We start from the raw sequence: 57,671 nt of genomic DNA on the forward strand, positions 1-57,671 counted from the left end.
ACGAGACCACCGTTTGGACTGTAGCAACCAGAATAGCCATCAAAATTCCTTTTCCCAGACTCTCCCGCGCTAGACCTGGCCAATTCTAAACGGGGGGGCGGTGTTGCTTTAGCGATCGCTTCGAAACAAACGATTACTTGACTGAGGTCACCCCACACGACCTCCGAGCACCAGCCCCCCACACCTGGACTTCAATCTTGTTCGCGCATTGCCCCACGCGCGGTCAAGTGGTTTCGGTCGTTCGCGCTTTATCGCTGATGACCGCCTGTACCGCTATGCCCGCACAGTCGCAGACCTTTGCCCCACGCATCGGACTCCACACACAATCCAAGCAGGTCGGCGTTGACGATGCTTACTCGGACGCCAGACTTTTTCTGCCGCTTGGTGATACCTCGTTCATGCAATACCTCGATGCGAGACTGCTAGTCGACAGTAGCGGGTCGAGTCGTGGTTCGAATATTGGCGGTGGCATCCGCGGGTATATCGAGGGCCTTGATGCTGTCTGGGGATCCAATGTCTTCGCTGATCATCGTCAAACCGAGACCTCATCGTTTCACCAGTTGGGACTAGGATTCGAACTGCTTTTTCAAGACGTTGAATTAAGAGTCAACTTTTACAACCCAGTCGGAAACCAGCGAACCACGTTTGGGCCAAATCCCGCCAGCAGTGGAGAAAACCTGTTCGTCTTCAACAACAACTATCTGCTGTACGGCAGCATCGTCAATCAACAGGCGCGTGTGGAGCAATCATTGCAAGGGTTTGACGCAGAGATCGGCGCGAACCTAGGGAGCGATCTGTTTGCCGGAGTCGCTTCGAAAAGTTATTTGGGTATCTATCAATTCAAAAACCCTGGCCTCGAAGATGTCCACGGGGTGTCAGCCAGATTCAACATCAACGCCATGGACCGATTCGACTTCAACACTGGGGTTCAGCATGACAACTTCTTTGGCACTCAGTACACCGCTGGATTGACCGTCTACACATCACTGCGTCGTAAAGAACCAAGTCCGCTACGGTACTTGTTGGCTGATCGAATGAACGATCCTGCGGTTCGCCGATCCGCGATCACGGTTGCCAGTGGTATCATCAGAGACGCTCCGACCTTCATTGCCGAGCGATTGCGATACGATTCGGACGGAAGTGATGTTCGTGTTGTGCATGTCGACAGCAACGCGAAACCGGGTGGCGATGGCACATTCGAAAACCCGCTTAACGATGTGGGCCAAGTTCAGTCGAATTCTCAAAACCGCGATATCGTTTATCTGTATTCGGGCAGTGTGTTTGATGGACAAAATAGCTTGCTGTTGCAAGAGAACCAGCGTCTCTTAGGCGAAGGTGGCAACTACACCCACTGGATCGACTCGCGACAAGCCGGCACGGTTGCATTGCCCAACGTCAACGGTATCAGTGGTGACATCCCGATCATTCAAAATTCAATCAGCAGTGGGGTCCGCCTTGCCAATCGCACAACCGTCGCTAACGTGTCGGTGATCGATCCGATCGCAGGCGCTGGGATACACGCCATCGATGCAGTCGATGCGTTGGTACTGGATTCGTTCATCGCCACCACAGCCAACGACATCTATGGAATCTTCACAGAAGGCGCGTCACTGGTAACCGTGCAAGACAGCAGCATCACCACCGGAGGCAGATTTGGCTTTGGTCTTTACTCGCGGGGCACGTCGAACCTAACTGCCAACCGCATTCAATTATCGACTAGCGGGATCTATGGAGCCGCTGTGTCGGTCAATGACACAGCGACAGCGACGGTGTCCGATCAATCAATGATCACCACCACGGGGCCAGGCGGGTTTGGCGTCTTTGGCCAGGACCACGGATCAGCAACGCTGACTAGAGGTACGACAGTCCAGACATCTGGCCAACTAGGACATGGACTTTTAGCACACGGAAGTTCAAATTTGGCCATTGACGACGTCGATGTCAGTGTATCGGGCCCAAGCGCCTCGGGCGCTGAATCGCGTTTTGACGGTACTGTCACCGTCCAGAACGGCAGTTCAGTGCGAACTCACGGAACAGCCGGATACGGCATCTATACGACCAACAACGGCACAACCGTTGTCAAAGGTAGTTCGATTGAGACCAGTGGCCCCGGATCCGAAGGTTTCAAAGTTCAACGGAGCGGTCGCGTGACTGTTGAGGGCAGTTCGGTGAAAACCAGTGGCGTCGTATCGCCCGGTTTTCGCATCGAAATGAACTCGACCGTTGCGATCATGAGCACCATGATCGAGAGCGATCAAAACGAGGAAATTCACGTTACCGCAACCGACTCCAACCAGCACATCAATCTCACGATCAACAACAACAATCTAGCTGATGGCGACGGTCAGATTTTGTTAAACAATGCCCAGCAAATCAATGGTTCTACAGTCACTGTCCATGGAACGGCAGGGACCGCAAGCCTTGCGACAGACAACGGAATCTCAGTAGGCAACATCACTGAACAGAGGCAGATCGATTACTCCCCGTAGCACTTGCGAAACGAATCAACAATGTTGGCCTTAGCACAAACTCTTTGAGGGCACTTAGTCACAAGCCACGTCGAAGCCATAGCAATTCGCTCGCCGGGTGAAGTTACGTCAACGAAATTCACATCAGATCGATCGCGGAAGCGTTGCGCCGGCATCTGCGAAGACACAGCCCCCCTAACAATGTTGGAACTAGATACGCCAACGAGGATATCTCAGGAACGGCGACTACGTTAGTAAATGCGTAGCTTGCTGAGATCTGCTTCGTATAGAACTCGCCTGTATCGCTCGTGATCCGAAATGCGAGTTGAGGACTGTTGAATTTGATGACCTGGTCAGAAAGCGAATAGTTGCTCATCGGTATCGCTCCCGTAATGGCACCGGTCCCATCAATCAGGTCGAGCGAAAAGGCATCGGTACCCGCGTAATCATTAAGCGTTAACTCTGTGAAGCCACTGAACGCGATCGTATTGGAACCCATGTTCAACATTTCTGGCGCAACAAAATTGAGATACTCTCGCTTTGCATCTTCAATTTCATCTGACTCGCCAAGAGTATCTGTGAATGCCCCGAAACCGGTCCCGCCGTTTGAGGACACCAACTCGGCGTTGAAGCCGCTAGGCCCACCCTGCGGTTTGAGATTGAAAGTCGCCTCCGAATTGCCGTCGACAAACAATTGACTGACAAACTTTACGTCGCTCCCTCGTGCTGTTGTCAAACTCGTCAGGTCGAACGTCAGCGTAATCAGTTCAGCCTGGCAAATACTTCCAACGGCAAACAACGAAACAAATGCAATGAGCAAGCGGGGCATGGGGGGGATCCATTTCACATGAGAGAAAACATCAATGTCTCGTCTCCTGTTCAGTGCCCCCAAAATACCGTGCAAATGCGACGAGTATTGGTAAACAGGTGGGACTCTGGTGCAGCTGATGAATCGTTCTTGATTCATCGAACGCCGGGAGCCGCCAGTCTGCCAATGAGCAGAGGTGGGGCGGCGAAACGCAAACTGCACCCTTCCGAAGAGGGTATCTTTGGTGGCCGGTGTGATTGGATCAATACCACACCTGAGCTCCAATCGCCAAGGGCGGCGTAAGCAACGCCATTGCTCGTTAGAGGGGTTTGCAATTGCCTGGATTTGGTGGTTCCAGGGTCTCGTGCCCATCGCGATCAATAACTAGACTTGCCTTCAGAACGCTTCCGTGTTGCGAAAAGAATGCTGTCAGGTGATTGCGAATTCACGACCGCTGATTTTGTCTTGGCTTCCAGAAGGGCAAAAGTGGGCACCCTTGCTCCCACGTTCTCTCGCTTGCCAACGGGAACGCAGAGAGTTCAGCACCTGCAGCGATGGCATTGTAGGATGTCTAGCTAACGTCGCTACGAAGTTACAGTTTCTGAGCGATGAAGCCAGCTAGTCGACTTCACAGGAGAGTGTGCAAGCATTGACGATTTTGGCGTAGAAGTTTTGCCCGGGCGACGGTGAGGCGTGGCTTGTAAGTCTCGAACTCGCTCGTCAGTTTCTATTCGTTGATCGTTGTGATGACCCGAATGAAGTCCTGGGCGTCATTGAACTCGCGATAGACGCTAGCAAATCGGATGTAGGCGATTTCGTCGAGTTTGGCCAAGTGGCGCAGTACGATGTCGCCGACTTGGGCCGACGTGACTTCGGAATCGAAGGTGGCGTAGATGTCGGCTTCGATGTCTTGGACGACTTTTTCGATCGTTTCGCTGCTGATTTTTCGTTTCGAGCAGGCTCGTTCGATTCCGCGTCGAATTTTTTCTCGCTCGAGTGGCTCGCGAGTTTCGTCGGATTTGACCAGCCGGACGCTTAGTTTCTCGATTTTTTCGGTCGTCGCGAACCGGCGCTGGCACGAATTACAGGTTCGTTTGCGTCGGACCGTATACCCACCCTCGGCGGCTCGGGTATCGAGCACGCGATCATTATCGACGTGGCAGTAGGGACAACGCATGAAACACCTGGAATGAAGGGTCTCGAACGACCGAGACCGGGCTGGCGCGATATAGTATCGGCATCGCGATGAAAACTGGCAACCGTTCGCGATGCAGCGGCTTACCCGCGTATCTAAAAATCCCGTATCTCGAATTCACAATATTGAGGACCCCTCGGCGATGTCGACCGACAGCAACCAAGAAAATCCCAACGACGACAAGGCAGTGCCGTCTAGTGCCAGTTCGCCGGCTGGTCAAACGAATCCGATTCAATCAGCGATTCCCACCGGTAGCGGCAATACGGCCATGGATCGATTCGCAACCGAAGTCGCCGCTCGCAAGCAGGCCGAATTGGATCACGACGAAGAGGAAGAGGTTTTGTGGTCGGGCGGTTACAACCCCAGGGCAATGCTTGGGTCATGGATACTGATGGGCATCGTCAGCATTGCGTTGTTGATTCTGCCGTTCATGGTTTCGCAGTTTTCGATTGGCATTGCGGTCGTGCTGGTAGGCTTGGTTTGGGTCGTAGGCTGTTTGATTTACGCCTATCGACGACTTGGGTACCACTATGAATTGACCACTCAGCGATTCATTCACCAGAAGGGAATTCTGTCGCGTCAGACTGACCGTATCGAGGTGATTGACATCGACGACGTCAGCTTTAGCCAAGGTCCGGTTCAGCGAATGTTTGGTGTCGGCAACATTGAATTGACCGGCAGCGACCGCACGCACCCGCAATTGTCTATGATGGGGATTGGGAACGTCAAAGACGTGTCGGGACTGATCGACGATGTTCGTCGGAAAGAACGTCGTCGTCGTAGTTTGCACATCGAGTCGATTTAGTTGAGGGCAAGTCGTTGACCGATTGGTTTGTTCAACAGAAAGGCACCGCCGCGGAACTTGGCCCCCTAAAGCCAAGTGATCTATTGGAGAAGGTTCGCACTGGCGAAGTGACTCGCCAAACGATGGTTCGCAAGAACGATTCGCCGTGGTTCTTGGCATCGGAAGTGGGCGGGCTGTTCGAAGCCGCGATGCGACCGACGATCGAGAACTTTTGTCCCAAGTGTCGCGGTCCGATTTCGGATCCGCCGACGGTCTGCAATCGATGCGGCATGGAGATCCAGCAGGCGATCACGCGGATCACTGAAAACACGATCATCAACCGAGCTGATCAATCGTTGGGCAGCCAGGCTAGCCAGAGTGTCAAGCAATGGTTGATGAAGAAACGCATCAACAAAGACGAAAAAAAAGCCGGCGAGAATTAACTCGCCGGCTCTTTGTTGGTTCCAAATCCGCGTGATGCGGTCTCATCACAAACTCACATCACGCCGCGAGCGTCGATCACTGTGCGATCAGAATGCTCTTAGGAATTCAGTCCTAGTAACGCAGTTCTGCACCTACCGAGACACCGGTGAACAGGATGTCGTCATCCACATTGCTGGATCGGCCTGTGCGATCAGAGATGTACGTCGAGAACTGTTCGGTTGCCGAAGCGACACCACTTAGGTACCACAGTTCGACACCCGCTCGGACCGACAGAATCTCGCCAAGTTGGTAGCGGACACCTGTGCTAATTTCGAACATGCCAGCGAGTTCGCCGCCGTCGTCGCTGCCATTGGCTCGCAGAGTTCCGGCGTCAATCACTGAGACGCTGGTGTCATACGAGTTGTAGTAGGCACCTGCACGAGCACGAAGGTCGCTGTAAGCATGACGGCTGATGGGATACAGCAAGTCCATACCAACTTGCAAACCGATCAAGTCGTTTTGCGTTTGGCTGCGGAGTTGTCCGTTGCCGGCTGCAGCCGTGCGACTGAAATAGTTGTAGTCTTCGTCGTAGTTGATGTAGCGTCCGCCGATCAGCAGCTTTGCCATTTCCCAGCCGACCAACGTCTTGCTGGCTTCCAAGCTGTAGTATTCTGCTGAAAGGGTTTGTTGTTGGAAGATAGCATCGGTGAACGATGGCAACGCTGCCGCCGGTGAACCGGTCGTTAGGTACGAGTTGATTCCGCCGGCTGCACTGAGTTGGCTCGACAGATCCCATTCGAACGGGCCGGTGAACGATGCTTCGTATCCGTGAATGCAATCGCCAACAACGCCAACCGTGATACGCGAGCCGAATTCATAGTCGTAGTCGCCCAAGCCGAAGTTGGGGCTCGATGTGTAATTATCCCGGTTGGGTGCCATGTACAAGGCTTCGACCGATCCATAGCGATAGGGCGAGCAAGGTTGGCATGGGTTCATGTTCTTGGGGCCGCAGGACAGCATGCTGCTTCGGCCGCAGGTTCCGCCACAGGCTGTTCCGCACGATCCGCAATCCGAGTAGCCCAGGGCGACTCCCATCGAAGCGCCACCACATGATCCGCCACAGGACGTTCCGCATGACATGCACTGGCCGGCATGGCCAACTTGCTGGATCGTGCCAGCAGCCGACACGCCCGTGTCGGCTGCCGTTCGGTAACCAGCCGTGTTGACGACTCGGAACGAATCGTTGCCGTGGGTGAACAACCCATTCGAGACGCCTGAACGATTGGATTGAGCACTGGCGGTTGTGATGGACGCGGCGCAAATTGCGACCACGCTACAGATCACCGCCAAAGTTCGTGGATGCTTTGATTGGGTCTTCATGATCGAGTCTCGTAGGCTAACGGTGCGATCGAAATCGCGGTGTGATGAATCGATGGAAACTACTTGTGGTTTGGAATCAGGCGAAACTGACTTTACCGAACCACAACTTCGTCTCGAACGGGAACCAAGCAGGTCTTACGGACCATGCGAACAATTTTCTTCGCGGTCGCTTCGCTGCCACACGCACCCGTGACGATCAATTCGCCCTGGCGTTGGTGAACAACGATGTCAACGTCCGGGAAAGCGCGTTGAATCGATTGATTCAACATGGCTGTCCGGTCCGGTGAATTTCCACCGCCTGCGGCAACCTCTTCGCGAACGTGAATCTCGAATGCACGCATCTGTGGTGGCAAACTGACCGAGCCTTTCGATTCGGGCGTTGCCCACACGACTAGCTGCGTTACACCGTTGCCGGTGCCGATCAATTTCAGTTGATTCGGGCCCGATGCGAACGCTTGACAAACGCCCTTGTTTGCGATTTTGACATCGCGAACTTCGCCACCGATCGTCAACGATCGGACCTGAGCCAGGCTCAAGTAGAGTGGTGTTAGTTTGACGTCGTCGGTCGGCTGCGGCTTGGTGGCCGCCGCTGGATCAAACGTCAACGACGTGTTGGGTTCGACTGCGGTTTGGACCGAGTGCGTCGCCGCAACGTCACCGCGACCGAACGAGACTGGAACAGCGGTGACGGCAACAGGCGATCGGTAGCGTTTGTTGTAGAGAGTGGGTTCTGGCATCGGAACCGGATCGGCGACGATGGGCTTAGCCAAATCGAGTGCGATCATTTGATCGTCTTGATCGTCGGCGTCACCGAACTGAATTTCGATCGGCGAGTGCTCGGCTGCCGGGTCGCTGATCACGATGGGCTCGACCATGCCGATGCCAACATTGAGCTGGCCAACCGCGTCGACAGTGTCGTCCGAGATCTGCAAGTCTTCATCATCGGCATAGCCGTCGGCGTCGACGTAGAATTCGGTTGCGTTGCTATCGTCGGCTCGGGGGATTTCGGCTCCGAGAACTTCGGATTCCGGCATCACATCGGCGTCAGGTGCATCATCGCTGAACAAGTCAGTCATCGAGAAACTGATCGGTTCTGGATTCGATGGTTCTGAATTCGATGGTGCAGTCGTGTCTGCTTCGGACCGCGTCACCGCGGGATTGCCCAACATCGATTGCGACGACATCGCGTCGCTGTCGAATGTTGAGTCCACGGCGATCGGTTCAATCACGTGTGGCACCGTTTCCATCGATCGTGTCGATCGGATGATTGTCGGTTGCAGGTTTGCCGTTTGGTCGCTGCTATCGAATCGAGGAACCGGCGTCAGCTCGCGGCGAGCAGTCGCGGTTTGGTCGACTGGATTTTCGAGGACGGATACTGCAGTCGAAGGCTTCCCGAGCGCGGATGTTTCCGAAGCAGGCTGTTCAGTTACTGCGCTGGTGACTGGCGGGACTTCCAACGTTTCGGAAGCCTGCTCGGGTGCCGTTTCAGGCACGACGATCGGCAAGGCGAACTTGGTCGGCATCAGCACGATGGACGTTTTTGCCGGACTTGTGTTGATTGACGCCGCGCCGACGACGCCCGAATGTTTGCCTGCGTGAACGCCAGCATCAATGGTCGTTTCAACCAAAGAATGATTGACATGGTGCGCGGATCCGATCAATTGATTATCTTGGATCTCGGATGAACGAGGTTCCTCGATGGTCATCGCGGCACCTCCAACACGGCGTGGTTGGCCGCTACCGATGGGTTGCAGTCCGATGGCTGTTCCGATCGGCATCAATCGCACGTTGGGCGACAATCCGTGGCTCGATGTTCCGTTGCTGTCATGTCCGGACGCCAATCGCAGTGGCAGCTTCGTGACGGGCGAGGCTGGCTCGCAAAACGGATTGGTCTTCATGTCCGATGACGACTTCAGCGGCAATGGCGGCATGGCTGAATCAGCGGCCGATGTCCATTGAGTGTGGACGACGTTGGTCGCCGTCCACAGAATGGCCATCAGAAACGCTCGCCGTTTGCGTCGTGTTGAATCTGCCAATTGTTTACGTGAGTCACGCATGCCGCGTCCTTGCGTCCGAGCGAACTTGGTCGATGCACCCCCCTTGGCACACCCACCGATTATGCGACTCAAGGCGAGTCGGAACATCGGATGTTCCAAGTATCGGATTCCGATTGGCGCGACATTAACGATTCTGCTCGATCCACCACGTCTGACGATTCAAGCTAGGATCCGGGTCGTGCCTGTTGTCGCGAAAGATCACAATCGACCGAATGAATGGATTGGCGGTTGGTCCAGCTTCGATTGGTTCGGATCCCGGCTGTGAAGGCGACCATTGCCTCGGCAAATTGCTAGCTCTTCCTCGCTAGACATTCGTGCGCTGCCGGATGGCTTCGAACGTGATCACGGCGGCTGAAACCGAGATGTTCAGGCTGTCTACTTTCCCGGCCATGGGAATTCGCACACCATCGATTTTCTGTTGTTTTCCTTGGCCGTCGAGGATTGTTTGCCAGCGGTCGCCCAGTCCGTCGGCCTCGCTGCCCAGCACGATGGCGACACGTCCTGCCCAGGGAACTGACCAAAACGGAGTCGATGATTCGACGCGAGCCGCCAGTACATGGAAGTTTTCCGCAGTCAAAAAGTCGGCGATCTGTTCCTGGCTACCACTGGCATTGGGGACTCGGAAGATCGCTCCCAGGCTGCTTCGGATCGCGTTGGGATTGAAACGGTCTTGGCAGTCCGACAACAGCACCGCATCGACTCCGGCGGCATCGGCACAACGGAAAACCGCACCGATGTTGCCCGGTTTTTCGATCTTGTCCAGCACCAGAATCAGCGGCGACTCGGGCAATTTCAGCCGGTCGAGTCCCCAATCGGGACGCTGGAATTCGGCCACGACGCCTCGGACCGAGTCGCCGTAGCCGATTTTTTCCATGATCGCGTCGGATGCTAGCATTCGTTTTCCAGCTGCAGCCGGGTGTTTTCGCACGCGTGCGACAGCTGGGTCTTCGTTTGCGGAATCGATATCGGCGTCCGACTCGCTGACGTAATATCCGCAGATCTTCATACCTGACTCGATCGCCTGAGCAGTTTCACGCCAACCGTCGACGATCACTCGCTCTGATTTTCGGCGATATCGGTTGTCGCGGAGGCGGATCAAGTGTCGAACTGTCGGATTGGCGGCACTTCTTAGCACCACTGGCGCAGACTCAGTCATGGTTTTCTCTGTTATCTTGATTGCTCGACACTAGTATTTGCCCGTTTCCGATTTGCGTTTTCTGATCCACGTCTCGCGTGAATCCTAGACCGCCCAACCTGATCAAAACAGCATGAGTCCATCGGTCCGCGTCCTACCGGTCACTTCACGACGAGATCGAAAAGATTTCTTGCAGTTGGAACGCGACCTCTATCGCGACGACCCGAACTGGGTGCCTCCGCTATGGCACGAACAGAAAAAACTGTTGGGCTTTGCCAAGCATCCTTTTTACGACGATGCCCAAGGCCAGGCATTTCTTGCTCGGCGGGGCGACGAGGTGGTGGGCCGAGTTTTGGCGGTCGTGAATCACGCTCATAACAAGCGATACAACGAAAAACGCGGTTTCTTTGGTTTTTTTCAGTGCATTGACGATGAATCGGTCGCCGGTGAAGTGATGTCGACCGCGACGAAGTGGTTGGCCGACCAAGGCATGACGGACGTACGCGGTCCAGTGAACCCCAGCCTGAACTATGAGTGCGGGTTGCTGGTTGACGGATTCGATTCGCCGCCGACTTTCATGATCACGTACAACCACTCGTATTACGGGCGACTGTTGGAATCGACCGGGTTTGCCAAGGTCCAAGACCTGTACAGTTACGACGCCCACATGGATCAACTAGAAGACTTGGACCCCAAATTGCTGTTCGTGATCAACGAAGCAACGCGGCGGTTCAAGGTCGTGTGTCGGCCGATCAACCGCAAGAACTTTGCCAAGGACGTGCGATCGTTTTTGGAAATCTACAATCTGTCGCTGCAACAGACGTGGGGCTATGTGCCGATGAGTGAGGCCGAAATCAGCGTGCAGTCGGCCGGTTTGAAGCACTTGATCGTGCCGGAATTGACCAGTATTGCCGAGATCGACGGCAAAGCCGTTGGCGCCGGTTTTGGGCTGCTTGATTACAACCAAGTGATCAAAAAGATCGACGGCAAGCTGCTGCCGTTCGGCTGGTTGGCGCTGCTAAGAGGTAAAAAGAGCATCGATCGGTTGCGGCTGATCAGCACCAATGTCTTGCCTGAATACCAAAAGTGGGGGCTCGGACTGGTGACGCTGGCTCGGATTTTGCCCGATGCGATCAAAAACGGAATTCAAATTGGCGAGTTTTCCTGGGTTTTGGAAAGCAATTCGCTGTCGCGAGGCACGATCGAGCGAGGCGGTGCCAAGCGAACTAAAGTGCACCGGCTGTATGACAAATCGATCGGATAACGGGGTTTGAACCGGCGAATGGAATCCGAGGACGGTTGCCGCTAATCTCATGTTGCTGTGCTCCGAATCGCAGCAACCCTGGTCATCAGGCGGGTCGGTAACCATAATCCAACCCCAGACTCTTCATTTTCCTCCGGCTCACTTGTTTCCATGCCCAATAGCACAGTTGTCATCACCGGGCTTGGCGTGGTCTCGTCGATTGGAATCGGCAGTGACGTGTTCTTCGACGCATTACTGAACCAGAAGTCGGGGATCACGTCGCTTGAAAACCGAGTTGATGACGGTGCCAAGCCGCCCGCCGACTGGGAAACTAGCGAGCCAGCCGAGCACCGTGGTTTATGGGTCGGTGGTCCGATTATCGACTTTGACGCCAAACAATATGTGCGTCCGCGGAAAGCGATGAAGGTCATGTGCCGCGAAATCCAGCTCTGCTTTGCGGCGTCGCAGTTGGCGATCGGGCACGCCGGTTTGGACACTTCGTTCCCAGTTGAGGAAGGCTCGGATTCGCCTATTCAGCCTGCCGACATCGGCACGGTCTTTGGCAGCGAAATGTTCTACGGTCCGCCGTCGGAAATGGAAGACGCGATGCGAGAGTGCATCGACGAAAACCGCAATTTCGATGCGTCGGCGTTTGGTGCTGCGGCGATGAAGCAGGTGTTGCCGCTGTGGATGCTGAAGTACTTGCCCAACATGCCGGCTTGTCACGTTGGCATCTCGATGAACGCCCAAGGTCCGAACAATACGTTGGTGTTGGGCGATGTTTCTGGTCCCGCCGCAATGATCGAAGCCGTCGGTTGCCTGCAGCGAGGAATCGCATCCGTCATGGTTGCCGGTGGCGTGGGGACTCGTATCAATACCACTCGAATGAACTATCGCGGTGATTTGCCGATCGCCGAGCCGATCGAGCCGATCGAGCTAAGTTCTCGACCCTATGACCCGGCCTCTCGTGGAGTGGTCGGCGGTGAAGCGGCCGCGACGATGGTGTTAGAAAACGCCGACGCGGTGGCTAAACGAGGCGGCCGAGTGGTTGCGCGTCTAGTTTCGCATGCTTCGCGGTTTGTGCCGTCTGCTGGGATGCAGCAACCGTTGCGATCGGCTGGCAACGATCAGCCCGAGATTCGCGGTTCGTCCCGAGCGATCTCATTGGCGATCGAAGGTGCTCTTCAGTCGGCTGGTTTGTCGGTAAAGGACATCGGCGTGCTGGTTGGGCATGGCAGCGGCGACCCGATCCTGGACAAGGCCGAACAGAATGCAATTCTCAAGTCGCTACCTGGCGTCGGTGTGATCTCACCGACTGCCGCGATCGGTCACACCGGTGCTGCTAGTGGATCGATCAGTTTGGTCACCGCGGCTCTTGTGATCGAAAAGAAAATGATTCCGCCCACGATCGGCCCGGCAGCAGCAACTTGCCAAGTTCCGGTCGTTCGCACCGCCACGCCTCTGAAAACGGACTATGTGATGTGTCTGACGCACACGTCCGAAGGCAGCGCGATCGCGGTCATTTTGGGCACGGCCAAGCCGACGGCGTAGGCTTCGAGGTTGGCATCAGACTTTACTGCGATTGTTTTTTTGGTTTTTCGAGTAACCCTTATCGATTGAGCGGTAAACATCTCTATCGAGGAGATTTTTATGCCTGCCAATCCATCATCTGAGCCACGAAACGCATTTGTTGCCGTTTCGCCCGACGAGTTTTTCGTCCAACAGATCGCTGAACACCAAGACCGCTTGTTCGGTTACGTTTTTTCGTTGGTGGGTGACTATAGCCGGGCAAGCGACGTGGTGCAGGAGACCAATTTGGTGCTGTGGCGCAAGAAATCGCAGTTCCAGATCGACCAGCCGTTTTTGCCCTGGGCATTCGCCATCGCTCGGTTCCAGGTTCTCGCCCACGTCCGCGACCGAGGCCGTGATCGGTGCCTGTTGGATGCCGAGTTGGTCGAGCAGTTGGCTCAAACGGTTCAACAGCAAAGCGAACAACTTGATTCGGTGCGTGTCGCCCTTCGTCAATGTATTGAAAAACTCTCGCCCGCGAGTCAAGACTTGATCCGTCGTCGTTATTACCGATCCACATCGATCAACGATATGGCCGATTCGTTGGACATGGGCGTTAGTGCCGTGAAGGTTGGATTGCTGCGAATTCGCCGGCGACTGGCCGAATGTGTCGAAGCTCGCATGGCCAGCGACGAAATGATCGGAGCCGAATGAGATGACGGATTCGAATCTTGCCGAGAGCTTGAAAGAACTTGAAAAGCTGTTGATCGAAGCCGAAGATGGTCAGATTGACGAGGTTGGCTACGAACGCATTCGTGAACTGATGAAGTCAAGTCCCATCGTTCGTGATCATTTCGTGAAGTGGCGGATGATGTCAGCTGCGATGCACTTGGAAGGCAGTTCCGGAGCCGGTTTCGGGTCAGGGTTCAGCACGTCAGCACCTGCGGTCGATCACTCGTTCTCTGTTTCGGATCGTTCTGATCGCCGCAAGCTAGATGTCACTGGAAAGTGGCGAATGCTGCTTGCGATCGCGGCAACCGGTTTGATCATGTTGATGGCGGGACAATGGTTGGCACGATGGTCAGATGTGGCTCGGGTGCAACCGCCGGTCATGGGAGATGACCCTGGTGCAGATGTTGAAGCAACGTCCGAGGGCATCGCATTGGTGACGCGGTTGGTTGCTGCGAAATGGAATCAGTCGACTGATAAGTTCGCGGTCGGTGACGCTCTCTCGCCGGGCCGGCTTAGGATCGATTCTGGATTTGCACAGATCGAGTTTTTTTGTGGCGCAACGGTCGTTTTGGAAGGTCCTGCCGAGCTAGAGATGCAGTCGTCGACCATGGCGAGATTTCGCAGTGGCCGATTGCGAGCTCAGGTGCCGCCGGCTGCTCGCGGTTTTCAGATTCTGGTGGATGACTTAAAAGTGGTGGACTTGGGAACGGAATTCGGAATTTCGCTATCGCCTGATAGTGCCGATGTGCAAGTATTTGATGGCGAAGTTGAACTGCACAGCCCCAGCGAAGACAAAATGCGGTTGTTGGCTGGCGAACGCATGACGCGCTCGATTGATGGTGTCGTTGATCGTTCTCCGTCAACGCCCGAACAGTTTGTCGACATCGAGCGATTGGATGCGCAAGCTGAGGGGCAAGCCGAGTTTCGCCGAAACCGTTGGCAGAAGTTTTCGGAGTCGCTGCGTCGTGATGACCGGGTGATTGCTTACTATGCCATGGACGATGATCAGGTTTGGAATCGCAAGTTGCAAAGTAGTGTTCTCCCGGCGAATCCTGATCTCGACGGTGCCATCGTCGGTGCCGCCAGAGTCGATGGTCGATGGCCCGGGAAGTCGGCGATCGAATTCAAACGCCCCGGTGACCGAGTGCGCGTCGACATCCCCGGCGAATTTGGTTCGCTGACGATGGCGGTGTGGGTTAAAATTGATAGTCTCGATCGCAGCTATAACTCCTTGTTTTTGACGGACAACTACGAACGAGGAAGGCCGCATTGGCAGATTCTCGATACTGGTCAGTTGTTTTTTTCAGTACGTGTCAGTGATGACCGTGTGAAGACTGAGCATCGAGAGGTTACCTCGCCACCTTTTTGGAAGCCGTCCATGAGTGGTCAGTGGTTGCACCTTGCGACAACGCACGATGTGAAAGCGAGAACGACAACACATTATTTAAACGGTGAGTTGTTGAGCCGAGAAGTTGTTTCTGAAAATCAGGTGGTAACCCCAACGCGAATCGGGAAGGCATCGATCGGAAACTGGTCTTCGCCAACCAAGCCTGATGCAAAGTTTGCGATTCGAAATTTGAACGGCAGCATAGATGAGTTCATTCTGTGCGCCGATGCTTTGTCGGACGACGAGATTCGTCAGATTTACGAGAATGGAAAACCCTAGCCCATGAACCTTTCGATTCGATTTGTCCTGTTGAACATCGCGCTAGCCTTTGGTTTGGGCTCGGCGGACGTCCGCGCCGACGATGCAATTGAACCTGTAAACGAACTGGCAACCGACCAAGCTGCCGAGCATTTCACGTTGAAGGTTTTGCCTTTGATCAAGGAGAAGTGCATTGGTTGTCACGGCACGGATCCGGACGACATCAAGGGCGACTATGACATGCGCACTCGCGAGGCAATTGTCGTGGGTGGCGAGTCGGGAGATGCAGCGATCGTTCCGGGTGAACCAGACGACAGTCCGTTGTATCAAGCGATCATGTGGGAAGGCCTAGAGATGCCGCCCAAGATCAACGACCGCTTAGATGAAACACAAATCGAGATCTTCCGCGATTGGATCTTAAACGGGGCGGCTTGGCCGAGTGAGGATAGGCAAGCTGCGATCATGATCAAGCAGCGTGAAGTCATCGAAAACGAGGATGGAAAGCTGATCGCGACCAGCGGTGGGTTGGCCGACCAATGGACCTATCGGCGTTATCTGCCCGATGATGTTTGGGCGTTCCAGCCTGTGCGTGATCAGTTCGATCATGATTCGGTCGATGGCTTCATCGACCAGCGGTTGTCCGAGGCGGAAACTCGTCCCGCCGGCCAAGCGGAACCACGAGTTCTGATCCGCCGCGCCACCTTGGACCTGACCGGTTTGTTGCCGTCGCCAACCGAAGTCGACCAGTTTCTTGCGGCCTGGGACGCAAACGCGGACGAAGCATGGAGCGAATTGATCGACCGATTGTTGGCCAGTCCTCACTACGGTGAACGTTGGGGCCAGCACTGGTTGGACGTGGTTCGCTATGCCGACACGGGCGGTTTTTCAAACGACTACGAGCGATCCAATGCTTGGCGATATCGTGACTATGTTGTCCGCTCGTTCAACGATGACAAACCGTACAACGAATTTGTCGTTGAACAAATCGCTGGTGACGAACTGCGACCTGACGATCCCGAGGCACTTATCGCGACTGGTTTTTTACGGATGGGGCCCTGGGACACTGCAATGGTTGCGCAGGACGAGGCTCGACAGATTTTTCGTGATGATGTCGTGCACAGCATCGGGAATTCGTTCTTGTCGATGCCGATGCGATGCTGCAAATGCCACGATCACAAGTTCGATCCGATTCCAACCCAAGACTACTACCGCATGTACGCGGCGATCTCAGCTTGTCAGCCTGCAGAAGTGCCCGTTGATTTTCTTGATGTTGAAAACCAAGCTGGTTTTGGCGAAGGCCAAGAAATGGTCGATCGTTTGTACGATTTTGCAAACGCTGAGTACCAACAGCTTTTTGACAAGCAGGAAGCATCCGCGAAACAGTGGTACGCCGAACACAACTTGCCGTACAAAAACGAATCCGACCGTAAGTCAGATCCCGATGACCAAAAGCCACCCCGTTACGTTGGTTTGACTGAAACGGAAAAAGGTCAATTGAAGGTTCGCGAACAAGACCGGTGGATTTGGGAACGACGCAAAGAGCGTTACCAGCCGATGGTTCAGAGCGTCTATGACGGTCCCGATCTATGGCAGAATGCCAAGAAGCTTCGCAAGCCAAACAAAATCAAAGAGGGCTGGAAAACTGAGTCATTCATCCACACCGGAGGTTCGCTGGCGGCGAAGGGCGAGGCCGTTACGCCGGGAGTGCTGAGCGGATGCGGCATTCCTGTCCCCGGAGCACCCAGCGATGATCCGTTTGCTTTAACCACGGACGTCAACGGACGAAGATTGGGACTGGCGAACTGGATTGTCGATCCGAAAAATCCGCTGACGGCGCGTTCGTTCGTCAATCGATTGTGGCAACATCACTTTGGTCGCGGTATCGTTGCAACGCCCAATAGTTTCGGTGTCAAAGGCGCCAAGCCGACTCATCCTGAACTGCTTGATTGGTTGTCGGCTCAGTTTGTCGCCGGCGGTTGGAAATCGAAACCGATCCACCGCATGATCATGATGTCCGATGCTTATAAGCGATCCACCTGGCACGCGGATCTTGACGGATTGGCGACTAGCGATCCGGAAAACGCGTTGCTTGCTCGGTTCATTCCTCGTCGCATGACGGCGGAAGAACTTCGCGACAACCTGTTGGTTGCCAGCGGTGAACTGAACCGTGAAATCGGTGGTCTTCCCGTGATGCCGGAAATGAACTTAGAAGTCGCGCTGCAACCGCGAATGATTCAGTTCTCGATTGCACCGGCCTATCAACCCTCACGCACGCCTGAGCAACGAAACCGGCGAACAATCTACGCGTACCGCGTTCGCGGTCAAGCAGATCCGTTCATGGAAGTCTTGAATCAACCAAATCCTAATGATTCTTGTGATCTGCGTGACGCGGCTGCGGTGTCGCCACAGTCTTTCACGATGATGAACAGTGACTTGATGTCGGACCGATCGATCGCGATGGCGCTTCGATTGCAGGACGAAGCTGACTCGGTACCGAAACAGATCGAACTGGCGTTCGCTTTAATCCTCGGTCGCCGGCCATCCGACCAGCAACGCAGTGGATTGGTCCGGTACGTCCAAGACATGGTTGCCTATCACAAATCCAACCAGCCCGAACCGGTGGTGTATCCCACAAAATTGGTTCGATCTTTGGTCGAAGAGTTTTCCGGCGAGACATTTCAGTTCGATGAATTGTTGCCTGTCTTTGAAAACTATACGCCGGACGCCAAACCGGCCACTGTATCGGCACAAACTCGATCGTTAGCCGATGCTTGTTTGTTGCTGTTCAATTCCAACGAGTTCGTATACGTCTACTAAGCGATCCCATTATGAATCAACAACCACGACGTGAATTTCTTTATGGACTCGGTTCATCGCTGGGGGCCTTAGCACTGACCGATTTGATGGCGGGTGACGGGTTCGCCGCTGCAGCTGCGAAAGCGGGGCCGCTGTCGCCCAAGCCGCCGATGCATCCGTCCAAGGCGAAGGCGGTCATCATGTTGTTCATGGAAGGCGGTCCTAGCCAAACCGATACGTTCGATCCGAAGCCGGAACTCGATCGTCTGCACCTATCGGAATCAACGCGAACCGAAGGACTAGCCTCGGGTAAGCGTTTCTATGTCGGCAGTCCGTTCAAATCACGCAAAGTCGGCGGCGCTGGAATCGACATGTGCGACAAGTTCGTTCATTTAGCGGACGCTGAAGTTGCTGACGAACTTTGCGTATATCGTGGCTGCCAAGCCGAATCGCTCAATCACCCCGAGGCGCTGTTGCACATCAATACTGGCAGCCGTTTGGGTGGCGACCCGGCGCTTGGTTCGTGGATGACGTACGGTTTGGGCAGCGAGAACCAAAACTTGCCCGGCTATGTCGTGATGACCGAGCTCGCACTTCCGCAAGCTGGTTCGACAAATTGGTCCAATGGTTTTCTACCAGCGTATTTTCAAGGCACTCGATTGCGAACAACCGGCTCACCGATTTTAGATTTGAAGCCGGCCGGGCACATCACGCCTGATCATCAACGTCGTGCGCTCGATGAGTTGGCCAAACTGAACGCCGCCCACTTGGCTGCGCATCCCGAGCATGCCGAGTTGGCGTCCCGGATGGAAAGCTATGAGCTTGCGTTTCGGATGCAAGCGGAAGTTCCCGGCTTGGTGGATTTGACTACCGAGTCGGCCGAGACGCTGGAAATGTACGGTATGAATCGACCAGAAACCGCAACCTTTGGACGCCAATGTCTGATGGCGCGACGCATGGTCGAGCAAGGCGTTCGATTCGTCCAGATCTTCTCGGGCGGTTGGGATAGCCACGACTATTTAGAACGCGGTCACTCGTCGCGTATCGCTAGCGTCGATCAACCGATCGCCGCGCTGATCAAAGACTTGAAGCGTCGTGGAATGCTGGACGAGACACTCGTGATCTGGACCGGCGAGTTCGGACGCACGCCGGACAATAACTATCGAGGTGGTGTGACGTCACTGGGACGCGACCACAATGTGGATGCAATGACGATGTGGTTAGCTGGTGGCGGAACCAAGCGAGGCACGATCGTTGGCGCGACGGACGAGATTGGCGCAAAAGCCGTCGAGTGTGTCCACCCGATCCGCGACTTGCACGTCACGCTATTGCACTTGATGGGACTCGACGACAATCGGCTGACGTATTTCCACGGCGGACGGTACAAGCAGTTGTCGCAGTTCGGCGGCGAGCTGATCACAGAACTGATCGCCTGATCGCGGTTACTGTTTCTTCAACCTACCGATTAACGTGTTGACGATCCGCTGGGCGAGTTTCGGTGACTCGGTGAACTGGAAGCCCCGCAAGGCTTTCGTCGTATCCTCGCTCGAATCAATCGATGCGAGCATTTCGTCCCACTGTTGCTGTTCAGTGCCAGTGAGTCCGTGATACCAGACGACGTATTCGGCAAGGTCTTTGTCGCCCAGCGCCGAACGCCCGAAGATCTTCGCTTGGTTGGCATCGTCGGGCACGCACCACGTTGCGACCAGCATCGTTGGCATGAGACCGTCGTTGGCCGATCGCGACCAGGAAACCGTCTTTTCGGTTTCGTCCCACTTGCCGTTCGTGAAAATCGGTTCAACCGGAACGTGCAAAGTCACGTCGACTTGGCAGTCATAGTGATCGGCGTGAAGGTGCGGCAAGGCGGCCAGGATAACCAATTCGCTTAGGATCGACATGGGATCAGGTGAAGTGTCGGAGATCAGCGCGGTCGCTTCATTCGGTGCGGCTTCCCTGGCCTTTGCAACCAAGGCTGCGTACTCATCGGTCGAACGCAGGAAGTCGCGTAACGATTTTTCGATTCGCGGCAGATCCGATAGTTTGCTGATCGCCCCTGGCGCGGGCGGTTGTTCGAGACCTTCGATTTTGCGAGTCACGGTCGCGCGGATGAAGTTTGCGATCACTTGGGGATTACCATCGCTCGATAGCCGCATGATCTTGGGGATGTCTTCGACCGTAAAGTAGTCGCGTTCGATCAAGTACTGTGCGGCTCGCGTTATTTGCGTGCCGCCGGTTTTTTCGTCTTCGAATGTGCTGGTCATCCACCCGTAGAGGCTAATGTTTTTTAGATCACAACGGACTTCCCCGCTGATGAATCGGTTGATTCGATTAGCTGACGCCCGGTCATCGATTTCAAAATCCACCCAGCGCGTCAGCAAGTCAACCAGCGAATCGATCGCGGCGTAACGCTGTTGCAACATGTCGACCAAATCATCATTGCCGCGGAAACGTTCGGCGTAGATAGACGACGACCCAAGCGAAGTGGTGAAGTACGTGTAGCTGCCCGCCCCGCCAACATCGTCGGGCATGTTGCCGATAAAGTTACCGACGTAGACTTGGTTGCCCGCGTCGTCGATCGTCGGCACCTGGTTGTACAGTTTGCCAATACGAGTTGAGACATCGGCTGGTTGTTTCGATTCCTTGTCGGAACCGCTCGTGTCGTTGTCCGCCGAGCGTGCTTGCAACTGGATCGTCAGCCGTCGCTCGATCGATTCACCGTCGGGCATCAATTCGATCCGGTACTGATCACTCGAGCAGCCGGCTGCGGCGAAGACGACAAGCCAAGCGGCCAATGCAACCGTTACGTTTTTCATTGCAGGCTTTTCGAAGTTTGAGGCAGCGAGAATTTGAGCCAGCCGGTACGAACTTGTGTGTGTTAGAAAACGCCCGTCACGATTGCTTCACACCACGAGATTCTATCGGATGATGGAACTGCTCGTCGAAACTTCTTGGAAACGTCGCGATCGATGGGTTGATCCAGGGGGGCTTTGAACTTGGCGGACGCGGTGTCGTGTCAGCGTCCCAAAAGGTAGCCAAGAAATCGGCGTCTGCGGATCCGGGTAATCCGTACCTGTGGATATTGGTCTACATCTTCATGGGAACGATCGCCGGTTTCGTCAGCGTCTGGATCGTGCCCATTCACTGGCTGGGATCGCCGACGATGCGGTTGGCGAACTTGGCGGTAACGCCCATCGTTTTGGGATTGGTGTTCGAGTGGCTGGGGCGGTGGCGATCCAAAAAACACAAATCTGAATATGTCGTCGATCAATTCTCCTACGGGTTCACGTTCGCGTTGACGATGGGCATGATCCGCTATTTTGCGATTGGCTAGATGGTCAGCGACGCATGGATGCGTGGCTTTGTCACAGCGGCACCTCGTAAGTTCCCTTGATTTGTGTTTCGCCGACTCGGTACAGGTAGGGCATGGAAGTCCAGCATTACTTGACGTGTCTTTGGCCAGGAATGGCCGAACTTTGGTGGCGAGGCCGCTTGGCGGCGTTGCCAGCCGCGATCGGGTTTGCGCTGGCGCTCAACGCTGTCTTGATCACACGCTATATCTATCCCGAGTGGATTTCGGGTGGTTTAGTATCGATGGCGTTTTGGATCGGCGTGTTGGTTTGGGGGTTTACGGTAGTTCGCAGTATTCGTGAACTGCCGGGGATCGTTGCTCCGCGAAGCATTAGCGAAGAACCTGATCGATTTGCCGAGGCCCACCAGGCATTCTTGAAAGGCGACTACGATGAATCCGAAAAACTGCTCAATCAAGTGCTAGCAATTGAGGCTCGGGATCCGCCGGCGCTGTTGTTGTTGACGGGGCTGTACCGGCATACCGATCGGTTGGCATCGGCCGAGATGTTGTTAGCCGAGGTTCGTCGTTTGGAAGTGTCCGATCGGTGGGCATTAGAAATTCGCGCCGAATCGGCGCGACTGGCTCGTGCGGTCGAGCGTTCCAAGCAGCCAGAAAAAATAGACGACGCTGCCGAAGAAACGACAGAAAAAGAAAACAATGATCCTGCCGATCTGACAGAAACCACGGCTAAAGCGGCCTGATTGAGCCCACACATGACCGATTTTTTTCAGTTTTGCAGCGGAAAACCATGATTCGTGGCACTTCCGGTATAAAGCTCCTATCCCCGTTTTTTGACCTTGCCGATAGAATCCAGGTGAATGCGAAGAGATCGGTGGCTTGCAATCCTTCACTCGGCTTTGCTAAGGGTAAGGATATCAATGGCGTGCGATTTGCTTCGTAAGAGATTCCTGGGCAGTTTCGCCAGATTGACAGCGACCGACCACCTGTGATCGTCCCGACTTTTTGTGAGCGTCCAACTTTGTGAACGTGCGGAGCAACCCTCTCCGACGTCCCACCGGACATGACCTGGGTAGAGAGATAAAATAATGTACGAACGATTTACTGACCGTGCTCGCAAGGTCATGCAGCTAGCCAACCAAGAGGCTCAGCGTTTTAACCACGAGTACATCGGCACCGAACACATCCTGCTCGGGTTGGTGAAAGAAGGCAGTGGCGTCGCCGCCAATGTGCTGAAGAACCTGGAAGTCGATCTAAGAAAGATCCGGCTCGAAGTTGAAAAGCTAGTCCAGAGCGGTCCCGAGATGGTGACCGTTGGCAAGCTGCCGCAGACTCCGCGTGCCAAAAAAGTCATCGAATATTCGATGGAAGAGGCTCGCAATCTGAATCACAGCTACGTCGGCACCGAGCACATCCTGCTTGGCTTGCTGCGTGAGCAAGAAGGCGTCGCGGCGCAGGTCTTGATGAATTTGGGCCTGAAGCTCGAAGACGTTCGCGAGGAAGTCTTGAACTTACTTGGTCACGGACTCGAAGGCGCTGAAGTTGGCGAGCGAGGCGGACGCACCGGCGACGGTGGCGAAAGCAGCGGATCGTCAGCGAAAAGCAGCAAGAGCAAGACTCCTGCACTCGACTCGTTCGGTCGCGATTTGACCGAATTGGCCAAGAAGGGTGAATTGGATCCGGTTATCGGTCGCGAACGCGAAATCGAACGAGCGATCCAAATTCTTTGCCGTCGTACCAAGAACAACCCAGTTCTGTTGGGCGAAGCCGGTGTCGGCAAGACCGCCATCGTCGAAGGCTTCGCGCAAAAGGTGATCGAAGGCGATGTGCCAGAAATTTTGGCCGAAAAGCGAATCGTTGTGCTTGATCTTGCGATGATGGTTGCAGGTACCAAGTACCGCGGTCAATTCGAAGAACGCATCAAAGCAGTCATGACCGAAGTTCGTCGCGTCAAGAACACGATCCTGTTCATTGACGAGCTTCACACCTTGGTCGGAGCTGGTGGTGCTGAAGGCGCGATCGATGCAGCCAACGTTCTGAAGCCGGCCCTCGCCCGTGGCGAGATCCAATGCATCGGCGCGACTACGTTGGACGAGTACCGTAAGTACATCGAAAAGGACAACGCACTGGCCCGTCGTTTCCAAGAGATCATCGTCGAACCAACCGGCAAGGTTGAAACGATCGCGATCCTGAAGGGGCTGCGTGGTCGTTATGAAGAACACCACCGCGTTCAGTTCACCGACGATGCCGTTGTGGCCGCAGTCGAGATGAGCGAGCGATACATCACCGCACGCTGCTTGCCGGACAAGGCGATCGACGTGATCGACGAAGCCGGTGCACGGGTGCGATTGCGCACGATGACCCGTCCACCAGATCTGAAAGAAATCGACGAAGAAGTCGAAAAGCTGAACAAGGAAAAAGAAGACGCGGTTGCAAACCAAGACTTCGAAAAAGCTGCCAACCTCCGTGATCAGGCCGAAAAGCTTCGCAAGAAGAAGGACCAGATCACCGCGGAATGGCGCGAGAAGAGTCAGCAAACCGATGGCGTCGTCGATGAAGAAATCATTGCCGAAGTGGTCAGCAAGATGACTGGCATTCCGTTGACTCGTCTGTCGACCGAAGACTCGATGCGTTTGATGAAGATGGAAGATGAACTTCACAAACGAGTCGTCAGCCAAGATGCAGCCGTGTCAGCGATCAGCAAGGCCGTTCGTCGTAGTCGCAGCGGATTGAAAGATCCAAAGCGTCCAACGGGCTCGTTCATTTTCGCTGGTCCAACAGGTGTTGGTAAAACGTTGTTGGCCAAGGCACTTGCCGAATACATGTTCGGCGATGCAGATGCGTTGGTGCACATTGACATGTCGGAGTACATGGAAAAGCACAACGTCAGTCGCTTGATCGGGGCTCCTCCCGGATTTGTTGGCTACGAAGAAGGCGGTCAGTTGACCGAGAAGATTCGTCGTCGGCCTTACGCGGTCGTCCTTTTCGACGAAATCGAAAAGGCTCACCCGGACGTCTTCAACATGTTGTTGCAAGTCATGGAAGAAGGTCGATTGACCGATTCGTTCGGACGCAACATCGACTTCCGCAACACGATCTTGATCATGACCACCAACGCCGGTGCCGAAGCGATCAAGAACGAGTCGTCGTTTGGTTTCCAAAAGCCTGACGAAGACGCCAGCTACGATTCGATGAAGGCTCGCGTGATGGATCAAATCGAACGCGTCTTCCGACCGGAATTCTTGAACCGTTTGGACGACACGATTATTTTCCGTCACTTGACCAAGCAAGACCTCAAGGGTGTTATCGACTTCGAATTGTCGAAGGTTCGCGAACGCTTGATGGACCGTGGTTTCAACTTGCTGTTGTCCGACGCGTCGAAGGAATTGTTGATCAAGAAGGGCAGCAACTTGGACTACGGTGCGCGTCCGCTGCGTCGTGCGATCGAACAGTTCATCGAAGATCCGTTGAGTGAAGAATTGCTCCGCGGTGCATTCGAAGGTAAGGACACGATCATCGTTAGCGGCATCGTCGAGAACGAAGCTGGTGACAAGGTCAACGAGTCAGATCTGAAGACGGACGAGAAGACTGGCAAGCTGGTCGATGCGGACGGCAAGACCTGCAAGGTTATCCGTTTGGACTTCGTCGGCGAATCCCGTGGCCTTCCCGAACCGGAAGAAGCTGTTGCGGCTGGTGCAGGTGAAGCGACTGATAAGTCGTAGTCTGAACTAGGTCAGAGTTAAAAAAATAAACCGCGGTCAGTTCACTGACCGCGGTTTTCGTTTGGACCAGCCGCACGCGGTTGGTTGGTTAGGGTTTGCCCTACTCGGCTTTCTTCGTCTTCTTAAACGCTTTTGCGAAAGCTTTGTCAGCGAATACAAGCTTCATCTTGGCTTCGTCGCCTTCGGCTTTGTCGACGCTTCCCTTACATCCTTCACAGCAAAACGCGACCTTCGTGCCGGAGACCATCGAAGTGGTTTCAGGGTTCACGTCGCGGCCGCTCATCGGGCAGCCCTTTTGCTCGTACTGTTTGGTGGCAACCAATTGGAAGTTTGCCTTGGTGCTGAACTTCTTGGTGTCAGCGGCAAACTTACCAGCGCAGCCGTCACAGCAAAAATAGACTTTGCCGTCTTTGTAGTCAGCCGATTTGCCTTCGGTCGCCGCCTTTGGCGCGACCACACACTTGACACCTTCTAGGTCCACATCACCAGCAACGACGGTTGCACCGGCAACTAGCAGGACTGCGAAACAGCTAAGGATTTTCTTGATCATGGGTGAGCCTTCGATTGAGTAAGGAAAGTTGGCGCGGTTGCGCACGATAGAGGTAGCACCAGTCCTAAAGGATAGGCACCCTAGGGTGCTGATGCAATTTGAATCATTGTGAAGGGTAGGTTCCGCACGTCGGGAGCCGAACGTTCAAATTTAGAAATTTACGGAAGTTTGAGGCCACTTACGCCAACGGCGTTTGATTCCAAGGGCCAGGCGTTGTCCCCGCAGCGTCGGATTTCTACTTGGCCGCGGATTCCAGTTGCATTCGCAGATAACTTCGCTGTTCGGCGTGGCTCAGCCCCAAAGTGTTTCCCAGAGTTGTGATTTGATCGCGTGCGGATTCGATTTGTTCGGTATCGGCTACCACTAGCTCGATTTCGGCGAAGTTTCCGACCGATTCGACTTCGTCGACGACAACGGCCATGTCGCCACGGGTTGGGTTTTCAAAGCTGCGACGGACCTTGTTGACGGTTGCGACTCGTCGGAATCCGAGCGCGACCAATAGTTCTTCCATCTTTTGCCCGTCCGCATCGCCCGGGTCCAGCCGCCATTCCATTTCACGGCGCGCCTTCACTGTGCCAGGTAATTTAGTGCCCTTATAGGTAATCATGGGGACGCCATCGACGCGTCGGATCCGTAGTGCCTCGCGAGTCTCGCCAAAGTCGCGGCTGGGATGGTTGTAGTACGTGTCGCTGTGTTGCTGTGGTGACAATTCTTGCCAGCCCGATTCGGTCAATCGGGTGATCAATCCGCCAACGTCGTCAACGCGATACTTTTGTTCGACTTCAAACATAATGGGACCAAGCGATTCGGGCTTTAAGGTTTCGGCGTTTCAATCATTTGCATTAGTGCAGGGTTACCTTCGGACGTCACCCAGACCGCACCGTCGCGATCGACCGCCATCGCTTCGATCTGTCTCAGTTTCGGCAAGTCCATGGCAATGGGTAAAGCGGTCAACTGGTGCGTTAGTGCCGCGTCCATGCGGTTAAAGCGAAAGGCTTGAAAGTAGTTGATGACCCACAAATCGCCTGTTGCAGGGTCGAAATCCGCTGCGGTGACCATCGGGATCGGTAGGGTGCGAATTCGAGTCGCGGTGACTTCGATGGTCTGCGGTTTCGCTTGGTCTTCGCGAGCTGGAAGCGGGATGGTGTACACGCCGGACATTGGCAATACGCTCTTGGTGATCAACACAATCAGGCGGCGTCGGATGTCGACTGCGACGGCTTCGCAGTCACGGGGACCATCGGGATAGGTGACTCTTAGGGTCTGTAAGTTGACCTCGCTGGTTTGCAAACTCGGATCGGGTTCGTCCAATAAGTAGATCTGGATGGACGCTCGGTTCCCATCGTTGTCGCCGCAGTCGGCGATCAACAAGCGGGGACAGTCTCCATCAACAAAGGATGCGATGTCTTCCCAGTCGGTCGCCTGCTTGATCGCGGCGAAGGGTTGACGAGCAAGGCGTTTTCCGACTGAATCGAAAGCAAACAATTCGGGGCGTCCACCGGAATCGTTGTGAGTCCAAACGGTTTTGACTCGCCGATTCGAAAACGCCAAACCGCTGCTCTCGGTCAACAGAGGTTCAGTCAACCGAATGGGTTCAATCGCGGCGGATCGCGAGTTCAAAAAAGGCATTAAGATAAGGATGACGCCCGTTAACGCAGCTTTCATTCGATTTTCGCTCATCACCATTCGACTTAACCTGAATGATTTGGTGTCGCTATGACGAAACTGTCAAAGTCGCTTTTCTTCACTCTCACGATGCAACGATACCGTGTCTGAAATGAATCCGCACCCGCCAAGCGAATCCAGCTCCGCGCGATCGAAGCCGGAGAAATCGAAGCCGGAGAAATCGAACCTTGGCATTTGGTTCTTGTTGCTGGCCTGTTTGTGCCTGGCGATCTTCTTCATTCGTGCCAATCGTGGTTCTGGCAGTGGTAGTAGTGCGGCGGTTGGCAAGCCGTCGCCACAGATCGACCTGGTCGCGCTCGATTCTGGCAAAGCAATCGACATGGACGAAGCCGCGCCCAACGGAAGCGTGCGGTTGCTGCATTTCTGGGGGACTTGGTGTGGTCCATGCCGGATGGAGTATCCGCATCTAGCAGAAACGGCGGTCGGGTTATCGGCGGACCCCAATTTCCGTTTTCTGCCCGTTTCGTGTGAATCAGGGGCCGGGGAAACGATGGGCGGTTTAGCTGAAAAGACGAACCAGTACTTTGCCCGAGAAAGCATCACGAGTCCCAAGTTGGCCGATCCACGCGGCATCACGCGTCAAAGTGCGGCCGAACGGTTGGAGCAGCCGTCGTTGTACTATCCGACCTCGATGCTGATCGGACCGGACGGCACAATCGTCGGCGTTTGGGAGGGCTACACTCCCGAAGCGGTCGACGAGATCGCTGAAGCATCGAAGAAACTGTTGTCCGAAATCTAAGCCAGCACTACCGGACGAGTATTCAAAAAGCAAAGGTTTGGCTAGGCAAGGATCTCGCTGACGACTCGGCTTTCTTCGACGCCCGTCAAGCGTTGGTCGAGACCACGAAACGAATAGGTGAATCGTTCGTGGTCGATGCCCATCTGGTTCAAGATCGTCGCATTCAAGTCACGAATGTGAACCGGATTTTCGGTGATGTTGTAGCTGAACTCGTCGGTTTCGCCGTGCACGACTCCGCCTTTGACACCGCCTCCGGCCATCCAAACGGTAAAGCACTTGGGGTGGTGGTCACGGCCGTAATTGGTCTTCGACAGTCCGCCTTGGCAATAGATCGTGCGGCCAAACTCGCCACCCCAAACGACCAGCGTGTCGTCTAGCATGCCCCGTTGTCGAAGGTCCGTCAGCAAGCCGGCCGACGGTTGGTCGACGTCGCGGCACTGGTTCGGCAAGTCTTTGGGCAATTGGCCGTGTTGGTCCCAACCACGGTGGAAAATCTGTGTGAAGCGAACACCCCGTTCGGCCATCCGGCGAGACATCAAGCAACAGTTTGCGAAGGTGCCGGGCTTGGTCACGTCTGGCCCGTACAGATCCAAGACGTGCTGTGGTTCGTCACTGATGTCGGCCAGTTCAGGCACGCTGGTCTGCATTCGAAACGCCATCTCGTACTGAGCAATGCGGGCGTTAGTTTCGGGGTCACCCAGTTGGGCGGCTGTGTTCGCGTTCAGTCTTGCCAGCGAATCGAGCATCCGTCGGCGAATGCTGGGGTCGACGCCGTCGGGATTCGACAAGTAAAGCACCTTGTCACCAGTGCTACGCAGGGCGACGCCCTGGTACTTGCTGGGCAAGAAACCGCTGCCCCAAAGTCGGTTGTACAGTGCTTGCGCCTCTTTGCGTCCGGTCCACGATGCAGTCATCACCATGAACGCCGGCAGGTTCTCGTTCTCGGTCCCAAGGCCATAGCTTAGCCACGAACCAAGGCTGGATTTGCCGGGCAGTTGGTCTCCGGTGCAGATGTAAGTAATCGCAGGGTCGTGGTTGATCGCTTCGGTGTACATCGACTTGATCAGTGCGATGTCGTCGACCTTGCCAGCCATGTGAGGAATTAGCTCGCTGGCCATCGTTTGGTTCCGGCCGTACGGCGCAAACTTGTAAATGCTTGGCGCGATTGGGAACCTCGCTTGGCCGCTTGTCATTGTGGTTAGACGTTGCCCTTGACGGATCGATTCTGGCAAGTCCTTGTCGTACCAGTCTGCCATGGCCGGTTTGTGGTCCCACATGTCCATCTGACTTGGGGCGCCGGACATGAACAAGTAAATCGCTCGTTGTGCCTTGGGCGCGTGATCAGGCAAAGACGGCAGTCCACCGACACGGGTTGCTGACTGGAGCGAAGCTGCATTGGGTGCAGCCGACACGTTTGACATCCCCAGCGACGCGAGCGCGGCCGTTCCCAGTCCAGCCGACGACTGCGAAAAGAACGCCCGGCGTGTTAGGCGGTTCAGGATTTCTTGATTGTCCATGACATTGTCCAGCGGTGTGTTATGCGTCGGTGTCTTTTGATCCGGGGATAGACCCGGTATTGTTTGCCGCCAAGACAATTCTTGACGTTGGGGATGCGCGACTACTTCGAAACGGTTTCGTCAAGGTTCAGCAGCGTGCTGGCCAGAATCGTCCAAGCAGCCGCGTTCGCGTCGGACTGGCCTACCAACTTGGTCGATAGATCCGGGTTTCGATCGTAGTATGCGGTTGTGTCTGTCAGCAGCGTCAGCATTTCGTCGACTTCGCCGTCGGTCGGCAATCTGGCAGTCACGGTTTCAAAGGTCCAGCGGATTCGCTGGACGTCGCTATCGATTTCAGGTTCATCAAGGGCACGGCGTGCCAGCAGCTTGGCCGACTCGAGATACTGAACCTCGTTCATCAGCAACAGTGCCTGCAGCGGCGTGTTGGTCCGCTCGCGGCGAGCCGTGCAAGATTCGCGGCTTGGTGCATCCAAAGTTGCCATCTGTGGCGGCGCGCTGGTTCGTTTCCAAAACACATAAACGCTGCGGCGATAAACCTTGTCACCTTCATCGGCAACGAACTTGACGGTGTTGCTGCCCGAATATCCGACTGCTTCCCACAGCCCAGCCGGTTGCGGCGGTTTCACACTGGGGCCACCCTCGGAATCGACCAGCACGCCAGCCAGCGCGAGCGACTGATCTCGCAGTACTTCCGCATCCAAACGGTGTCGCGGGCCGCGTGCCAGCAAGCGGTTGTTCGGATCAATTCGCAGCATATCATCGCTGACCCTTGCCGAACGTTGGTAGGCATTGCTCATCACTAACGACTTCATCAATCGCTTGACATCCCAGCCGTGTGATTGGAAATCTGCGGCCAACCAATTCAACAATTCAGGATGACTTGGTGGTTGTCCCTGGCTACCAAAATCCTCGCTTGTTTTTACCAAGCCAGTACCAAAGACTTGTTGCCAAAAACGATTCACGGCAACCCGCGCGGTCAGCGGATGATTCGGCGCGGTCAACCACATCGCCAGCCCCAGCCGATCATTGGGAGCATCTTTTGGCAGCGGTGGCAAGAACGACGGCGTCGCCCGTTCGACGGCGTCGCCCGGTTGGTCATATTGTCCGCGTATTAGCAAGTGAGCCTGCCGAGGTTCGGCAAGTTCTTTCCAAACCAACGTGGTTGGGATTTCTGACTCTAGCTTTTCTTTTGCAATGCGTGTTCCCTTTCCCTGGTCGATCAGTGCGAGCCAATCGGGGTGTAAACAGTAGACCTTTCGGAAGTATTTTCGCAGCGACGACTTGACGTTATCACTTCGCGATTCGGCGGGCGTCTTTACCAGTTGACGCAATTTTTCGGGGATGCTGATCGCGGGCGAACGGAATGCGTACGTCAGTGCTGAATCGCCCGAATGGTTGATCAGTTTGATATATAAATCGTTGGCACCTTTCTTTAGAGGCAGTTCGTATTCGTACTGCAACGGATTCAGTTTACCCGCGCCCTTGTGTCGACCGATTTCTGTTTTGCCGAGGTAAACGATGTGTCCATCATCGGCGCCTAACAGCAGCGTGACGTTTTGATCCCTCGGGGCATCGATGGTCTGGTGCATGACCAAAACGGACGACCGATCATTGATCGATGAAAGCTTGTTGACTTCGACCGGTGCCAAGTCCCCACGATGCTGCCAGCCATAGCGACGACCGTCGTGATCAAAGACTTCGTCCGCTTTGAATTTTTTTTGCTGCGAGGCAAAGCTCTTGTTGTAGCCAGGATTCGTATTGTCGATCGAGAACGGACCCACGGTGTGGACATCGCCGAGTCGGACTTGTTGGTCCTTCGGGACCGCCGCGACTGAATCGCTGACCGACAATCGAATTTTGCGAAACTGGTGGCCGGCGTAAGTCGATTGGTACTTCAACTGAACACGAATTTTCGCGTCTTCACCTTCGGCTACAAGTGACGGGATGCTAAACCAAGCGGATCGACCACCGACTTGTTCATGTCCCGCTGCGGCCCAACCCGTCGTTTCATCGACCTTGCCGTCAAATGCGTTGCCGATCGCGAACTGATCGCCAGATTGTTCGATGTCGGCGAATCCGCCCGCAATCGGGACTTCCATCCACTGTCCAGGCGTGCTGGAATCCGTCGTTTCGATGGTGATTTCGGACAGTACGACGTTGCCATTTGACGAGGCACCGACGCGGTTTTTAGGATTGTCGGCCAGTGCTTCTAAGTAAAGGGTTTGCCACTGGATGCCACTTGGGATGGACGCGGTAACCGTGGTCACGTCCTTGTTCGAAGCGTCGCCGACCAACTCAATTGCGCCGTCATCGAGGACCTTCATCGATGCTTTTGCATCGGACGTGACCTCGCTCGGGTGCAGTACTTGGAAACGCGGTTCGGAATCGTTGCCGAGCGATTGTTCCCAGGCTTGTTGAGCGGCGTCCACACTTGCGATTGGGCTTTCCTTTTCTGCGGCCAAACTGATTAACAATGTTGAGTATTCGTCTAACATCGCAGTTTGTTCGGCGCTCGGGACCCGAATCACTGGCGCATGGTCCTTCACATTCCCATCGAGAGCTTTGCCATCAAGGCTGTTGAAGTACGCGAGCAGTGAGTAATAGTCGCGCTGAGAAATGGGATCAAATTTGTGATCGTGGCAAACGGCACAGCCTGTCGTCAGCCCCAAAAAGATGGTGCCAAACGCATCGGTGCGGTCGATGCAGTTGCGGGCGAACACTTCGTCATAAATGGAACCACCTTCGTTGGTGGAAACATTCAGACGATTGAAGCCACTGGCAACGCGATCTTGGTCCGTTCCATCAGGCAGCAAGTCGCCGGCCAACTGTCGTGTGATGAATTCATCGAAGGGCATGTTTTCGTTAAATGCACTGATCACCCAATCACGATACGGCCACATTTCACGAAAATTGTCCAAGTGCAATCCATGCGTGTCGGCATACCTGACCAAGTCCAGCCAGTAGCGGCCAACGTGTTGACCGAAGTGATGCGACTGCAGCAATTGATCGACAAGCTGCGAATAGGCGTCGGGTGAGGTATCGTTTTCAAACGCCGTGATTTGCTCACGCGTTGGCGGCAATCCGACAAGGTCTAAGCAGACTCGTCGGAGCAACGTTCGTCGATCGGCTCGGGAGTTTAGAGTCAGGCCGGCATCGATTGCCCCTTGGTCGATGAACCAGTCGATTTGGCGATGAGGCTCGGCGGCACCATCGGATCCACTGGCGTCTTCGCTAGTACTTGATATTTCGACACTTGAAATTTCCGGTGCGATGAATGCCCAGTGCGATTGGAATTTTCCGCCACCCTCGATCCAACTGCGCAGTTTTGACTTTTGATCCTCCGTCAGCGGTTTGTGAAAGTCTGGTGGCGGCATCATTTCGTCAACATCGCTTGAGGCGACCCGCATCAGCAGGATGCTGGCTTCGACATCGTCCGCGTCCACAACGGTGGCAAGTCCATCGGCGGTGTCGAGTCGTAGGTCGGCTGCACGTTCGGCTTCATCGGGACCGTGGCACGCGAAGCAGTGGTCCGACAAAATGGGGCGAATGTCGCGACCAAAGTCGACTTCGATCGCGTTGACCGTTGAAACGGACAACACGACCATGGAAATAGCCGCGCATAGGAATCGAGCGAGCATAAACATCAACTGCGCGAAACGGAGGAAGGTGGGTGCATCGGGAGGCAGGAAAGGCGTGAGGGGAAATACGCCTCCGGTCATCTTAGTTTAACGAACCGATCTGTGATCACCAAACGGATCACCAAACGGATCGCTAAACGCTAGTGGGATCCGGTCAAATCGTTATCTTGGGAACTACTGCGACGATTATCTGGCCCCAATATTCCGTCGAACTTCCGTGATCAGGGCTTTGAACTACTCTCTGACGTCAACTTTTGCCACGAGTCATCTTTGTCATGCCGCGACTTCCCGACGACCAAATCATTGAATCGATCCGTCTATACCGCGATTCTTTAAAGCAAACTCAAGCTTTGTACATTGAAAGTGGCCAACTGATCCGCGGTTCTTACGGCTGGCTCTCAGGTGGCGAAGACGCAGATGCGGCTTCCATCGCCAGCCAAATGGATGATCTGCATCAGGGATTCTTGATGAAAGTATTTGCTGGTGTCGTGCCTGGTGCCAGCGGCCGGACGATGGAGCAACGGCAGCTTGGCCGTGTTCTGCTGGAACACATTTGGGGCAAGTCGGTGATGGGCAATCAGTTGCACGAAGCGGTGGATTGGTTGCTGGAAGCATCGAAGGATTTTCGCTGGTCCGATCTGGTTCGCCCCTTTGCCGAAATTCCTGCCATCCGGGATCGATGGGGCGAATTGGAAACCCTGGCGATGCGGCAAGCCAATTTGTTGGCCTCGGTTGATGGCAGTATTGACTTAGCCGAAAACGAAAGCATTGCCGAATTGCAGAACCAGTTTGACACAATGCAAGGTGCTGCACCGGAAACGCTTGCCAACGAAGTCGATACGAATAACGCTCGTGATGCGATAAGTTGGTTGCGAGATGAAGCAAAGCGACTTCGCGATGGCGTCAGCGTGACCGCGGCGGAAAAGCCAACACCGGTGGCCGGCCCCGGTGGATCCGGCAGTCGCGGTTCCGATGGCAGCAGTAAAGCCGCGCCGCCGGTGGCGTCAAAGGCGGTCGCAACACCAGACGATCGGACGCCCGAGGAACGGTTGGCCGAAGCTCGCGCAAAGCTCAATCGCTTGGTTGGACTTGATGGCATCAAAGACCAGATCGAAACGCTGACGAATTTTTTGAAGATGGAACGTCTGCGCGAAGAGCAAGGGTTGCCCACCACGCGGCCAAGCTTGCACATGTCGTTCGTCGGCAATCCGGGCACCGGTAAGACCACCGTAGCTCGTATTGTTGCCGATATTTATGGGGCGCTTGGCATCCTAGAGAAAGGCCACCTCGTCGAAACGGATCGCAGCGGATTGGTTGCCGAATACGCCGGTCAAACCGGGCCAAAGACGAACGCGAAAGTTGATGAAGCCCTTGATGGAGTGCTCTTCATCGACGAAGCCTACACATTGATTGACGAAAATGGCCAAGATCAATATGGGCGCGAAGCCGTGCAGACGCTGTTGAAGCGAATGGAAGATCAACGCGAGCGATTGGTCGTCATCTTGGCCGGGTACCCGGTCGAAATGCAAAAGATGATTCGTAGCAACCCGGGACTGAGTTCGCGAGTCGGGACGACGATGACGTTCGACGATTATTCGCCGCAAGACCTGTGCCGAATTTTTGAACTGATCGCTGCGAAGGCGAAATACACGCTGCCAACTCAATCGCGACGTCGGTTGTTGCGTGGGTTCACGTACCTCTATATCGGACGCGATCGTCACTTTGGAAATGGTCGTTGTTCGCGGAACAGTTTTGAACGCAGTGTTCGGTTGTTAGCAAATCGGTTGTCGACTCTGGCCGACATCGATCGTGATCTGTTAACGACCTTGCAACCCGAGGATATCGAAGTGGCCGGAGTCACCAACGCGCACTTGCAAGCGATGGCTGACGAGCCGGGCCAAGTCCGTGTGAAATGCAAACACTGTGAAGCGGCCGAAGTCATCGACGACGAACTGTTGGGAACCGAAGTGGAATGCAAGTCATGTAGCAAACCGTTCGACGCCGACTGGGGCGACCCTGTGGCGGCGATGGTTGGTCCACCGGATGAGGAAGTCGCTGCTGCACCGAGTGAATAACGGAGATTTGAAGAACAGCTATTCAGACTCTCGCCACGAATTCACCGCTGCTGCTTGGGGCAAGTCGCATTGGCGGAACTTGGTGATTCGTCCGTCAGAATCGTCGTACAACAACATCGTTGCTGCGGACAATTCCGCGGCGATCGGCGAATCAATCAGTAATGATGAATCGGAAGGGTTCATGGGGCCAAGGATCCGCAGTTCCAAGTCATGTTGGCTGCCTCGCGGTAGCCAGCGTGAAAATGTTTCGGCGGAACCGCAAACGACTACCGTGAACACGCCGGCGGCGGGACCATCGCGAAGCAAACTCTGAAGGGCTGAAGATCCGCTTGCCGCTCCGGCCGAGTCGAGCGAGAAGTTGAACGACTCGTCTTGTCGCAGGTCTCGGAACCGTTCCAGCGGATCGACGACCACAACGATCGGCGGTGCATCGTGCGATTCGTCGCCTCGCGCCGTCACCAATTCGCTGAGCCGAACGATTTCGGATTCGCTATCGCGAGTCTTGACGCAATGGACCTTCGCGCCGGATGCTTCGATCCATGGTGCCAGTGATTCACTGTCGCCGACACGTGATCCGTCCAAGTAGACGATTTCCAAATCCTTTCGCGATTTGGCGAACCCAGATAGTGTCGTCGCCAATATGGCTGCTCGTGAATCCGGCGGAGTGATCAGTAGTACGTTTCGTCCCGTGTTTCGGGCGAGCGACAGGCCAATCGGTGGGCCGATTTCAACCGATTCGCCTAGCAGGCCTGTGATCGTTCCTGGGGTTGATTCCTTGATGGCTGAGTTTGCCAAAATCGGCGACCATCGGCACGGACGGTTGCCTTCGAAAATGACCGGTGGCGACATCTGCGACTGGTAGGATTCATCGCGGGCCGTGATCGAACTTAGCATCTCGCGGTGACGTTGTGACGAGAGCCACGCAACTTGGAAAGGCTGGTTGCCTTCGACCAGACCGCCGGCGTTGTTGTAGATTGCTTCGCCGGGACGACTGATCAAACGGGCCGCCGTGTTGTCGTCCGACAAGATCAAAGCTGCGTCAGATTCGCTGCACTGCATGGCAATACGAACGGCCATTTGACCCAAAGTGGCGCGAGGCAATGAATATGCGCCTGCCAATGATTGACTGCTAAGCACGACGTGCATGCCGAACGAACGGCCTTGCCGAACCAAGCGGTCCAACAGCATGGCGCAGTCGCCCGCGATTCGATCGTCACGTACGAACAGTTCTTGGAATTCATCGATCACCAGCATCAATCGTGGCATCGATTGGCCACTGGCGGTGCGGTAATCGCCTAGTTCCTGAACGCCGCTTGCGCGAAACTTTTCGCCTCGTTGTTGCAGTTCGTTGTCAAGTCGCTGCAGCACGCTGCGTCCAAACTCTCGTTCGCTTTCGATTCCGATCACACGTGCGTGCGGCAAACCGATATCGGCGTACGGTTTGAACTCGACGCCTTTCTTAAAGTCCAGCAAATAGTATTGAAGTTCATCAGGGCGATAACGATACGCGCCCGACGTGATGATCGAATGCAGCAGCGTGCTTTTTCCCGAACCGGTCTTACCGGCGATCAGCACGTGTTGACGGACGCCTTCCCCCAGTTCGATGCTAAGGGATCGGTTAGCACCTTGGCTGCCCACAGCAATTGAGATCTCGTCGGATGTGGATCCTTTGCCTTCGATGATGCCAGCCAAAACCGAATCGAGTGGAATCTCGACATGCGAAGCGGCGACCGCGGCCGTACCAATCTTTTCGACCAGAGCCGGGCGAATCGCTGTCGACGGCAGCGGTGCGGGGATGAAGGGAAGGTCTTCGAGCCCATCTTGCAGCAATGTCCATTTGCCGTCGGCATCAACTTTCAGCGACATTACTTTGTCGCCGCTGGGGATTGGCATGTCCGAAGGCCAAGGCTTGTCCTGATCGCAAATTAGGAGCGTGAAAATGCCGCATCGCAGTCCGCTCTCAATCAACGCACGCAGGTGTCCGTATCCTTCACGCGATAGGCTGTCGGGGAAACCCACCGCGGCGATTGCTCGGTACGGCTCGGCCATGGATCCGGCCAATTCGTTGTAGTCTTCGATCCGTTCGAATCGATCCCGTAAGCTCGACTGTAAAACATCTTCAACGTGATGAGCCAGTTCGGCTAATCGTGCCTCGATCTTTTGGTCGGTTGTCCAAACTCGGTGGCTGACGATGGCGGGGTCATGGTCGGTCAATGCCATGAAGCTGGTGAAGTGCTGGCCACGTCCGAGCGGATCGATCAGCGTCAATTTAGCTCGCGATGGCGGCGCACTGCACAACAGTCGCCAAAGAAATTGGTGTGCTAATTCGAGGGCTGCATCCATCGATCCCGGTGCCGCGTGGATCACCAAACTGCTGTGGATACGGCGGTGCAACACAACGGGCAATTCGCTTGGGATTTCTGCGTCGGCCAGCATTTCGGGCAGTGATTCACCCGAGTTGGCAACGGCGACCTCGGGGGTGCCGTTGTTGTTTGGGGAGTGGTTGTTTGGGTTCTCGGGCGGTGGCGTCGACAGCAGCTTTCGTAGTTGGCCATCAACTCGCAGAGTGCCGATCGGGACAAAATCGATTGATGGTGACGTATCGCCGGGATCTGAATTTAGCACGGTATCCCAGTCCGGCGCTTTTTGTTTGGCCGCTTGCTCGGTCAACGAAATTCGCTTTAGCCCATGTCCGACACCGGCTTTCAAGCGAACGCCGAGGTGCTGCATTTCTGCAAATCGGGCGGCTGCGTTAGATTCGCGTCGCTGCTGGGTTGATTGTTCATTTGATGACAATCGGCTGGTGATGTCCTTGGCCACCAACTCTGCTCTGGATCGCATCATGTTGGTGACGATCGCAGATTGCTTGCTGTATTCTGCGTTTGTGGATTCGATTGTTTGGAGTAGTTTTTGGCGAAGTGCGGTTTGCTCTTCCGCGAGTCGTTGCTCGAGTGCAATGAGTTGCTCGCCTTTCCATCGCTTCGCTGCTTGCAAGTGAGCATCACGGCGTGAAACCAAATCACTGGATGCATCGGCGGCCGTCTTGTTTGCAATCTTTCGTCCCGCCGCCGCACATTCTTCCGCGGCCAATCGGATGCGTTCTGCACGCGGGTACAGTTGTCTTGTCATTCGCTTCAGAGGCCAAAGCAGAATCAAGTATGCAGCAAATCCCAGCAAACCGGCTGGCAAGACACCTGCGGCCATCCACAACCACGGCGGGTGCGGGGCCACAAAGTAGGCCACGATCGCCCACAGAACAATGAAGATCGCGACACCGATCGGAAGGTAGAACTTGTCAACGATTTGCGAAGCCACGCCGGTCTGCATTTCATCGACGACCTTTGTCGATTGACGTGTCAAAGCGGCGATCGAATCGACCGTCATTTGAACGGACTCGGGCGCTGCGACTCGCATGTCTTCGTCGGGATCCGTCGTCGGTTGGACCTCGGGCAATCGATCGAGTCGCCGGATCGTTAACGCCCGCGCCCACTCTAGATTGTCGTGAATCTTGGTCAACGAATCGTCGATCCGCTTGATCTCCTTGCGTTTGACTTGGCCGGGTTGGTTCTTGCGATTTTCGTATTGCTGCAGCACCGCTTGACGCCGCGCATCGACTTTTCGTTCGATGCCTTTTGTTTCGTCGGCCTGTTTGCGACGAAAGACGACCGCTAAGCGGTTCAAATCCATCCGATTGGCAACTGCCTTGGACTCGTAGGCGAATGTCAGTTCCTCTTCGGACTGGTCCCACTTGGAGAGCATTTCGCGACGAATTTTCCGGCACCGTTCCATTTCGGCGGCGCGTCCCGATGTCAAATCGGTTTCTTCGGAATCGCGTTGTTGGGCGTGCTTGGCCAGCAGGTGCTGTCGTTGCTGAAGGGATGAAGTGATTCGTTCCGATAAGCCGTCGAGTAGTCTTTTTTGGCGGCGAACGTCGAAGAGGCCGGCGGGGCGAACAGTGGTATCTTTCATGATGAGCAGCCAATCGAAGAGCAAGCGTCGACGACGAGGATGGCGTCGCACTGGCCTACTATTCTATCATCCGCGGTCGCCCGCAATGACTATCGGAGCCAACGTCAATCTGACTTATTGCCAGTCATTTCGTCATCCAAAGCTCGTTCGGCCTTGCGTACAGCGTCGCTGAAGTCTCGCAGCGCCGCCGAGAACCGATTCAGGCTCGGTCCCAGGCTGGTCAGGTTTTCTTGTTCAAACTTGGCTCGCCGCTCGTCCTGCCACGTTTCGCGGACATCGGACCAGAGCCGAGCGAATTCGACGAAGTCTCGCTGCAAACGGTTTTCGCAATCGGTCACTCGTCCTAGATTGAAAGCCATCTGCTAGCTCGTTTCGTCGACGGAAGTCGGGTTAAAGGTCCGCAGCATTTTTCGACCTTTATAAAGATTAAATAGATCGCCGGGCGTGATCGGACGCAGTCGTCCGCCAACGGGATAGTCGATCGTTTCGAGTCCATCGGTCACCACGGCGCACGGTTTGTTGTCTCGCATCGCCATGAATACGCCCGCTTTTTCTTCTAGAAAGAAACCCAACAACGCAGGCTTCAGCGATTCATAGCCTGTCTGTTCGAGGTGCTTTTGAAACGCGTTCATGAAACGTATTTGCACTTCATTGAGATGTTCGGCCGCGACAGTGAAAATCTCGGGATGCTCGGCGTGCCAACCAGCATAGATCGCATAGATGTCAGCCATCGCAAAGTCGGCGACGTCAGCCGACATCGCAAATGTGACCGGTCCGGTCATGCCAACATTCGAATAGATGCGTTCACCAAAGTTGTATTCAAAGCGTACCAAGTGAATATCAACGGGATCGGTAAAGCTTGGCCACAGCATCCGCTTGGTATCGACGACTTCGACGCTGGTTGGAGGCACGCCCATCTGTTGTGGTTGGCTTAGCCAGAGCGACAATTCGGATTCGGCCGTCGAGGTGTCGCTGCGATATTGTTCTTCGACGCGATTGCCCAGCCCAAGTTCATCGGCATAGTGGATCGCACGAAGCCGCGCGGTTGGATCTTTGGTCAGTTCTATCAGGCGGGCCTTGCCGTCCGAGTCGCCCAAACGAGCCAACGCACCGGCTGCTTCGCATTGCACGCGGCGATGTTTTAGATCGAGTGCTTGGTGCAGCTTTCCGATCGAGCTTTCTTGGCCAAGCATTCCGACCGTGTCGCATAGCGAAACCGCAAGCGCTACCGCTTCGCCCAATCGGTTTTGAACGGTGTCGACATCGTCTCCGAATGTGTGTGGGTCTTCCTCGAAGCGGGCGAGTCGGCCACTGATTTCGCCAAGCAGCAAGTTCAGTGTTTCGATGCGATCGGTCGCCGGATGAACGGCCACCCGTTGTTTGCGAAAGAGGTAGTTCGTCAGATCCAAAATCGGTGACGCCAGTGACGGGTGCTGGATCGCACCGAGCAGTTCGGGATAGATGGCATCGGTCGGCCAGTCATCGTTTTGCATCAACGGGCTAAGTACCTGAGCCGCTTCGATCCACTTTTCGGGCGGCGATAATTGCAGCATGCCCATTAGGCGTGCCAGCGACAGTTGGCTGCGGATCGTCGCCAACAGGTGCAACAGCAGATATCGGTTGGGCGTGCCTACCGGCAGCGTCTTTTCAATGACCTCGATCTCGTCGATATTCAGGCTCGCGATCGTCTCTTGCCCGGCTTGCAACATCACCGTGTGAAGGACTCGCAGAATACCGCCGACAATCGCCGCATCGGATTTTCCGATGATTTCGGCGTTTGCGGCAAGCTCGGCGAGCAGCGTGGGGCCGTGGTCGATGGCCGATTCGGCCAGTTCACGTAGCCGCCATCCAGCCGCGACGGGGTCTGCCTGGTCACCCAAAAGTTGGTCGAGAGATTCTTCAAACACGAGATAAAACTGTGGTCAGCGGTGAAGGATAAGCGATGGAATTACCTTTATCCCATGATTTGGCGTCTGGCCCAAGGTGCGGATAACCCTGCTCTACGACGCGTTGAATCTTTGAACCTGTTGCCCACTGGTTTCGTAACAATGCGTGAAGAACTTGTAAATTGACAAGAAACACGTCTAGCGGCGGCTGGACGCTTTCGATACGGTGAAAATTGAAAATCTCAATTTTTTGTGCGATTTTGATTGGTAATATCGAAGACTGATGGTCTGGATCACTCGCCTCGCTCTGATTGCTTATTTGGTTGGCGGCTGGCTTTTGCCCGCGTCGCACTTCCATGCGCATTCGGTGGCGGGGTGTGGCAGCCATGCTCATTCAGATGCCGGTCCAGCCTGCGGGCACAGTCACGACCACTCGGGACATCACTTTCACGCCAATACGGTCGATGATGCCGAACCGGGCTCTTTCCAACAGTTTGCCGGCGGTGCGATCGACCAGCGTGCGGCATCTGATCGTTGCCACGATGGTTTGTGTGCGATTTGTGCTGCCCGATCTCTGTCATCAACTGCGGTGCTGGCTTGGCAACTGCCGTCGTCGTTAGATTTGTCGTGCCGCGAAGTCTGGATTGCAGATGACTGGATTGCGTCGTCCGACGAAGCCGGCGGCAATTGGACCAGGGGACCACCTGAGCAGGCATAACGTTCATTTGTTCGTTTTGCTTTTATTCATATCTCAGGTTCGGATTTCGTTTCCCATGTTTGGTTTTTCTATGCGCGGCTATTGCTGCGCGGACGCTGCTTCGCGTCCGGTGTACAGTTCATCTCGTACTCGATTCAGTCGTACCGGCTTCACTTTGGTTGAACTGTTGGTGGTGATCGCCATCATTGGTGTGTTGGTCGGGTTGTTGTTGCCGGCTGTTCAAGCAGCTCGCGAGGCTGCCCGGCGAATGAGCTGCAGTAACAACTTCAAACAGATTGGACTGTCGCTGCACAACTATCATGCGGCTTACCGGCAATTGCCCCGGCACCTCGGTGGTACTTGGACCAACGGCAACTCGCCCGCCAACATGAACAATCAAATGTCGCTGTCGTTCTTGGTCGGGATTTCGCCGTTCATGGAACAGCAGGCTCTTTGGGAACAGATTTCAAATCCCAATCAACGGCGCGTTGATGGTGGAATCCAGTCACCCGCGTTCCCTGCCATGGGACCATCGCCGTGGGTTGCGCAGTACGTGCCTTGGCAAACTGAGTTGCCAACGCTGCGTTGCCCGAGCGATCCCGGTGTCGGGTTGCCATCATTTGGACGAACAAACTACGCCGCTTGCGTTGGTGATTCGATCGTCGCGATGAATACCGGGCCAACTCAGATCGTTAACTCAGTGTTAACCAATCCGACGCCGGTATCCGTCGTCGCCGAATCGCAAGCGTCATGTCGTGGTGTATTCGTCGCCCGCCGAGATACGCGTTTCCGTGACATCTTGGACGGACTGTCTAACACGATCATGTGTGGCGAAATTGCAACCGATGTGGGTGATCGCAATACTCGCACTATCGCGGCGATCGAGAATGGTACCGATACAATTCGCGACGAGCCCGACTACTGTTTTCACGACGGTTTGGTCAGCCCCAAGCGGCCTAAGTTTTGGTCGGATGGTTCCGACGGAGGCGTCTCGCCAACGTTGGCAGGGGCCGACCAGGGCCGAGGTTATCGATGGGCGCATGGTGGAACGGTTTGGACGTCATTTAATACGATTTTGTCGCCAAACCGAGAATTGTGTTTAGGCGGCGCCGCTGGCGACGGAGTCAATTCTCCCGGTGTCGCATCGATCAGCAGTTACCACCAAGGCGGTGCACACGTCTTGATGTCCGATGGGGCGGTGAAATTCATCACTGACTCGATCGAAGCAGGCGACTTCGACACGCCCAACGTTCAGCTTGGTGGCACCGGTGGAGCCGCGCCCGGCAGTAAGAGCCCCTACGGACTTTGGGGAGCCTTGGGAACGCGAGCATCGGGCGAAGTGATCGGCGAAGAATTCTAAGTTGCAAAGCCATAAAAACTCGACGCTCAGGTAGCCTATCACTCAGGTTGTGCAGCACTCAGGTTGCCGAACGTTGTACTTTCAAACCGCATCGCTGTTCGATGATCTCGAAATGGTGATGCAGATGGGCGGCCGCAAGCCAGGCGATCGCACGCACGGTCATGCGGTTGCCCGAGGCTTCTGCCGCACGGTCCCAGGCTTTGGGCTCAATTCGTCTCAGCAGCAGCAAGTTCGACTGACGCAGTGTCGCGATTTCGTTGACCAGATTGCTGATCGTTCCCAACCCGAATCGACTGTCGGCATAGGCGTTTTCGTCCCACCCCGGCAGCTTCGTTGTGTCGCCCGCCGCGATTCGCAGCATACGGTACCCAAACACTCGTTCGGCGTCCGCAACATGGCCAAAGACTTGCCGGATCGTCCATTGATAGGGCGGATGAAGTTTGTCGACTTGCTCGGGGCTGAGATGGCCGGAAAGTTCGCAAAGCCAAAAGAGTTGTTGATCCAGGGCCGTCACGGCGCAATCGCCGGCCATTCGGCTGACTAAATCGCATTGGTACGTTGAATCGGCGGGCGAATCCGAGAACTCACTCGGTTCAGGGCGTCGGCTTGCGTTGCGTTGCATCGTTCGTTTTAGATGAAAGTCGGGGGGGCAGTGCTCGGCGGATTTTGGACTATCCTAGCGACTTCACGTCGGAGTGAGTGGGGGGGCTCTCCCAGCGGTGCCCTTAGGTGCGGTGCCGATGTCCGTGTTTTCCGCCGTAGCGCGTGTTTTGTTAAGTCAATTGGGGCATTTTGTGATCTGGATTGTCGTCGCGTCGTTTGCGACCGCGTCAATGGCTGCAGCTTATGCAATCAGGCAAGAAAAGCGAGCGTTTGAATCGTTTCGTCATCAGGCGTTTGTCGAATGGCGTCATTTGAGGCAGAGGCTGTTGGATCGCCATTTGGTTGTTGTATCGCTGCTCGATTCATTGCCCGATCATCCTCTGCTCAATTACAACAAACGAGAGTTGCAAGGCTGCAATCGCGTTGCCGAGGCGAGTGTCCGGAACTTTCAAATCGAAGTCGCCAACAGCAATGAGTGCGCGACGATGTGCAGGACTCAGGACGAGTTCATTGATGCACTCTTCCATATGACCAAAGCGATCGAGCAAAATTCGTTGTTCCCGTCGCAAAAAGGAATCGCCGCTTGCCTAAGTGGCTTGGAATCGCTGCAGAAAAAGATCGACGAATCCAAGGCGACGTACAATGCTTCGGTGATCGTTTACCGAACTCGATTGGAATCACGCAAATCACTTTGGCGGCTCTGGATGGCGGGCATGCCACCGGAACTGCAAGAGCTAAGTTTCGGATGGACCGGCAGCGACATTGAAACACCATCGGTGGCTTGATGTTTCGCGATGGGCGCGATGACGGTAATTCTGCGGCGTTTGCTCATTCACCGTTGGCGGTGTCGGCCAGCATTTGTGCAGTGATCGCTACCGATTCGCCATCGATCGTATGCGGACCGACAAACGAGTGGAACTTGATCGGAATCTTGCGAGACGCGATCAAGTCTCGCAGCTTTTCGGCGCTGGCGAACGGCAGAATCGGATCAACAGTTCCGTGCGACTGAAAGACCTTCGTTTCAGTAAGACGCGACAGGCCGGCTTTCCAGTGTTTTTCGCACACCAGCGTTCCTGAAAACAGCAGCAGCGCTGCAGGCGGGTCGATGTCACCACGCACCGCTACGTCCGTCGATAGCATGGCACCTTGCGAAAATCCGCCCAAAACTAAGGGAGTCTCTTTGCCGCCAAGGTCCGTTTTTACCGCCCGGATTGTTTCGCATAGAGCTTCGCGAGCGGCTGCAATGCCCGGCGGTTCGTGCTTGTGAAGCTCGTCAAATCGTGATGCTTGGACGGACTGAGCCAATGCCGCCATGTTGATCGGCCACCACGCCCGCGCATCCGGCATGCCCATTTCGGCCAATGAATTTGGTGCATCGGGGAAAACGAAACGCAGTTTCTTGGCGGCATCGCCGATCATCGAAATCCACTCGCCCGCCAGCGGCGCCAGGTCGTCGTAAGACGCGCCATAGCCGTGACAAATCACGACGGCGATGGAAGGATCGGGGCCACCGTCGACGACGATGCAATCGAGCGGAGCGATGTGAGTTCGGGTGGCTGTAAGCGACATGCAGACTTCTTCTCGTGGTCGGTGGACGTGCAGGAGTGTCGCCGACAGTTTGATCAAGGCTTGCGTGCTTTGTCACCCCAGATCTCATCGAGCCGTGCGTCGCGGCCGCAGGTCCAGCGATAGAATTTGTACTTAGTCGGATTCTTGATGTAGTAATCCTGGTGATAGTCTTCGGCTGGATAGAACTTGGTCGCTTTGATGATTTCGGTGCGCACGCGGATGTTCAACTGCTTGGCGATGCTCAGCTTGCTCTGTTCGGCTAATTCTTTTTGTTCGTCGTTTTCATAGAAAATCGCCGTTCGGTATTGGCCACCTTTGTCGCAAAACTGTCCGTTCGCGGTGATCGGATCGACATTGTGCCAATACAGCGTCAGCAGAGCTTGGTAAGTCACCTTGGCCGGATCGTATGTCACCTGCATCGATTCGATATGCCCGGTGCGACCTGTTTTGACGGCTTCGTAGGTCGGGTTAGGTGTTCGGCCACCGGTGTACCCTGACGTCGTCGAAATCACACCCGGCATTTTGTCAAAGGGAGGCTCCATGCACCAGAAACACCCGCCGGCAAATGTTGCTGTGACCTCGGAGGCAGTTTTGGAGACAGTTGTGTCGGGTGTAGCTTTGTTGTTCGCAGCTTCGTCGTCGCTAGCGGACGCCACAAAGCAGCCAATCGTTAGAACGATCGCGACGGCGTAGGGAATGGAAAAAACGGCGGGTTTGGGCCAGGACATCAGGGCACCTCGGTCGTCATTGACATTAGCGGGGCCTTTATTATAGTCCGTCTGAAACCGCACCGATTCATATCCAGAGTGCCCGGGCGATCATGCTACGCCTCGGTCCTGACTCTACGCTTCGATCGGAGCCGTTTTCTTAGCCGGCCGCCAATCGACGATATGGATTTCGACCTTTCGGAAGCCGCGAAACTCGTTGATGACCGGGCGATATGCGATCTCGATTGGGCCGTCGGTCTGGTTCAGTTCGTCGCACCATTCCGATGCACCAAACGCGACCGCTCGGATGGTCTTGGATCCCTGACGCAAATTGACGGTCAGGTGAGCCTTCGTTTTACCCATCAAGGTTGCCGGCGCATCCAAGCGGACGTCGCGGCAGGTCAGGATGGGGCGTGGGTTGCCGGCGCCAAACGGTGCCAGCATTTCCATTTGTTTTAGCGTTTCAAGGTTCAGTTGACCCAGCGGTGCTTCGGCGTCGATCACGATTTCCGGCACAACTTCATTGTCGGCCCACTGTTTGGCGACGGCTTCGCAGAAGTCACCTCGGAACGCATCCAATTGGCGTTCGTCGATCGTCAAGCCGGCGGCTGCTTTGTGACCACCGAAACGCAGCAGGCGCTCGCTGCATTCGGCTAGCGCGTCGTACAAGTTGATATTCGTGCCACCGACTCGGCCCGATCCGACGGCACCGGTCTTGCCGGCTGCGTCCAGCGAAATCACTAAGACTGGCTTGGCGTACTTTTCGGCCAAGCGTCCGGCGACAACACCGATCACGCCTTGGTGCCAACCGACGCCGGCTAGCACGAGTGCCGCGTCGCCTTCGATGTCAAAGTCCGCTTTGGCTTGTTTCTGTGCCGCTAAATACACGCTTCGCTGTAGCGTGTCGCGGCTGTTGTTGAGTTCGTGAATGTAGTCGGCCAGCGCCTTGGCCCGGTCGCCTGCTGGAGTCGTCAATAACTCGACCGCTAATTGTGCCTGGCCCAACCGGCCGGCAGCGTTGAGTCGCGGTGCGATCGAAAACGCGATGGATTCGGTGTCCAGCGCCGAAGCTTCGTCCAGCTTCAGGATCTTCATCAGTTCCAGTAGTCCTGGCAGCGGTTCTGACTTCAGCGTCTTCAAGCCGTGTTCGACAAGGATGCGATTTTCATCTAGCAGTGGCACCACGTCGGCGACAGTCCCGATCGCGGCCAGCGCCAAGGATTGCATCAGATAGCGGCGAAGCGGCTCGGTGACTTTTTTGGATCCGCAGATTTCTTGGCAGATCGCCCAAGCTAACTTAAACGCGACGCCAGCCCCGCAGAGTTCGCCGAAGGGATAATTGGATCCAGGCAATCGCGGGTGAACGATCGCGTCGGCGTCGGGCAATTGGTCGCCGATGGTGTGGTGGTCAGTGATGACCAGCGTCACGCCCAGCTCTTTGCACAATTCGGCATGCGCGACGGACGTGATTCCACAGTCGACCGAAACAATCACCTTTTTGCCACGTGTGGCCAATTTGCGGATGGCGTCTTCGTTCAGCCCGTAGCCGTCTTCCAATCGATTGGGGACGTGGTAGCTGACGTCACCGCCAAGCAGGCGGAAACCGTTGACCAGGATCGCGGTTCCGGTCATTCCGTCGCAGTCATAATCGCCATAAATGACGATCGGCAGCTTTTCGCGGATCGCGGCAACCAAGATCTCGGTCGCCTGCGGGACACCGGGCAGGGACTGCGGTTCGCGCAGCCCCATCAACTTGGTGTCAAGAAATTGGGCAGCCGCCGCGGCCGTGTAAACACCGCGGCTGACGAGCACCTGAGCAACGACGGCGGGCACCCTCGCCTCTCGCATCAACATTTCGATACGAGATGAATCGTGGGGGACAATCCGCCATTTCCGCTGCATCCGTGACTCCGCGTCGGGTGATTACTTCTTCTTTTCCATGTGCCAGGTACGTTTGCGAAGGCGCGAGCTGTACTTCAGCAAACGCAGCTTTTCACGGCCCGGCTTGCGCTTGAGCGAGTAGTTGTAATCGCCGGTTTCTTCGCAAACGAGGAAGATCGTTTCCGCTTTCTTCTTGCTCTTGGACATCGATCAGGTCTTCAAATGGACGTTTAAATAGGATGTTGGTGTTTTGATGGCCCGGGATTATGGCAGGGATAGGGGCGTTTAGGCAAGGGTCAAACCGAATTCAATGTTGCGTCGTCCCCTAATGCTTCCGGGGGGCTACTGCTGCATCCCGAATAACACGATGTTTGCGACGATTTTTGCGGCGTCTTCGGTGCTGTAGCCAGGGCACTGAACCGAATTGGGGCTCTCCAGTGCACAGCTCAGGTCGAGCGGCGAAAAGAAGATCCCGGCCACTCCATTGACGGTCGCGACTTCGATCACCGGTCGCCCTGCCCTTTTTCCGATGCCGCGGTTCTTCGTCGATCGCCCGCCGACGGCCGGAGTCCGAATCGTGACGCTGGAAATGTCGTATCCTCCGCTGGCAGCCAGAATGGGGTGCCCGTCTGGGATCACGGTCAGCGGCGAATCGGGGAAGATCGCCGCCATTTCACGCCGGAATGCCAACGAAAACGCTTCGCCTCCACAGACTGCGGACCCCAAAATCATCCCGTCCCGCTCGACAAATTCGCGGATCACCCGTCTTTGGTCTGAACTGAGGACGAAATCGGTGCGGCCGTGAACCCACAGAAACTGGACATCGGCCAGCGCGGCTGCATCAAAACCAACGGGGGCGTCGCTGGCGAAGATCTTTAGCGGTATTCGTGACTCGATCAGCGACCCGGCATTCGGAACGGCGCGGCGCGCTTCTTGGCCACCCGCGTCGAGGGCCAATGCGGCAATTTGGATCGATCCACGTTTGGCGTCGATGCCGGAACTGTCATCGATCACAAACCGGCTTTCCAGTTTGTCCTTCAGTTCGCGGCCCGTTGCGTAGGCGATCACGTTTTCGCCAATGCCGATTCCCGTTTCGATTTCCCGTTTCGCCGATTCTGAGATTTTCGTGCGCCGGAACAGATGGTCGCCCAGTTCCCATCGGCACGACAAACTGGACGGTGAATAGAAAACGCTGGTCCGGCAGCACGCCTGGACTCCGTACATCCAATAATTCTTGCCCATCGCGGTCGCGTCGACCTTGCGCTGAGCGAACCACACTGGATGCTCGGGTGGCAATCGATCCAGCGTCGCGCCGTCAAACCACTCGCCGCATTGACGAGCGACACTGTTTTGAAATCCGCTGGCATCGCCGCACCCGTTGCCGCCATCGGCTTCGAACAGGATTGTGCCGCCTTGGTCGATGTATTCACGCAGCGTGTCAGCGGTTTCTCGCGACCAATCCAGCGGACGATTGCCGCTGATGACCAAGACGGGTGTTTGCAGCAGGTCGCTAAGTACCGCGTTCTCGGCGTCCACGGTCTGCCAAGTCAAGTCGCGGCCCCAGTCGCGTTCGATGTGGCGAACCAGTTGTCGCATGCCGTCGGGATGTTGCTTCCACGACTTCGCGTCTTTGTCGCTGGCGCCCGTGTAACGAAGACGCCCCGCAACGACTTGCCGTTTGCCTTTACTCAGGAACAGAAGTGCAAACGACGTTGCGACTTCCTCGGGTTCCAGCGGGCCAACGTTCTTCCAGTAACCGAGGAAATCGTCTTGCAGCTTGATCAACTGTTGAGCGCCCTCGCGGTACCAGTCGTGATCACCAATGAATCGCCGGCCCGACAATCGGCCGACCCGTTCGAGTGCGTACATGTAGTAATAAAACGACATCTGGTTGCCGCCGGGGTTGACCTGAGTCGTGAAGTTGCGGCCCAACCACTCGATGCCATCTTCGACCGGATCGGTGGCTTCGTCGTCGCCCCCACAGCACTGGATCGTGTCGCCAGAAATGGCTGATGTCGTGCCGCCCAATCGGCCTCGCGCGATGATGATCGAAGCAATTCCGGCACACGTCATACTGCCGGAAATGTCTCGCGAATTGTAAGACCACGCGCCGCCTTGTCGTTGTCGGCGTACCCAGTAGTCCATCGCCGACTCAAACGTCACCGGTTCGATGAAGATGCCGCGTTCTTCGGCCGCCCCAAGCGCTAGGATGGCGAACTGCGAATTGGACGGATCGCCTGCGCCACCACGGTCTCCATAGTTCCATGCTCCGGCCGCATCCCCCGACCCTTCGAGAAACTGACGATCGACCAGCCACTGGACGTTGCGACGAATCCGCGGCAGATCGCCCGCGGCGCCAAGGTGGCAATAGACGAGCGTTTGCAGTGCTACCGAGTACGTTTCGTTCGGCGCATGGGAACGCAGGTACTTCATGGCCTTCGCGATCGCTGGCGAATTGTGATCGACGCCGCAGTTCATCAGCGCCAGGGTGCAAAGCGCCGATTGGCCACACGAATAGCCACTGAACTCGTCCCAACCGCCTGATTCGGTCTGGTTCTTCAGCAAATAGGCCACGCCGCGATCAATCGCTCGTTGAACGGCCGCAGCATCGACGTCGGCTCGCGCCGAACGCGGGCAACAAAGGACTGCCAGGATCGCCAGCAACAGGATCACTCGCATTGCCGCCTTGCTGCGCCAATCTCTTCGCACCGAGAAACAACTTCGCACTGACACAATCGGCGATGACATCGGGTTTGTTTCCACGGGCTGACATCCATGCGGGTTACGTGTCGCCGCTACAAGGCGAAAGACGCTAAACTTCATCAGCCCAACGTCTGGCCGACCCGACTGAGCAAAGGAATGTTTGTAAATCATCATGAGCGGTTCTACTCCTCCTGTACCTGGTCCACCATCGGGCCCTCCCCCTGGTCCATCCTCGGGCCCGCCAACGCCTGATACGCCGACGCCTGCCCGTAACTTAGGCGACGTGCTTCGCGAGTTTGCTGATCACCAGCAAACGATGCGAGCCGAACTGGCCAAAGTCATTGTTGGGCAATCCGACGTGATCGAGCAATTGTTGGCCGCCATCTTCACTCGCGGTCACGTGCTGCTCGAAGGTGTTCCGGGACTGGCCAAAACGTTGATGGTTAGCACGCTCGCGAATATCCTTGACGTCCAGTTCAAGCGGATTCAGTTTACCCCCGACTTGATGCCTTCGGACATCACGGGCACGCAAGTTCTTGAAGAAGACGAGCACGGTCGCCGTTCGTTCCGCTTTGTCGAAGGCCCCATCTTCACCAATATCCTGTTGGCTGACGAGATCAACCGTACGCCGCCGAAAACACAAGCGGCACTGTTGGAAGCAATGCAGGAGCGACAGGTCTCGATCGGCCGAGAAACTTACAATCTGCCGCCGCCGTTCTTCACCATCGCAACTCAAAACCCAATCGAACAAGAAGGTACCTACCCGCTGCCCGAAGCCCAGCTTGACCGGTTCATGTTCAACGTCAAAGTCGGCTATCCGTCGGCGGCCGAAGAAGAACAGATTCTGACTGCGACGACTCGCGGCGAGACACCTTCGGTCAACAAAGTCTTGTCAGCACGCGCGATTCTTAACGTCCAGAAACTGGTGTCCAGCATCGCCGTGAATCCTTACGTGATCAGTTATGCTGCAAAACTTGTCCGCGCAACTCGTCCCAGCGATGATTCGGCGCCGAAGTACATTCGCGAACTGGTCGACTGGGGTGCGGGACCACGCGCCGGTCAAAACCTGATCGCGGGCGCCAAAGCACTGGCCGCGATGGACGGCCGATTCAGCATCGATCCCGACGACATTCGCCGGATCGCCGTACCCGTGCTTCGCCATCGCATGGCCACCAACTTCCAGGCTCAAGCCGAAGGCATGAACACCGACTTGATCGTCGAAAAACTTCTGCAGGACATCAGACCACCTGAACCCGAGAAGATGGCAAAGAAGTAGATGTTTGAAATGGACAATCTTTCTCGTTAGTGCAATACACGTTGTCTTCCCCGCTGTCTCCCGAATCGTTGCAATCGATCAAGCGACTCGACCTCCGAGCCCGGATGGTCATTCGTGGATTTTTGCAGGGGCTTCATAGCAGTCCGTTCCAGGGATTTTCGGTCCAGTTCAGCGAGCATCGCCGTTACAACCGCGGCGACGATCCTCGCTTAATCGATTGGTTGGTCTACGCCAAGACCGACAAGTACTACACCAAGCGTTTCGAAGCTGAAACGAATTTGACCGGTTACTTGGTGATGGACCTGTCCAAATCGATGGGTTTTGCCGGTACCGGCTCGATGACCAAGTTTGAGTACTGCACTTGTTTGGCGGCGTCGCTGACGTACTTGATGACGATGCAGAAGGACCCGGTCGGGTTGATCTCGTTCGACGAAAAGATGCGAGCGCTGCTGCCCGCGCGAAGTCGTCGTGGTCACTTGGGTGACGTCATGGCGTCACTGTCGCGATTGGAACCGACTGGACGCACTGACTTGCCAACGTCGTTGATTCAATTGGCTGCGATGCTGAAACAACATTCGCTGGTGATATTGTTTTCGGATCTGTTGCCCACCGATACGGAAACTGGCACGCCCGATGACGTGATTTCAGCACTCGCTCGGCTGCGGCACGGCGGTCACGACGTGATCGTGTTCCATGTCATGGACGAAGCCGAAGTGAAATTTCCCTATGACGGATCGGTCCAATTCGAAGATGCGGAAACCGGCGAAACCGTTTCCGTTGACGCCACGGGTTTTCGCGAAGACTACCTGCAGCAACTCGACGAGTTCCGTGAAACCTACCGTGCCGGTTGTCATAAACTGCACGTCGATTATGTCCCGCTGGACACCAGCACGCCGTTCGACAAGGCGCTGACGGAATATTTGCTGCAGCGACAGCAAAGTTTCTGATCGGCATTGAGCCGAAACTTGTTCGACTGTGTCTTTTTGCCGCTGTCCAGGAATAAAACCATCGTTCACGCCCTCGAATTCACCCTCCCACCCCGCGTCCGACTCTCCCAAAGGGAGAGTGATATCGCGAGCTTGTTTCCGTACGATTTCTCAAACGCCGCGAGGGCAAACACCGTCGCTCGAAGGTGCGGGTTACAATGGCAACTCGCCTACCGACCGCCCTCCCCCCGTACCGAGTTTTGCTCCTATGAGAGTTCGATCTGCCTTTGCCGTTTTTGCGGCGACTGCAACGCTGGCATCGTTTCTGGTGTCCTCGACCGCAAACGCAGCCGAGGGTGACGCCAAGCGACCCAACATTTTGTTTGTGTTGGTCGACGATCAGTCGCCTTATGACTTGTCGTGTTACAACCCGGCAACCGAGCTGCAGACACCGACTCTTGATCGATTGGCAGCGGAAGGGATGGTGATCGATTCGGCTCGTCAGATGGGCGCTTGGGTCGGAGCCGTTTGTACGTCGTCGCGTCACATGATCATGTCAGGCCGAACGTTGTGGCATATCCCCGACCGCGGCAACAAGACGACGAACAACCCGAACGCGGCGAACCCGAACCTAGTGCCGCCTGATTTGGTGGACTACACGATGGCTTCGGTCTTCAATCGGGCTGGCTACGACACAATGCGAACGTGTAAGCAAGGAAATTCGTACGATGCGGCCAACAAGCAATTCACTGTCGTTCATGACGCCACGAAACGCGGTGGAACCGACCAGTCCGGCAGCCATTGGCATGGCCAGCAAGTGATGGACTACTTGAATGATCGAGAAGCGAAAAGCGATGAAGATCCGTTTTTGATTTACTTTGGTTTTTCGCATCCCCACGACACGCGTGATGGCAAACCCGAACTGTTGGCAAAGTATGGTGCGACCAATCACAAGGATATAAACAGTTTGCCGGCGGCTAATCCAAAGCAGCCAGCATTGCCGGTCGGCTATTTGCCCGAGCATCCCTTTCATCATGGACAACCAGGGCTGCGCGATGAGGAAAAAGTCAGCGGAGTGTGGACGAATCGTGACGAGCGAACGATTCGAAATGAAATGGGTCGCGAGTTTGCGTGTAGCGAAAATATTGACATTCAATTGGATCGTGTCCTGCAGAAACTGGATTCCATGAATGAACTCGATAACACCTATGTGATCTACACGTCGGACCACGGTATGGCGATCGGGCGACACGGTTTGCAAGGCAAACAAAACCTGTACGAGCACACGTGGCGAGTTCCGTTCATCGTCAAAGGTCCTGGTATCAAACCTGGATCGCGAGCTCCCGGCGATATCTACCTGCTGGATGTCTTGGCAACGATGTGTGACTTAGCGGGCATCGAAGCACCAAAGACGAACGAAGGAATCAGTTTCAAGCCCGTCTTGGAAGGCAAAACGGATTCGGTTCGCGATATCATGTATGGTTGTTATTGCGGCGGTACCAAACCAGGCATGCGCTGTGTCAAGAAAGGCGATTGGAAACTGATTCAGTACGACGTGCTCGATGGTTCCGTGCAAGAGCAGCAGTTGTTCAATCTGGCCGATAACCCAAGCGAGTTTCTTGCTCAGCATCACGATGCTGACCTGGTGAAATTGACCGGCCATGCCCCGACGGCGGATCAAACCAATCTGGCTGGTGATGCACGCTATGCCGACAAGCTCGCTGAAATGGAAGCATTGATGCTAGCCGAGATGCGCCGGCTTGATGATCCACACCGACTTTGGAATCAACCGGACGATGGTCTGGCGAAGCAGGCTCCCAAAGCAAAACGAAAGCAGAAAGCGTCTGCGAATTAGACTCGCAGATAGCTGTTCGCTTTCGCTAGATTTGCGATTTAGCAATCGCGTGGGCGAGTTGTCGGTATTTCGGATACAGCAAATCGTAAGTCTCCTTGCGTTCGGCTCGCGGCCGAACGATGGTTTGGCGGTCTTGCGGCGCACTCGCCATTACAGACGCGGCCGACGCGATTGATTCAAATCCGCTGGCCTTCGATCCGGCCGCAAACATCCCTAACACGGCTGCTCCCATGGCCGGACCTTGCGTCGTCGGGTGGATTTCGATCTCCGCTCCTAGCACGTCCGCGTAAACTTCGACAAAGGCGCGGTTGTGATGGGGTAAGCCGCCGGTGGCAACGAAACGGTGGATCGGAACACCGCCGTCGCGAAGCATTTCGACGATCCAGCGAAGTCCAAATGCGGATGCTTCCATCAGTGCCAAATACAAATGTTCGGGGCCGTGTTCGAGCCCCAATCCGGTGAAAGCACCGCGAACGCTGCCGTCCATCAGCGGTGTTCGACATCCGTTCATCCAGTCCATGCACATCACGCCATCGGCGCCTGGCGGCAACTGCATCGCCGCCTCGGAAATCGAATCGAACGATTCCAGTCCTAGCAATCGACCTAGCCATGCAAACGCGTCACCGACTGCTGTTTGTCCGGTTTCGTAACCAAACATGCCTGGCAAAATACCGCCCTCCACGACTCCCGCAACACCCGGCACATCCGCCATAGTGACGGCGTTGAGCATGTGGCAACTGCTGGTCCCCATCACCATCACAAGAGTCCCCGCGTCGGCGGCACCTACGCCTGGTACGGCCGAATGCGCGTCGATGATTGCTGTTGATACAGGCGTGCCCGCGGCTAATCCGAACCGCGTTGCCATCTCACTGGACAACGTGCCTGCGACCTCACCCGGCGAACGCATCACTCCGGGCAAACGATTGGCAACCGATTCAGCGAGCCGTGGATCGACGGCTGTAAAGTAGTCGGTCGACGGATAGCCATCGGCCGCGGACCACATCGCTTTGTAACCAGCCTGGCAAGTTGATCGCGTCAGCGTATCGGCCGCTCCGCCAACCAATTGCCACACAAACCAGTCACCTGCTTCCAACCAGACCTCCGCTGCCTCAGCAACTTCCGGAGCGTTCTGGATCGTTTCCAGCATTTTAGGAAAGAACCACTCCAGCCCGATCGTTCCGCCGTACCGCAGCAAGAATGATTCGCCACGCTGTCGGGCAATCTCATTCATGTGTTCCGTTTGGTCCATCGCTCCGTGATGCTTCCAAAGCTTGGGCCACGCCAGCGGTGTAGCCTTGAAAGTATCCAAATCGCAAAGCGGTGTTCCGTCGATTGTCGTTGGAAGCATCGTGCAACTGGTGAAGTCGACGCCAATCCCGACAATGCGATCCGGACCGATGCCCGCCTCTTCGATGGCGGCACGGGTTGCCGTTGCCGCCGATTCGATCCAGTCACCTGGGCACTGCAGCGCATACTGGGCCGGCAATCGTTTGCCGCAGCCAGGCAGTGTGTCGGTGATCTGGCCGCTTGCGAAACTTGTTTCGGCAATCGCCCACTGCTTGCCTTGCGTGTCGACAAGGATTGCTCGAACCGACTCGGTGCCAAAATCGAGCCCTAAAGAAATCGGGTGACTCATTTGCTCGTTCCATCGTCGGGCTCACCGACTTCTGAGAGTTCGGGGTTCAGGAGTTCGGGGTTGATGACAACGTGTTTGATCTTTTTGCGGTTGAACGTGTAGGACGCGTGGACCAAACCGTCGCTGGTTTGCACGATCGCGGGATAACTGAATTCGCCTTTGGCTTCACTTTCTAGCACGCCTGCGGGTTTCCAAGTGACTCCATCCTCGGATACCGCCAAGTTCAACTTTCCGCGGCGACCCCATCCGGTCGTGCCCGAATCGAGGTGATTGTAGATCAGCAATTGTCGCCCGTCGTCGAGCGTGATTGCATCGATCCCTGAATTCGGATTGGGCAGTTCGGTTGCAACCAGGTCTGACCAAGTGTCGCCGTTGTCCGACGATTCACTTGACGCGATCACGCCTTCTTTGGTTCGGCAAAGCACTTGCAGCCGGCCATCGGGATGCGTCAAGAATGTCGGTTGAATGGCACTGAATTTCTTACCATCATTGATCGGTCCGATTCGCTTCCAGTTTCCATCGAGTTCGCCGTCGACGATTTCGATCGACTCGAAGTGAAGTCGCCAACCGTCATACTCGGTTGACGATCCACACAATAATGTTTGTCCTTCATTCAACAGGATCGGCTTGCATCGAACCGGGCCGTCGATGCCTTCGGGCAGACGTCGGCGATCGACAAAGGTGCGGCCGCGATCGTAGCTCACCATCATTTCGCCCCACCACTGCCTGGGGTTCGGACCAACTTTGAAAAACAGCAGTGTCGGACCATCGCCGGGCGTTTGGAACAGAACAGGGTTCCAGCACGGATGCCGAAGGCTGTCGTGCTGAACGCCATTGGCGACTTCGGTTGGATTGGACCATCCAAGGCCATCGTGATAGCTGGTCCATATACCAACATCCTTGTGCCCTTCTTTGGATCCACCGAACCAGGCCGCCACCATGCCGCGACTGGTTTGGCAAATCGTCGACGCATGACACTCGTCGAATTTTGCTTTGTCGAAAATGAATTCTTCGGCAATCAAGCCTGGGATTCGCATTGGCTGTGTGGGCTTGGCTGGTTCCGCGGTCAGGTCGGCTTCGCTGAACGCGATGCTGTCGGAGTGCTTGAGGTGATAGACTCGCCCGTTCTCGCTACCGACCAACAGGTCCGGTATTCCATCGCGATCAAAATCGCAAGTCGCGGGACTCGATGTG

At 55.5% G+C, this 57,671-nt stretch carries 42 protein-coding genes (1 of these 42 cut by a window edge); 20 read left to right on the top strand and 22 right to left on the bottom strand.

Going from position 1 to position 57,671, the window contains the following annotated elements; all coding sequences use genetic code 11:
- Nucleotides 1-275 precede the first annotated feature (275 nt).
- Entirely contained in the window at nt 276-2,489 is a 2,214-nt protein-coding gene (locus Poly59_RS04950) for an inverse autotransporter beta domain-containing protein (protein ID WP_186776020.1), read from the top strand.
- A gap of 118 nt (nt 2,490-2,607) precedes the next feature.
- Here the strand turns inward: Poly59_RS04950 and Poly59_RS04955 are convergent, their stop codons facing one another.
- Nucleotides 2,608-3,648, bottom strand: coding sequence for a hypothetical protein (locus Poly59_RS04955; RefSeq protein WP_186776021.1), 1,041 nt, complete (start codon nt 3,646-3,648; stop codon nt 2,608-2,610).
- 355 nt (nt 3,649-4,003) lie between these two features.
- Nucleotides 4,004-4,453: a transcriptional regulator NrdR gene (gene nrdR, locus Poly59_RS04960; protein ID WP_146532903.1), complete on the bottom strand. Its 450-nt coding sequence runs from the start codon at nt 4,451-4,453 to the stop codon at nt 4,004-4,006.
- Between the two features lie 160 nt (nt 4,454-4,613).
- On the opposite strand from nrdR, the gene Poly59_RS04965 reads away from it, so the two are divergent.
- Both Poly59_RS04965 and Poly59_RS04970 read left to right on the top strand, forming a co-directional pair.
- Complete coding sequence (locus tag Poly59_RS04965; protein ID WP_146532904.1) at nt 4,614-5,276, top strand: PH domain-containing protein; 663 nt, start codon at nt 4,614-4,616, stop codon at nt 5,274-5,276.
- A gap of 14 nt (nt 5,277-5,290) precedes the next feature.
- Entirely contained in the window at nt 5,291-5,698 is a 408-nt protein-coding gene (locus Poly59_RS04970) for a GYF domain-containing protein (protein ID WP_146532905.1), read from the top strand.
- Nucleotides 5,699-5,810: 112 nt separating this feature from the next.
- Here Poly59_RS04970 and Poly59_RS04975 read toward each other — a convergent pair whose 3' ends face one another.
- From Poly59_RS04975 to Poly59_RS04985, 3 genes are all read right to left on the bottom strand, one after another.
- Nucleotides 5,811-7,058: a hypothetical protein gene (locus tag Poly59_RS04975; protein ID WP_146532906.1), complete on the bottom strand. Its 1,248-nt coding sequence runs from the start codon at nt 7,056-7,058 to the stop codon at nt 5,811-5,813.
- Between the two features lie 92 nt (nt 7,059-7,150).
- A complete protein-coding gene (locus Poly59_RS04980; protein ID WP_186776022.1) occupies nt 7,151-9,115 on the bottom strand; it encodes a pilus assembly protein N-terminal domain-containing protein in 1,965 nt (654 codons plus the stop codon).
- Nucleotides 9,116-9,419: 304 nt separating this feature from the next.
- Nucleotides 9,420-10,271, bottom strand: a complete 852-nt coding sequence (locus tag Poly59_RS04985; RefSeq protein WP_146532908.1) for a TrmH family RNA methyltransferase — start codon at nt 10,269-10,271, stop codon at nt 9,420-9,422.
- Nucleotides 10,272-10,383: 112 nt separating this feature from the next.
- Here Poly59_RS04985 and Poly59_RS04990 point away from each other — a divergent pair, with 112 nt between their 5' ends.
- From Poly59_RS04990 to Poly59_RS05015, 6 genes are all read left to right on the top strand, one after another.
- Nucleotides 10,384-11,514, top strand: a complete 1,131-nt coding sequence (locus Poly59_RS04990; protein WP_146532909.1) for an N-acetyltransferase — start codon at nt 10,384-10,386, stop codon at nt 11,512-11,514.
- 150 nt (nt 11,515-11,664) lie between these two features.
- Nucleotides 11,665-13,044: a beta-ketoacyl-[acyl-carrier-protein] synthase family protein gene (locus Poly59_RS04995; RefSeq protein WP_146532910.1), complete on the top strand. Its 1,380-nt coding sequence runs from the start codon at nt 11,665-11,667 to the stop codon at nt 13,042-13,044.
- 99 nt (nt 13,045-13,143) lie between these two features.
- Nucleotides 13,144-13,716, top strand: coding sequence for a sigma-70 family RNA polymerase sigma factor (locus tag Poly59_RS05000; RefSeq protein ID WP_146532911.1), 573 nt, complete (start codon nt 13,144-13,146; stop codon nt 13,714-13,716).
- A 1-nt stretch (nt 13,717) separates the two neighbouring features.
- On the top strand, nt 13,718-15,400 hold the full coding sequence (locus Poly59_RS05005; RefSeq protein WP_146532912.1) for a LamG-like jellyroll fold domain-containing protein: 1,683 nt from the start codon (nt 13,718-13,720) through the stop codon (nt 15,398-15,400).
- A gap of 3 nt (nt 15,401-15,403) precedes the next feature.
- Nucleotides 15,404-18,196 (top strand): PSD1 and planctomycete cytochrome C domain-containing protein, encoded by a 2,793-nt coding sequence (locus Poly59_RS05010; protein WP_146532913.1) that lies wholly within the window; start codon nt 15,404-15,406, stop codon nt 18,194-18,196.
- A gap of 11 nt (nt 18,197-18,207) precedes the next feature.
- Nucleotides 18,208-19,611, top strand: coding sequence for a DUF1501 domain-containing protein (locus Poly59_RS05015; protein ID WP_146532914.1), 1,404 nt, complete (start codon nt 18,208-18,210; stop codon nt 19,609-19,611).
- A gap of 6 nt (nt 19,612-19,617) precedes the next feature.
- On the opposite strand, the gene Poly59_RS05020 is transcribed toward Poly59_RS05015, so the two are convergent.
- Nucleotides 19,618-20,988, bottom strand: coding sequence for a hypothetical protein (locus tag Poly59_RS05020; protein ID WP_146532915.1), 1,371 nt, complete (start codon nt 20,986-20,988; stop codon nt 19,618-19,620).
- Between the two features lie 197 nt (nt 20,989-21,185).
- Here Poly59_RS05020 and Poly59_RS05025 point away from each other — a divergent pair, with 197 nt between their 5' ends.
- The 3 genes from Poly59_RS05025 to Poly59_RS05035 all read left to right on the top strand — a co-directional run bounded on the left by Poly59_RS05025 (nt 21,186) and on the right by Poly59_RS05035 (nt 25,204).
- Nucleotides 21,186-21,506, top strand: coding sequence for a hypothetical protein (locus Poly59_RS05025; protein WP_146532916.1), 321 nt, complete (start codon nt 21,186-21,188; stop codon nt 21,504-21,506).
- A gap of 92 nt (nt 21,507-21,598) precedes the next feature.
- A complete protein-coding gene (locus Poly59_RS05030; protein WP_186776023.1) occupies nt 21,599-22,225 on the top strand; it encodes a tetratricopeptide repeat protein in 627 nt (208 codons plus the stop codon).
- Nucleotides 22,226-22,570: 345 nt separating this feature from the next.
- Nucleotides 22,571-25,204, top strand: a complete 2,634-nt coding sequence (locus Poly59_RS05035; RefSeq protein WP_146532918.1) for an ATP-dependent Clp protease ATP-binding subunit — start codon at nt 22,571-22,573, stop codon at nt 25,202-25,204.
- Between the two features lie 100 nt (nt 25,205-25,304).
- Here Poly59_RS05035 and Poly59_RS05040 read toward each other — a convergent pair whose 3' ends face one another.
- The 3 genes from Poly59_RS05040 to Poly59_RS05050 all read right to left on the bottom strand — a co-directional run bounded on the left by Poly59_RS05040 (nt 25,305) and on the right by Poly59_RS05050 (nt 27,434).
- Entirely contained in the window at nt 25,305-25,754 is a 450-nt protein-coding gene (locus tag Poly59_RS05040; protein WP_146532919.1) for a hypothetical protein, read from the bottom strand.
- Nucleotides 25,755-25,989: 235 nt separating this feature from the next.
- The gene (gene cyaB / locus Poly59_RS05045; RefSeq protein WP_146532920.1) at nt 25,990-26,544 is read right to left on the bottom strand and encodes a class IV adenylate cyclase; all 555 of its coding nucleotides are present in this window, start codon (nt 26,542-26,544) and stop codon (nt 25,990-25,992) included.
- Between the two features lie 23 nt (nt 26,545-26,567).
- A complete protein-coding gene (locus tag Poly59_RS05050; protein ID WP_146532921.1) occupies nt 26,568-27,434 on the bottom strand; it encodes an SdiA-regulated/phytase-like domain-containing protein in 867 nt (288 codons plus the stop codon).
- A gap of 97 nt (nt 27,435-27,531) precedes the next feature.
- On the opposite strand from Poly59_RS05050, the gene Poly59_RS05055 reads away from it, so the two are divergent.
- A complete protein-coding gene (locus Poly59_RS05055; RefSeq protein ID WP_246151435.1) occupies nt 27,532-28,179 on the top strand; it encodes a TlpA family protein disulfide reductase in 648 nt (215 codons plus the stop codon).
- Between the two features lie 41 nt (nt 28,180-28,220).
- Here the strand turns inward: Poly59_RS05055 and Poly59_RS05060 are convergent, their stop codons facing one another.
- Complete coding sequence (locus Poly59_RS05060; RefSeq protein WP_146532923.1) at nt 28,221-29,696, bottom strand: DUF1501 domain-containing protein; 1,476 nt, start codon at nt 29,694-29,696, stop codon at nt 28,221-28,223.
- Between the two features lie 101 nt (nt 29,697-29,797).
- Nucleotides 29,798-33,301 carry a PSD1 and planctomycete cytochrome C domain-containing protein gene (locus tag Poly59_RS05065; RefSeq protein ID WP_186776024.1) on the bottom strand — a complete coding sequence of 1,168 codons (3,504 nt, stop codon included), beginning with the start codon at nt 33,299-33,301 and terminating at the stop codon, nt 29,798-29,800.
- 308 nt (nt 33,302-33,609) lie between these two features.
- Here Poly59_RS05065 and Poly59_RS05070 point away from each other — a divergent pair, with 308 nt between their 5' ends.
- Complete coding sequence (locus tag Poly59_RS05070; protein WP_146532925.1) at nt 33,610-35,409, top strand: AAA family ATPase; 1,800 nt, start codon at nt 33,610-33,612, stop codon at nt 35,407-35,409.
- A gap of 18 nt (nt 35,410-35,427) precedes the next feature.
- Here Poly59_RS05070 and Poly59_RS05075 read toward each other — a convergent pair whose 3' ends face one another.
- The 3 genes from Poly59_RS05075 to Poly59_RS05085 form a co-directional block, all read right to left on the bottom strand.
- Nucleotides 35,428-39,378: an FtsK/SpoIIIE domain-containing protein gene (locus Poly59_RS05075; protein WP_146532926.1), complete on the bottom strand. Its 3,951-nt coding sequence runs from the start codon at nt 39,376-39,378 to the stop codon at nt 35,428-35,430.
- A 104-nt stretch (nt 39,379-39,482) separates the two neighbouring features.
- A complete protein-coding gene (locus tag Poly59_RS05080) occupies nt 39,483-39,737 on the bottom strand; it encodes a hypothetical protein (protein ID WP_146532927.1) in 255 nt (84 codons plus the stop codon).
- Between the two features lie 3 nt (nt 39,738-39,740).
- Entirely contained in the window at nt 39,741-41,285 is a 1,545-nt protein-coding gene (locus tag Poly59_RS05085) for a HEAT repeat domain-containing protein (protein ID WP_146532928.1), read from the bottom strand.
- Nucleotides 41,286-41,547: 262 nt separating this feature from the next.
- Here Poly59_RS05085 and Poly59_RS05090 point away from each other — a divergent pair, with 262 nt between their 5' ends.
- Together Poly59_RS05090 and Poly59_RS05095 are read left to right on the top strand one after the other, a co-directional pair.
- Nucleotides 41,548-41,982 (top strand): hypothetical protein, encoded by a 435-nt coding sequence (locus Poly59_RS05090; RefSeq protein WP_146532929.1) that lies wholly within the window; start codon nt 41,548-41,550, stop codon nt 41,980-41,982.
- 55 nt (nt 41,983-42,037) lie between these two features.
- Entirely contained in the window at nt 42,038-43,321 is a 1,284-nt protein-coding gene (locus Poly59_RS05095) for a DUF1559 domain-containing protein (protein WP_246151391.1), read from the top strand.
- 58 nt (nt 43,322-43,379) lie between these two features.
- Here the strand turns inward: Poly59_RS05095 and Poly59_RS05100 are convergent, their stop codons facing one another.
- The gene (locus Poly59_RS05100) at nt 43,380-43,943 is read right to left on the bottom strand and encodes a DinB family protein (protein WP_146532930.1); all 564 of its coding nucleotides are present in this window, start codon (nt 43,941-43,943) and stop codon (nt 43,380-43,382) included.
- A gap of 118 nt (nt 43,944-44,061) precedes the next feature.
- Between Poly59_RS05100 and Poly59_RS05105 the strand changes: the two genes are divergently transcribed.
- Nucleotides 44,062-44,709, top strand: a complete 648-nt coding sequence (locus tag Poly59_RS05105; RefSeq protein ID WP_146532931.1) for a hypothetical protein — start codon at nt 44,062-44,064, stop codon at nt 44,707-44,709.
- Between the two features lie 43 nt (nt 44,710-44,752).
- On the opposite strand, the gene Poly59_RS05110 is transcribed toward Poly59_RS05105, so the two are convergent.
- The 5 genes from Poly59_RS05110 to Poly59_RS05130 all read right to left on the bottom strand — a co-directional run bounded on the left by Poly59_RS05110 (nt 44,753) and on the right by Poly59_RS05130 (nt 50,829).
- The gene (locus Poly59_RS05110; protein ID WP_146532932.1) at nt 44,753-45,493 is read right to left on the bottom strand and encodes an alpha/beta hydrolase; all 741 of its coding nucleotides are present in this window, start codon (nt 45,491-45,493) and stop codon (nt 44,753-44,755) included.
- A 53-nt stretch (nt 45,494-45,546) separates the two neighbouring features.
- A complete protein-coding gene (gene msrA / locus Poly59_RS05115; RefSeq protein ID WP_146532933.1) occupies nt 45,547-46,221 on the bottom strand; it encodes a peptide-methionine (S)-S-oxide reductase MsrA in 675 nt (224 codons plus the stop codon).
- A 114-nt stretch (nt 46,222-46,335) separates the two neighbouring features.
- A complete protein-coding gene (gene recJ / locus Poly59_RS05120) occupies nt 46,336-48,102 on the bottom strand; it encodes a single-stranded-DNA-specific exonuclease RecJ (protein WP_146532934.1) in 1,767 nt (588 codons plus the stop codon).
- A gap of 21 nt (nt 48,103-48,123) precedes the next feature.
- Nucleotides 48,124-48,288 (bottom strand): 50S ribosomal protein L33, encoded by a 165-nt coding sequence (rpmG, locus tag Poly59_RS05125; RefSeq protein ID WP_146532935.1) that lies wholly within the window; start codon nt 48,286-48,288, stop codon nt 48,124-48,126.
- A gap of 135 nt (nt 48,289-48,423) precedes the next feature.
- Complete coding sequence (locus Poly59_RS05130) at nt 48,424-50,829, bottom strand: DUF4159 domain-containing protein (RefSeq protein WP_186776025.1); 2,406 nt, start codon at nt 50,827-50,829, stop codon at nt 48,424-48,426.
- 238 nt (nt 50,830-51,067) lie between these two features.
- Here Poly59_RS05130 and Poly59_RS05135 point away from each other — a divergent pair, with 238 nt between their 5' ends.
- The 3 genes from Poly59_RS05135 (at nt 51,068) to Poly59_RS05145 (ending at nt 54,841) form a co-directional block, all read left to right on the top strand.
- On the top strand, nt 51,068-52,060 hold the full coding sequence (locus Poly59_RS05135; RefSeq protein WP_246151436.1) for an AAA family ATPase: 993 nt from the start codon (nt 51,068-51,070) through the stop codon (nt 52,058-52,060).
- A 41-nt stretch (nt 52,061-52,101) separates the two neighbouring features.
- Nucleotides 52,102-53,007: a DUF58 domain-containing protein gene (locus Poly59_RS05140; RefSeq protein WP_146532937.1), complete on the top strand. Its 906-nt coding sequence runs from the start codon at nt 52,102-52,104 to the stop codon at nt 53,005-53,007.
- 247 nt (nt 53,008-53,254) lie between these two features.
- Nucleotides 53,255-54,841, top strand: a complete 1,587-nt coding sequence (locus Poly59_RS05145) for a sulfatase-like hydrolase/transferase (RefSeq protein ID WP_146532938.1) — start codon at nt 53,255-53,257, stop codon at nt 54,839-54,841.
- A 25-nt stretch (nt 54,842-54,866) separates the two neighbouring features.
- Here Poly59_RS05145 and Poly59_RS05150 read toward each other — a convergent pair whose 3' ends face one another.
- Together Poly59_RS05150 and Poly59_RS05155 are read right to left on the bottom strand one after the other, a co-directional pair.
- A complete protein-coding gene (locus Poly59_RS05150) occupies nt 54,867-56,477 on the bottom strand; it encodes a ribulokinase (protein WP_146532939.1) in 1,611 nt (536 codons plus the stop codon).
- Nucleotides 56,474-57,671, bottom strand: partial view of an exo-alpha-sialidase gene (locus tag Poly59_RS05155; protein ID WP_146533268.1) — the final stretch only. Its footprint extends 1,784 nt past the window's final position; only the last 1,198 of its 2,982 coding nucleotides appear in the window; its start codon lies off the right edge, out of view; the stop codon is at nt 56,474-56,476. The genes Poly59_RS05150 and Poly59_RS05155 overlap by 4 nt, the downstream gene beginning before the upstream one ends.

Source organism: Rubripirellula reticaptiva, assembly GCF_007860175.1.
Lineage (GTDB): Bacteria > Planctomycetota > Planctomycetia > Pirellulales > Pirellulaceae > Rubripirellula > Rubripirellula reticaptiva.

What these genes read in the sequence shown, in the direction of transcription:
- Poly59_RS05130 (WP_186776025.1), bottom strand. Translation starts at nt 50,829, where the DNA reads ATGTCATCGCCGATTGTGTCAGTGCGAAGTTGTTTCTCGGTGCGAAGA.
- Poly59_RS04950 (WP_186776020.1), top strand. Translation starts at nt 276, where the DNA reads ATGCCCGCACAGTCGCAGACCTTTGCCCCACGCATCGGACTCCACACA.
- Poly59_RS05055 (WP_246151435.1), top strand. Translation starts at nt 27,532, where the DNA reads ATGAATCCGCACCCGCCAAGCGAATCCAGCTCCGCGCGATCGAAGCCG.
- cyaB (WP_146532920.1), bottom strand. Translation starts at nt 26,544, where the DNA reads ATGTTTGAAGTCGAACAAAAGTATCGCGTTGACGACGTTGGCGGATTG.
- Poly59_RS05095 (WP_246151391.1), top strand. Translation starts at nt 42,038, where the DNA reads ATGTTTGGTTTTTCTATGCGCGGCTATTGCTGCGCGGACGCTGCTTCG.
- Poly59_RS05075 (WP_146532926.1), bottom strand. Translation starts at nt 39,378, where the DNA reads ATGAAAGATACCACTGTTCGCCCCGCCGGCCTCTTCGACGTTCGCCGC.
- Poly59_RS05150 (WP_146532939.1), bottom strand. Translation starts at nt 56,477, where the DNA reads ATGAGTCACCCGATTTCTTTAGGGCTCGATTTTGGCACCGAGTCGGTT.
- Poly59_RS05080 (WP_146532927.1), bottom strand. Translation starts at nt 39,737, where the DNA reads ATGGCTTTCAATCTAGGACGAGTGACCGATTGCGAAAACCGTTTGCAG.
- Poly59_RS05015 (WP_146532914.1), top strand. Translation starts at nt 18,208, where the DNA reads ATGAATCAACAACCACGACGTGAATTTCTTTATGGACTCGGTTCATCG.
- Poly59_RS05065 (WP_186776024.1), bottom strand. Translation starts at nt 33,301, where the DNA reads ATGGTCGTGTTGTCCGTTTCAACGGTCAACGCGATCGAAGTCGACTTT.
- Poly59_RS05060 (WP_146532923.1), bottom strand. Translation starts at nt 29,696, where the DNA reads ATGGACAATCAAGAAATCCTGAACCGCCTAACACGCCGGGCGTTCTTT.
- Poly59_RS04985 (WP_146532908.1), bottom strand. Translation starts at nt 10,271, where the DNA reads ATGACTGAGTCTGCGCCAGTGGTGCTAAGAAGTGCCGCCAATCCGACA.
- Poly59_RS05110 (WP_146532932.1), bottom strand. Translation starts at nt 45,493, where the DNA reads ATGTCGCTTACAGCCACCCGAACTCACATCGCTCCGCTCGATTGCATC.
- msrA (WP_146532933.1), bottom strand. Translation starts at nt 46,221, where the DNA reads ATGTCCTGGCCCAAACCCGCCGTTTTTTCCATTCCCTACGCCGTCGCG.
- Poly59_RS04975 (WP_146532906.1), bottom strand. Translation starts at nt 7,058, where the DNA reads ATGAAGACCCAATCAAAGCATCCACGAACTTTGGCGGTGATCTGTAGC.
- rpmG (WP_146532935.1), bottom strand. Translation starts at nt 48,288, where the DNA reads ATGTCCAAGAGCAAGAAGAAAGCGGAAACGATCTTCCTCGTTTGCGAA.
- Poly59_RS04995 (WP_146532910.1), top strand. Translation starts at nt 11,665, where the DNA reads ATGCCCAATAGCACAGTTGTCATCACCGGGCTTGGCGTGGTCTCGTCG.
- Poly59_RS05035 (WP_146532918.1), top strand. Translation starts at nt 22,571, where the DNA reads ATGTACGAACGATTTACTGACCGTGCTCGCAAGGTCATGCAGCTAGCC.
- recJ (WP_146532934.1), bottom strand. Translation starts at nt 48,102, where the DNA reads ATGCAGCGGAAATGGCGGATTGTCCCCCACGATTCATCTCGTATCGAA.
- Poly59_RS05100 (WP_146532930.1), bottom strand. Translation starts at nt 43,943, where the DNA reads ATGCAACGCAACGCAAGCCGACGCCCTGAACCGAGTGAGTTCTCGGAT.
- Poly59_RS05145 (WP_146532938.1), top strand. Translation starts at nt 53,255, where the DNA reads ATGAGAGTTCGATCTGCCTTTGCCGTTTTTGCGGCGACTGCAACGCTG.
- nrdR (WP_146532903.1), bottom strand. Translation starts at nt 4,453, where the DNA reads ATGCGTTGTCCCTACTGCCACGTCGATAATGATCGCGTGCTCGATACC.
- Poly59_RS04965 (WP_146532904.1), top strand. Translation starts at nt 4,614, where the DNA reads ATGTCGACCGACAGCAACCAAGAAAATCCCAACGACGACAAGGCAGTG.
- Poly59_RS05010 (WP_146532913.1), top strand. Translation starts at nt 15,404, where the DNA reads ATGAACCTTTCGATTCGATTTGTCCTGTTGAACATCGCGCTAGCCTTT.
- Poly59_RS05090 (WP_146532929.1), top strand. Translation starts at nt 41,548, where the DNA reads ATGGTCTGGATCACTCGCCTCGCTCTGATTGCTTATTTGGTTGGCGGC.
- Poly59_RS04955 (WP_186776021.1), bottom strand. Translation starts at nt 3,648, where the DNA reads ATGGGCACGAGACCCTGGAACCACCAAATCCAGGCAATTGCAAACCCC.
- Poly59_RS05105 (WP_146532931.1), top strand. Translation starts at nt 44,062, where the DNA reads ATGTCCGTGTTTTCCGCCGTAGCGCGTGTTTTGTTAAGTCAATTGGGG.
- Poly59_RS05005 (WP_146532912.1), top strand. Translation starts at nt 13,718, where the DNA reads ATGACGGATTCGAATCTTGCCGAGAGCTTGAAAGAACTTGAAAAGCTG.
- Poly59_RS04990 (WP_146532909.1), top strand. Translation starts at nt 10,384, where the DNA reads ATGAGTCCATCGGTCCGCGTCCTACCGGTCACTTCACGACGAGATCGA.
- Poly59_RS05020 (WP_146532915.1), bottom strand. Translation starts at nt 20,988, where the DNA reads ATGAAAAACGTAACGGTTGCATTGGCCGCTTGGCTTGTCGTCTTCGCC.
- Poly59_RS05000 (WP_146532911.1), top strand. Translation starts at nt 13,144, where the DNA reads ATGCCTGCCAATCCATCATCTGAGCCACGAAACGCATTTGTTGCCGTT.
- Poly59_RS05040 (WP_146532919.1), bottom strand. Translation starts at nt 25,754, where the DNA reads ATGATCAAGAAAATCCTTAGCTGTTTCGCAGTCCTGCTAGTTGCCGGT.
- Poly59_RS05030 (WP_186776023.1), top strand. Translation starts at nt 21,599, where the DNA reads ATGGAAGTCCAGCATTACTTGACGTGTCTTTGGCCAGGAATGGCCGAA.
- Poly59_RS05050 (WP_146532921.1), bottom strand. Translation starts at nt 27,434, where the DNA reads ATGAGCGAAAATCGAATGAAAGCTGCGTTAACGGGCGTCATCCTTATC.
- Poly59_RS05070 (WP_146532925.1), top strand. Translation starts at nt 33,610, where the DNA reads ATGCCGCGACTTCCCGACGACCAAATCATTGAATCGATCCGTCTATAC.
- Poly59_RS04980 (WP_186776022.1), bottom strand. Translation starts at nt 9,115, where the DNA reads ATGCGTGACTCACGTAAACAATTGGCAGATTCAACACGACGCAAACGG.